At 46.3% G+C, this 50,595-nt stretch carries 44 protein-coding genes, 1 tRNA gene, 1 riboswitch and 2 other annotated features (1 of these 48 cut by a window edge); of the genes, 3 read left to right on the forward strand and 42 right to left on the reverse strand.

Going from position 1 to position 50,595, the window contains the following annotated elements:
• Positions 1-614, reverse strand: the 5' portion of a protein-coding gene (locus tag QMA04_RS08865) for a sensor domain-containing diguanylate cyclase (protein WP_290185189.1). 1,090 nt of this gene lie to the left of the window's left edge; only the first 614 of its 1,704 coding nucleotides appear in the window; the start codon lies at positions 612-614; the stop codon falls past the left edge of the window.
• Between the two features lie 51 nt (positions 615-665).
• Complete coding sequence (locus tag QMA04_RS08870) at positions 666-1,850, reverse strand: bifunctional folylpolyglutamate synthase/dihydrofolate synthase (protein WP_290185191.1); 1,185 nt, start codon at positions 1,848-1,850, stop codon at positions 666-668.
• A gap of 72 nt (positions 1,851-1,922) precedes the next feature.
• On the opposite strand from QMA04_RS08870, the gene QMA04_RS08875 reads away from it, so the two are divergent.
• Together QMA04_RS08875 and QMA04_RS08880 are read left to right on the forward strand one after the other, a co-directional pair.
• Positions 1,923-2,786 carry an ATP-grasp domain-containing protein gene (locus tag QMA04_RS08875; RefSeq protein ID WP_290185192.1) on the forward strand — a complete coding sequence of 288 codons (864 nt, stop codon included), beginning with the start codon at positions 1,923-1,925 and terminating at the stop codon, positions 2,784-2,786.
• Positions 2,783-3,580, forward strand: coding sequence for an ATP-grasp domain-containing protein (locus QMA04_RS08880; RefSeq protein ID WP_290185194.1), 798 nt, complete (start codon positions 2,783-2,785; stop codon positions 3,578-3,580). Before QMA04_RS08875 ends, QMA04_RS08880 begins: the two co-directional genes overlap by 4 nt.
• 455 nt (positions 3,581-4,035) lie before the next feature.
• On the opposite strand, the gene QMA04_RS08885 is transcribed toward QMA04_RS08880, so the two are convergent.
• The 36 genes from QMA04_RS08885 to zapA all read right to left on the reverse strand — a co-directional run bounded on the left by QMA04_RS08885 (position 4,036) and on the right by zapA (position 44,346).
• Positions 4,036-6,669 carry a valine--tRNA ligase gene (locus QMA04_RS08885; RefSeq protein WP_290185196.1) on the reverse strand — a complete coding sequence of 878 codons (2,634 nt, stop codon included), beginning with the start codon at positions 6,667-6,669 and terminating at the stop codon, positions 4,036-4,038.
• A 50-nt stretch (positions 6,670-6,719) separates the two neighbouring features.
• Positions 6,720-6,941, reverse strand: a binding site (T-box leader).
• 21 nt (positions 6,942-6,962) lie between these two features.
• Complete coding sequence (locus QMA04_RS08890) at positions 6,963-8,018, reverse strand: AbrB family transcriptional regulator (protein ID WP_290185198.1); 1,056 nt, start codon at positions 8,016-8,018, stop codon at positions 6,963-6,965.
• Between the two features lie 147 nt (positions 8,019-8,165).
• A complete protein-coding gene (gene hemL / locus QMA04_RS08895) occupies positions 8,166-9,452 on the reverse strand; it encodes a glutamate-1-semialdehyde 2,1-aminomutase (protein WP_191715984.1) in 1,287 nt (428 codons plus the stop codon).
• Positions 9,449-10,432, reverse strand: coding sequence for a porphobilinogen synthase (gene hemB, locus QMA04_RS08900; RefSeq protein WP_290185200.1), 984 nt, complete (start codon positions 10,430-10,432; stop codon positions 9,449-9,451). The genes hemL and hemB overlap by 4 nt, the downstream gene beginning before the upstream one ends.
• On the reverse strand, positions 10,429-11,130 hold the full coding sequence (locus QMA04_RS08905; RefSeq protein WP_290185202.1) for a uroporphyrinogen-III synthase: 702 nt from the start codon (positions 11,128-11,130) through the stop codon (positions 10,429-10,431). The genes hemB and QMA04_RS08905 overlap by 4 nt, the downstream gene beginning before the upstream one ends.
• Positions 11,123-12,052 (reverse strand): hydroxymethylbilane synthase, encoded by a 930-nt coding sequence (hemC, locus tag QMA04_RS08910; RefSeq protein WP_290185203.1) that lies wholly within the window; start codon positions 12,050-12,052, stop codon positions 11,123-11,125. Before hemC ends, QMA04_RS08905 begins: the two co-directional genes overlap by 8 nt.
• Before the next feature lie 17 nt (positions 12,053-12,069).
• The gene (gene ccsA, locus QMA04_RS08915) at positions 12,070-12,900 is read right to left on the reverse strand and encodes a cytochrome c biogenesis protein CcsA (protein WP_191715988.1); all 831 of its coding nucleotides are present in this window, start codon (positions 12,898-12,900) and stop codon (positions 12,070-12,072) included.
• Positions 12,901-12,984: 84 nt separating this feature from the next.
• Positions 12,985-14,355, reverse strand: coding sequence for a glutamyl-tRNA reductase (gene hemA / locus QMA04_RS08920; protein WP_191715989.1), 1,371 nt, complete (start codon positions 14,353-14,355; stop codon positions 12,985-12,987).
• 314 nt (positions 14,356-14,669) lie between these two features.
• Positions 14,670-15,254 carry a ribosome biogenesis GTP-binding protein YihA/YsxC gene (gene yihA / locus QMA04_RS08925; protein WP_191715990.1) on the reverse strand — a complete coding sequence of 195 codons (585 nt, stop codon included), beginning with the start codon at positions 15,252-15,254 and terminating at the stop codon, positions 14,670-14,672.
• Positions 15,251-17,578, reverse strand: coding sequence for an endopeptidase La (gene lon / locus QMA04_RS08930; RefSeq protein ID WP_290185204.1), 2,328 nt, complete (start codon positions 17,576-17,578; stop codon positions 15,251-15,253). The genes yihA and lon overlap by 4 nt, the downstream gene beginning before the upstream one ends.
• A gap of 225 nt (positions 17,579-17,803) precedes the next feature.
• Positions 17,804-19,075: an ATP-dependent protease ATP-binding subunit ClpX gene (gene clpX, locus QMA04_RS08935; protein ID WP_191715992.1), complete on the reverse strand. Its 1,272-nt coding sequence runs from the start codon at positions 19,073-19,075 to the stop codon at positions 17,804-17,806.
• Between the two features lie 173 nt (positions 19,076-19,248).
• Positions 19,249-20,535 carry a trigger factor gene (gene tig, locus QMA04_RS08940; RefSeq protein WP_191715993.1) on the reverse strand — a complete coding sequence of 429 codons (1,287 nt, stop codon included), beginning with the start codon at positions 20,533-20,535 and terminating at the stop codon, positions 19,249-19,251.
• A gap of 102 nt (positions 20,536-20,637) precedes the next feature.
• The gene (locus QMA04_RS08945; RefSeq protein WP_191715994.1) at positions 20,638-21,618 is read right to left on the reverse strand and encodes a tetratricopeptide repeat protein; all 981 of its coding nucleotides are present in this window, start codon (positions 21,616-21,618) and stop codon (positions 20,638-20,640) included.
• Positions 21,619-21,705: 87 nt separating this feature from the next.
• Positions 21,706-22,005 carry a TIGR04104 family putative zinc finger protein gene (locus tag QMA04_RS08950; RefSeq protein WP_290185207.1) on the reverse strand — a complete coding sequence of 100 codons (300 nt, stop codon included), beginning with the start codon at positions 22,003-22,005 and terminating at the stop codon, positions 21,706-21,708.
• A 205-nt stretch (positions 22,006-22,210) separates the two neighbouring features.
• A tRNA-Arg gene (locus QMA04_RS08955) sits at positions 22,211-22,284 on the reverse strand.
• A 144-nt stretch (positions 22,285-22,428) separates the two neighbouring features.
• Entirely contained in the window at positions 22,429-23,034 is a 606-nt protein-coding gene (locus tag QMA04_RS08960; protein ID WP_290185209.1) for an XTP/dITP diphosphatase, read from the reverse strand.
• Positions 23,031-23,780 carry a ribonuclease PH gene (gene rph, locus QMA04_RS08965; protein WP_290185211.1) on the reverse strand — a complete coding sequence of 250 codons (750 nt, stop codon included), beginning with the start codon at positions 23,778-23,780 and terminating at the stop codon, positions 23,031-23,033. Before rph ends, QMA04_RS08960 begins: the two co-directional genes overlap by 4 nt.
• 77 nt (positions 23,781-23,857) lie before the next feature.
• Complete coding sequence (gene racE, locus QMA04_RS08970; RefSeq protein WP_191716075.1) at positions 23,858-24,661, reverse strand: glutamate racemase; 804 nt, start codon at positions 24,659-24,661, stop codon at positions 23,858-23,860.
• Positions 24,662-24,677: 16 nt separating this feature from the next.
• The gene (locus QMA04_RS08975) at positions 24,678-25,130 is read right to left on the reverse strand and encodes a MarR family winged helix-turn-helix transcriptional regulator (RefSeq protein ID WP_191715998.1); all 453 of its coding nucleotides are present in this window, start codon (positions 25,128-25,130) and stop codon (positions 24,678-24,680) included.
• A gap of 74 nt (positions 25,131-25,204) precedes the next feature.
• On the reverse strand, positions 25,205-25,672 hold the full coding sequence (locus QMA04_RS08980) for an acyl-CoA thioesterase (protein ID WP_191715999.1): 468 nt from the start codon (positions 25,670-25,672) through the stop codon (positions 25,205-25,207).
• Positions 25,673-25,795: 123 nt separating this feature from the next.
• Positions 25,796-26,566 (reverse strand): succinate dehydrogenase iron-sulfur subunit, encoded by a 771-nt coding sequence (sdhB, locus tag QMA04_RS08985; protein ID WP_290185214.1) that lies wholly within the window; start codon positions 26,564-26,566, stop codon positions 25,796-25,798.
• 22 nt (positions 26,567-26,588) lie between these two features.
• Positions 26,589-28,337 carry a succinate dehydrogenase flavoprotein subunit gene (gene sdhA / locus QMA04_RS08990; protein ID WP_191716001.1) on the reverse strand — a complete coding sequence of 583 codons (1,749 nt, stop codon included), beginning with the start codon at positions 28,335-28,337 and terminating at the stop codon, positions 26,589-26,591.
• A gap of 45 nt (positions 28,338-28,382) precedes the next feature.
• Positions 28,383-28,997 (reverse strand): succinate dehydrogenase cytochrome b558 subunit, encoded by a 615-nt coding sequence (locus QMA04_RS08995; protein ID WP_191716002.1) that lies wholly within the window; start codon positions 28,995-28,997, stop codon positions 28,383-28,385.
• A gap of 378 nt (positions 28,998-29,375) precedes the next feature.
• Complete coding sequence (locus QMA04_RS09000; RefSeq protein ID WP_290185216.1) at positions 29,376-30,614, reverse strand: aspartate kinase; 1,239 nt, start codon at positions 30,612-30,614, stop codon at positions 29,376-29,378.
• 140 nt (positions 30,615-30,754) lie between these two features.
• Positions 30,755-30,930, reverse strand: a riboswitch (Lysine riboswitch).
• A gap of 37 nt (positions 30,931-30,967) precedes the next feature.
• The gene (gene uvrC / locus QMA04_RS09005) at positions 30,968-32,764 is read right to left on the reverse strand and encodes an excinuclease ABC subunit UvrC (RefSeq protein ID WP_191716004.1); all 1,797 of its coding nucleotides are present in this window, start codon (positions 32,762-32,764) and stop codon (positions 30,968-30,970) included.
• A gap of 54 nt (positions 32,765-32,818) precedes the next feature.
• A complete protein-coding gene (trxA, locus tag QMA04_RS09010) occupies positions 32,819-33,133 on the reverse strand; it encodes a thioredoxin (protein WP_008431421.1) in 315 nt (104 codons plus the stop codon).
• Positions 33,134-33,290: 157 nt separating this feature from the next.
• Positions 33,291-34,256 carry an electron transfer flavoprotein subunit alpha/FixB family protein gene (locus QMA04_RS09015; protein WP_290185220.1) on the reverse strand — a complete coding sequence of 322 codons (966 nt, stop codon included), beginning with the start codon at positions 34,254-34,256 and terminating at the stop codon, positions 33,291-33,293.
• Positions 34,257-34,680: 424 nt separating this feature from the next.
• Positions 34,681-35,454: an electron transfer flavoprotein subunit beta/FixA family protein gene (locus QMA04_RS09020; protein ID WP_191716006.1), complete on the reverse strand. Its 774-nt coding sequence runs from the start codon at positions 35,452-35,454 to the stop codon at positions 34,681-34,683.
• A gap of 20 nt (positions 35,455-35,474) precedes the next feature.
• Positions 35,475-36,248 carry an enoyl-CoA hydratase gene (locus QMA04_RS09025; RefSeq protein WP_191716007.1) on the reverse strand — a complete coding sequence of 258 codons (774 nt, stop codon included), beginning with the start codon at positions 36,246-36,248 and terminating at the stop codon, positions 35,475-35,477.
• A 17-nt stretch (positions 36,249-36,265) separates the two neighbouring features.
• Complete coding sequence (locus QMA04_RS09030; RefSeq protein ID WP_191716008.1) at positions 36,266-36,850, reverse strand: fatty acid metabolism transcriptional regulator FadR; 585 nt, start codon at positions 36,848-36,850, stop codon at positions 36,266-36,268.
• Between the two features lie 94 nt (positions 36,851-36,944).
• Positions 36,945-38,636: an AMP-binding protein gene (locus QMA04_RS09035; RefSeq protein WP_191716009.1), complete on the reverse strand. Its 1,692-nt coding sequence runs from the start codon at positions 38,634-38,636 to the stop codon at positions 36,945-36,947.
• Between the two features lie 266 nt (positions 38,637-38,902).
• On the reverse strand, positions 38,903-39,316 hold the full coding sequence (locus tag QMA04_RS09040; protein WP_191716010.1) for a DUF350 domain-containing protein: 414 nt from the start codon (positions 39,314-39,316) through the stop codon (positions 38,903-38,905).
• Positions 39,317-39,339: 23 nt separating this feature from the next.
• On the reverse strand, positions 39,340-41,700 hold the full coding sequence (locus tag QMA04_RS09045) for an endonuclease MutS2 (protein WP_191716011.1): 2,361 nt from the start codon (positions 41,698-41,700) through the stop codon (positions 39,340-39,342).
• A gap of 77 nt (positions 41,701-41,777) precedes the next feature.
• A complete protein-coding gene (gene polX, locus QMA04_RS09050) occupies positions 41,778-43,487 on the reverse strand; it encodes a DNA polymerase/3'-5' exonuclease PolX (RefSeq protein WP_191716012.1) in 1,710 nt (569 codons plus the stop codon).
• Positions 43,488-43,543: 56 nt separating this feature from the next.
• Entirely contained in the window at positions 43,544-44,080 is a 537-nt protein-coding gene (locus QMA04_RS09055; RefSeq protein ID WP_290185223.1) for a CvpA family protein, read from the reverse strand.
• Between the two features lie 5 nt (positions 44,081-44,085).
• Complete coding sequence (gene zapA / locus QMA04_RS09060; protein ID WP_065537053.1) at positions 44,086-44,346, reverse strand: cell division protein ZapA; 261 nt, start codon at positions 44,344-44,346, stop codon at positions 44,086-44,088.
• Between the two features lie 82 nt (positions 44,347-44,428).
• On the opposite strand from zapA, the gene rnhC reads away from it, so the two are divergent.
• Entirely contained in the window at positions 44,429-45,361 is a 933-nt protein-coding gene (rnhC, locus tag QMA04_RS09065; protein ID WP_290185227.1) for a ribonuclease HIII, read from the forward strand.
• Between the two features lie 55 nt (positions 45,362-45,416).
• Here the strand turns inward: rnhC and pheT are convergent, their stop codons facing one another.
• From pheT to QMA04_RS09085, 4 genes are all read right to left on the reverse strand, one after another.
• Positions 45,417-47,816 carry a phenylalanine--tRNA ligase subunit beta gene (pheT, locus tag QMA04_RS09070; RefSeq protein ID WP_290185229.1) on the reverse strand — a complete coding sequence of 800 codons (2,400 nt, stop codon included), beginning with the start codon at positions 47,814-47,816 and terminating at the stop codon, positions 45,417-45,419.
• 14 nt (positions 47,817-47,830) lie between these two features.
• Complete coding sequence (pheS, locus tag QMA04_RS09075) at positions 47,831-48,868, reverse strand: phenylalanine--tRNA ligase subunit alpha (protein WP_191716016.1); 1,038 nt, start codon at positions 48,866-48,868, stop codon at positions 47,831-47,833.
• A gap of 39 nt (positions 48,869-48,907) precedes the next feature.
• Positions 48,908-49,135: a binding site (T-box leader), on the reverse strand.
• Between the two features lie 47 nt (positions 49,136-49,182).
• The gene (locus QMA04_RS09080; RefSeq protein WP_290185232.1) at positions 49,183-49,950 is read right to left on the reverse strand and encodes a TrmH family RNA methyltransferase; all 768 of its coding nucleotides are present in this window, start codon (positions 49,948-49,950) and stop codon (positions 49,183-49,185) included.
• A 46-nt stretch (positions 49,951-49,996) separates the two neighbouring features.
• Positions 49,997-50,446 (reverse strand): small multi-drug export protein, encoded by a 450-nt coding sequence (locus QMA04_RS09085; protein WP_290185234.1) that lies wholly within the window; start codon positions 50,444-50,446, stop codon positions 49,997-49,999.
• Positions 50,447-50,595: the final 149 nt, after the last annotated feature.

The following is a 50,595-nucleotide window of genomic DNA, read 5'->3' on the forward strand; positions in this document are numbered from 1 at the left end:
AGCGCCGGAATTCCGATATGCGACTCAAACAAATACAAAGCGACCGCAAAAGGGAAAATCACAAACATCAAGGCAAAATCCCAAATGGCGTCGACCGAAAAGAATTTGCTCCGACCACCTGTCGTGTAGTCATATAAGTGATAAATGATTTGATTAATCAATACGGAAAGCACCTGGAATATCAAGCCATACAAAATGACATGCGACATTTCCAATGTTCCGATTTGGCCGCCTGCCCCTATGAAAGCCAATCCTGCTATTAATGAGACAAAGAAAAACATCAGCGAGTTGAAAGGAATCCGCACCGATTGTTCTTCATTGGTTCGAATACGGTACAGCACAATCAACATGCTCAATTGGGATACCAGCATTTCGATAAAAAGTCCATATTTCAGAAACAGCGCCACTGTTACCCATTGCACCAAAAATGTCGAGGCTCCATTGATGTTCATCGGCATCAAACTCATCAAAATAAAAAACAGAATGTACGCCATTAAGTTCCACGGATCTGCTACAGATGGCGGGAAGAAACGGTAAACAATCACTAAGCCTGCCGGAACTATCAATGCCCATAGGCACCATAAAACGATTTTCCGGTTAAATTTCTCCCCCATGACATCTTTCCTTTCTGAAACGAATTAGTGAGGTATAGATCAGGGTATGATTTATTGATAATTCTTGAAAAAGACGTTCGCTGAGTTTCGAAGAAGTGTAAGAAGATGTAACGAACCTGTGACTATAGTCTTTTCTTTGTTGTGCGATACAGGTAATATATCACACATATTTGTAATTGTCTTTCTTTTACTGCAACTTTCCTTAAATAGTTCTGCAGCTGGCAATGCCCGTTCATTGTCAAAGTCCACAAAGGTGAAATGATTACTGATTGTCTCCAAATGGCGGAGTACGCTTCGATAATCTTTATCTTTGAAGATTCCCATGACGATATGGATAGGGTCATCCGGAAATGTGTCTCTTATGGTAGCAACCAAGGCTTCGGCACTCGCCTGATTATGGGCACCGTCAAAAATAACATCAGGAAATACTTCTTCAAAACGGTACGGCAAAGTAGCTGAAAAAAGCCCAAGCTCCGCTTTTTCCTCGCTAAATTCCAAGCCCAGCAGTTCCTTAGCGGCTTCCAACGCCAGTTGGGCATTTTTTTGTTGATGCGGCCCTTTCAGTTTCAGCGGTACATCAATTTGTCCAGCCGGTCGGATGACTTCTGCATGTAAACGGTCAGCTGTCTCCTGGATGATTTCCAGAGACTCAAGCGGCAGTTCCCCTATGACCACCGGCTTCCATTTCTTGATGATTCCTGCTTTATGGCGTGTAATTTCTTCTATAGTTTCTCCCAGAAAATTCGTGTGTTCAATGGAAATGGAAGGAATGATGGAAAGTTCGGGATTGATGACGTTCGTGCTGTCAAGCGCTCCTCCCATGCCTGCTTCAATGATGGCAAAATCAGGTGCCTGCTGCTGGAAAGCGATAAAGGCGGCCGCCGTCAAGAGTTCAAAATCCGTTAACGGCGTCTTTATTTTGCTTAACCGCTCCATCACTTGCTCAAGTTCCACTGGGTTGATCGGCTCTCCATTCATTTGGATCTGGTCATGGATATCTTCAAGGCAAGGAGAAAAGAAATTCCCGACACTGTGGCCATGCGCCTGAAGGATTGCCGACAGGAATGTAGCTGTCGACCCTTTGCCGTTGGTGCCTGCCAGATGAATGAATCTGCCGTTTTTATGCGGGTTCCCCAATTCGTCCAATGCCCCTGTAATAGCTTCCAGACCGGGTTGAATCGAAGCATCTGTATGAATATTCCATTTATTTTTGTATTGTTCGAGTCCAATTATCATTTTGAAGCCTCTTTTCTGCGGTAAACATGATACACTTTTTGAGTATGATTATAGCACGAAGGTGGAATGGATATGACGAGTTGTTGGGTTATTTACAACGGAAGCTTAGTTTCCGATAAGTTTGCAGATCAGGCCAGACTTGTTGCTGAAGCAGCAGAACGTGCTGGCATCACTGTCAAGATTATGAAAAACTACGAAACTATTATGGATTTATCTGTTACTTTAAGTATACCTGATTTTGCAATTTTATTGGATAAAGATATATTGCTTGGATATTTTTTGAAGAGCCGCGGAGTCCCTGTTTATAACGACCCGGCTGTCATCGATTTATGTGATAATAAAGCTACACAATACGTCCAATTAGCTGCAAAAGGTTTGCCGATGCCACGGACCATCGTTGCGCCGAAAGTCTATCCGAATTTCTCCATACTGGAATCAGGCTATTTCGAAGGAGTCATTGACCGTCTCGGGCTGCCGATGATCATCAAGGAAGGGCACGGTTCGTTTGGCATGAAGGTCTACCTGATTGAAACCGAAGAACAATTCTATGAAAAAGTCGACAGCCTGCGGGGCATCGATTTTGTGTTTCAGGAATTTATCGCTTCCAGCCGGGGGCGAGATATCCGCGTCAACATTGTCGGCGGACGGATTGTAGCAGCCATGTACCGCCATTCGGAAACCGATTTCCGCGCCAACATCACCAATGGAGGTGTCGCTTCACCCGTAGAATTAACTGAGGCACAACAAGAGCTGGCCCTGTTAGCGGCTGAAGCAGTTGGTGCAACGTTTGCGGGTGTCGACCTGTTGTTCGGTGAAAATGACCAGCCCCTGGTTTGTGAAGTGAATGCCGCTGCCCATATCCGCAATATCCTTAATGTCACAGGAGTTAATGTTGCAGACGCCATGATCGCTTATATACTGGAGGACTTAGCATGAAACTTCTTTATGAAACTAAAGAGGCCAAACGCAATCACGGGTTTATTGAAGAGTTGCAGCGTTTTGATGATTTTGAGCTGATCCAATGGGACGACTGGAGCGAAGAAGGCTTGGCTATGCTTGTGGATAAGTTGCGCGGCGGCATCACTCTTTTCCGCGCACGGCGTCCGGAAGCGGCCCGTTTTCTTGAAGATCAAGGCATCCATTTAGCGAACCGCGCCGAAGTCAACCGCATCGCCAACGACAAATGGCAAAGCTATCAACTGCTTTTATTGCTCGGTGTTCCGGCGGTACCGACTTTCCGCGAAGCCATAGAGTTTCCATACGTCGTTAAAACCGTGGATGGCCACGGCGGCTCGGAGGTCTGGCTCGTTCCATCGGCTGAGGAAATTCCACCAGTCTCTTCCCCGCTGATTTTCCAGCCGGTTGTTGAACATGTGGCAGATGTTCGCGCCTATGTCATCGGCACAGAAGTAGTGGGTGCGGTTAAACGCAGTTCCACTGGTGACTTTAAAGCCAATTATTCACTTGGCGGCCATGCTGAGAAATACATCTTGAGTGCCACTCAAGAAAAAGACGTCTTGCGGATTGCCCGTGCCTTGAACAGCGATTATATCGGTATCGACTTTCTTTTGTTGGATGACGGCCGTCATCTGTTCAATGAAATTGAAGATCCCGTCGGCGCCCGCTCGTTCTACGAAACGCACGACGAAAATATCGCAGAACTATTAGTGGAGCATCTGCGGAAATTGGAAAAGCATGCACCGTTTCGGCAGGAAGATCGGCCGAAGTAGTTAGTGAGCTATTTTAAATCGCTTCGGTCGCTTTGGGCATGACTCACACGCTGAACCAGGAAAAGCACCTGTTTCATGGCTCCGTCTAGCCCGGGGACGCGCCGGCGCTAAGAGATTCAACAAATTCGAAGTGAGTATTTAGTTTCCACGTTTATATAACTAGTTTAGAGCTATGTAAGCTGAACTGAAGAATAACTTTTTTATTCCTTATGTTCTTTCTTCTAAGAATTCTTTAGCTGTTAACAAGTAAAAGATTATTTTACCTTCTTTAAATATTAGGATATGGAGCAAACTAGCGTAGACTCCAGCGGGATAGCGAAGTGCCGAAATCCACTTGGGCGCTAAGCACAAGTTAGTTCGGCGCAAGCCCGCAGGAAAGCGGAGCTAGTTTGCGGAATATCTCTAAGAAAACATAAAAACCGCTCTCCCATTTGGGAAAGCGGTTTTTTCATATCTTACAGGTTCTGCAATTCTTCAATGCGTTTTTCAACCGTTGCGTGTTTTTCCACGTAATCGGCTTGTTTTGCACGTTCTTCTGCAACAACGGCTTCAGGAGCTTTCGAAACAAAGCGTTCGTTCGACAATTTGCCGCTGACGAGCTTCACTTCTTTCGCCCATTTTTCCAGTTCTTTTTGCAGGCGCGCAAGTTCGGCATCAATATCGATCAGGCCTTCAAGCGGCATGAACAATTCAGCACCGGATACAACCGCTGACATCGATTTGTCTGGAGCTTCGATGCTTTGGCCGATCGTCAACGTTTCCGGGTTACAGAAACGTTCGATGTAGGCAGCGTTCGCTTCAAGCACTGCATGCGTGTCGGCGTCTTTCGCTGAAATCGTCAATGGCACTTTCTTGCTCATCGGCGACTGCACTTCTGCACGGATAGTCCGTACCGAACGAATCACGTCCATCAACAGCTTCATGCTTGAAGACTGGCTTTGGTCGGTCAAGGAATCGTCCACTGTCGGCCATGCTGCAATGGTGATCGATTCGCCTTCATGCGGCAAGTTCTGCCAGATTTCTTCTGTGATGAACGGCATGAACGGATGCAATAGGCGCATCGTGTTATCCAATACATAAGCAAGGACTGAACGCGTCATTTTCTTCGCTTCTTCGTCTTCACCGTATAATGGCAATTTCGACATCTCGATGTACCAATCACAGAAATCGTCCCAGATGAAGTTATAAAGCGAACGGCCTACTTCGCCGAATTCATAGCGTTCTGCAAGGTCCGTCACTTGTTCGATGGTTTCATTCAAACGAGTCAGGATCCATGAATCGGCTACGGATTTCTTGCCGGACAAATCGATTTGATCGTACGTCATGCCTTCCATGTTCATCAATGCAAAACGGGAAGCGTTCCAGATTTTATTGGCAAAGTTCCAAACCGACTCTACTTTGTCGTTCGAGTAGCGGAGATCCTGTCCTGGAGATGAAGCAGTAGCCAGGAAGTAACGCAGGGAATCCGCACCGTATTGAGAAATGACATCCATCGGATCAACGCCGTTGCCCAGTGATTTGGACATTTTACGTCCTTCCGCATCGCGTACAAGGCCGTGGATCAACACGTCTTTAAACGGTTTTTCACCTGTGAATTCAAGTGCCTGGAAAATCATCCGGGATACCCAGAAATTGATGATGTCATAGCCTGTAACCAGCGCGTCGGTCGGGTAATAGCGGCTAAGGTCATCGTTTTCTTTCGGCCAGCCGAGCGTTGAGAACGGCCATAATGCAGATGAGAACCAAGTATCCAAAACGTCTTCGTCCTGTGTCCAGTTTTCAGCATCCGCCGGCGCTTCGTGCCCTACATAAATTTCACCTGTTTCGTTATGGTACCAGGCTGGAATTTGATGTCCCCACCAAAGCTGGCGTGAAATACACCAGTCGCGGATGTTCTCCATCCAGTGCAGGTAGGTTTTCTCGAAACGGTCCGGTACAAAATTAACGCCCGTCTCGTTTTTCTGCGCTTCCACTGAAGCGGCAGCCAAAGGCTTCATGTCAACAAACCATTGTGTAGACAGATAAGGCTCAACAACTGCTCCACTGCGCTCTGAGTGTCCTACAGAATGCATATGTTCTTCGATTTTGAACAACACATCCAAATCCTGCAGGTCCTTGACGATCTGCTTGCGGCATTCGAAGCGGTCGAGCCCTTCGTATTTGCCTGCGTTTTCATTCATCGTACCGTCTTCGTGCATGATCAGCACACGTTCCAGGTTGTGGCGATTGCCGATTTCAAAGTCATTCGGGTCATGCGCTGGCGTAATTTTTACAGCGCCGCTTCCGAATTCCATGTCCACGTAATCGTCCGCAACGATTTCCATTTCACGGCCGATAATTGGCAGGATCACTTTTTTGCCGATCAAGTGCTGGTAGCGCTCATCTTTCGGGTGAACCGCAACCGCTGTATCGCCCAGCATCGTTTCCGGACGCGTCGTCGCGATTTCGATATGGCCGCTGCCATCTGCCAGCGGATAGCGCATATGGTAAAACGCACCTTGTACGTCTTTGTAGATAACTTCAATATCCGAAATAGCAGTTTTCGTCGCCGGATCCCAGTTGATAATGTATTTCCCACGGTAGATAAGTTTTTTCTCATAGAGTTTCACGAAAACTTCGCGCACCGCATCTGATAAACCGGCATCCAATGTAAACCGCTCACGGGAATAGTCAAGGCCAAGGCCTAGTTTTGCCCATTGCTCACGGATATGTCCCGCGTATTGGTCTTTCCATTTCCACGACTCTTCAAGAAATGCTTCACGGCCCAAATCATAGCGTGAACGCCCTTCTTCTTTCAATTTGCCTTCCACTTTCGCTTGTGTCGCAATGCCGGCGTGGTCCATTCCAGGCAGCCATAATGCGTCAAAGCCCTGCATGCGTTTCATGCGTGTCATGATGTCCTGCAATGTCGTGTCCCAGGCATGCCCTAAATGCAGCTTGCCGGTAACGTTCGGCGGGGGAATCACAATGGTATACGGTGTTTTGCCGCTTTCCGGTTTCGCTTCGAAGAATTTTTTGTCGACCCACCAATCGTAACGGCCTTTCTCAATGGATTGCGGATCGTACTTAGTAGACATTTGTTCAGTCATTGGAATTCCTCCTCTTATTTCTGATAGAACGCAAAAAACTCCTGTCGTCTGTAAAGGACGAAGGAGTTTTTCGCGGTACCACCTTTATACACAGGTCCACTTGCACACCTGGCTCTCAAGTTTCATAACGGATGTTAAGTCCGGTTCCCGCTACTCATTTCACGGCAACTGCTCCGAGGTGACATTCAAATATGGGTCCATGAAAGCCTCTCACCAATCGGCCTTCTCTCTGAAATGCACACACATTCTACTATCCTCATCAACGCATGAATATCTAATTACTCTTATTGTACTCAATATCCGGTTTTAGCGTCAAGTTTTTTTACAATGAATGCCACAAGCGGTGAGGCCACCAATAGAATAAAGAACAGCCGGAACAGCTGGAATCCGGTGATGAGTGCTACATCCCCTCCAACAGCGAGCGCGGTGATGGCCATTTCCGCTATGCCACCGGGTGCTGCACTTAGAAAGAAGTCGAGGAATATGTATTCAGGCAGCCAAGTAGCGAGAACCCTGGCAATTAATACGGTGAAGCTGATGAGCAGCACATTGTTCAGGACAATTGCAGCACCCAGCCGGAACGTCAGTTTGTCGCCGATTCCCTCCATCTGCAGGCCGAGATTCGCACCGATGCAGACCTGTGCAATAGCAATGAGCCAGTACGGCATATCAATCAGGACATCCCCCGACACGGCCTGGACAATCGCCATGGCCATAATGGGCGCCAACAGTTCAGCAGCTGGAAATCCAATTTTCTTCATAGCCCCATACAATAATAAACTGACAGTGAGCGCCAACAGGAACAAGCCTGCCGAGAATGTAAACAGCTGCTCTTTCACTTCGCCTGCTCCTCTGCCGTTCAGGAAAATCGTCAGGAACGGCACAATCGTCACCACCATGAAAATGCGGATGGTCTGCATCATCGTCACAACAGTAATATTCGCTGAAGGGATTTCTTCAGCCAAAACCACCATCTGCGCCAATCCACCTGGTATGGACCCAAGCAGGCTCGTTCCCAGGCTTTCATGGACCATCCGCTTGAACAGCAGACCGAGAGCAACCGACAAGGCCACGACCGAAACCGTCATGAACGCCATATAAGGCAAGTCCATCACCATCAATAACACCGCATCGCGTGTAAACGACGAACCGATCTGCACACCGAGCATCACCAGACCCGCTGTCCGCAAGAATCGAGGCCAGTAGAGGGGGATTTTGGTGAATTGATTGACGAGCAAAAGTGCGAACATCGGTCCCAGCAGCCAAGGCAGAAACATGCCGACCGCCTCGAATACCGCCCCTGCAGCAATCGCAATAACTGCCGTTACAATAAATGGCTTCACAGCCATCCCTCCTTTCCCAAGTGCCTTAGTTGTTTTCTATGGTACAGGAAACAAGGGCATCTGTGGAGTATGCAGGCTGGCGTTCGGTGTTCTTTCCAATAAAAAAACCGGGGCCTCTGAAAATTCCAGAAGCCTCGGCCTGTTTTTCTTTTATTAACGTGCCAGTTTAGCAAATACGGTATGGAATGCTTCAACGGTTTTCGCAATATGCTCTTCCGTATGGGCAGTCGATAGGAACATGCCTTCAAACTGGGACGGCGGCAGGAAGATGCCTTCTTCCGCCATCAAGCGGTAATAATCTGCGAACAACTCGGTGTCCGAAGTTTTTGCTGATTCAAAATCGACTACGTCTTCATTTGTGAAGAAGAAACCGATCATTGATCCTGCACGGTTCACGGTATGCGGGATGTTGTATTTCGTCGCCGCTTCACGGAATCCTTTTTCAAGCTGGTCGCCGCGTTCGATAAAGACGTCATAGCTTTCTTCCGTCAAACGGGACAGCGTTTCGTATCCTGCCCGCATTGCAAGCGGATTGCCCGACAACGTACCTGCCTGATAGATCGACCCGCTCGGTGCCACTTGTTGCATGATTTCACGCTTGCCGCCGAATGCCCCAACAGGCAACCCGCCGCCGATGACTTTGCCGAGGCACGTCATGTCCGGTGTAACGCCGAAATAGCCTTGTGCACAATTAAAGCCGACACGGAAACCGGTCATGACTTCATCAAAAATCAAAATCGTGCCATTTTCATGAGTCAAATTGCGAAGCTCTGTCAAAAAGCCTTCATTTGGCGGCACAACGCCCATATTGCCGGCAACCGGCTCGACAATGACTGCAGCCAAATCGTCGCCGAATTCCTGGAATGCCAAACGCACGCTTTCCAGATCGTTATATGGAACTGTAATGGTGTTTTTAGCGATCGATTCTGGAACTCCTGGAGAATCAGGCAATCCTAAAGTCGCAACGCCTGACCCGGCTTTGATCAACAGGCTATCGCCATGGCCGTGGTAGCAGCCTTCAAATTTCAGGATCTTGTCGCGGCCCGTGTAACCACGTGCCACACGCAATGCGCTCATCGTCGCTTCTGTTCCGGATGAAACCATGCGGACCATTTCGATGGAAGGAACACGTTCCATAACCAACTTCGCCATGGTATTTTCAAGTTCAGTCGGTGCACCGAATGAAGTTCCAAGCGCTGCCGTTTCCTGAATCGCCTTGACCACTTCCGGATGGGCATGGCCCAAAATCAGCGGTCCCCAAGACAGGACATAGTCAATATACGTATTGCCATCAATATCTGTGATGGTTGCTCCGCTGCCGGATTGCATGAATATCGGGTCCATGTTGACCGATTTAAACGCACGGACCGGGCTGTTGACGCCGCCCGGCATTAGTTTTTTTGCTTCAGTGAATGCTGCTAATGATTTTTCGTATGTCATTTAGTTCCCTCCAACCAGCGTGCCGCATCTTTTGCGTGATACGTCATCACGATATCCGCTCCTGCGCGTTTCATGCTGAGCAGTGTTTCCAAAACGATTTTTTCTTCATCGATCCAACCGTTTGCCGCTGCTGCTTTGACCATGGCGTATTCGCCTGAAACATTGTAAGCAACAATCGGGATATCAAAATTATCGCGTACTTCACGGATGATGTCCAAATAAGACAATGCCGGTTTGACAATCATGAAATCTGCGCCTTCCTGAATGTCGGAAGTAGCTTCACGCAATGCTTCCATACGGTTTGCGGGATCCATTTGGTATGTTTTGCGGTCTCCGAATTGAGGAGTACTGTGTGCTGCTTCACGGAAAGGTCCATAATACGCAGATGAATACTTGACGCCGTAAGACATGATCGGTGTGTTTTCAAAACCGGCTTGGTCCAGTCCATAACGGATCGCTGCAACAAAGCCGTCCATCATATTCGATGGCGCAATGATGTCAGCTCCCGCTTTTGCTTGAGACACGGCAGTGCGTGCCAACAAATCAAGTGATTCATCGTTCAGGATGACGCCATTTTCGATTACGCCGCAATGGCCATGATCGGTATATTGGCAAAGGCAAGTATCAGCGATAACCACCAATTCCGGATGGCGTTCTTTCGCAAAGCGGATCGCTTCCTGTGTAATGCCATGGTCGTGATAAGCTTGCGAACCGACAGCATCTTTTTCATTTGGCACACCGAACAAAATAACAGAAGGAATTCCAAGATCTACAACTTCGTCCAGTTCCTCGCCTAATTTATCCAATGAGTAATGGAAAACACCCGGCATTGAAGAAATTTCCTCTTTAATGTTCTCGCCTTCAACGACAAAAATCGGATAAATGAAATCCTCTTTATATAAGCTCGTTTCGCGGACCATTGAACGGATATTGGCAGATCCACGCAAACGGCGATGGCGATTAAAATTCAATTCTTTCATTTTGAAAAACTTCCTTTCGCTATTTCATTGATGACTTCCATATAAGTGTATTTCTTCGGAGTAAAATCGACTTTTCCGCCATTTGCCTCGATGGCCCCTTGTGTAACATGGCCAATGGCAGCGGTACGGATATTCGACCAGTCTCCTCCTGCCTGCCGGTAAGCCGACACAGCAGAAGGACTGGCGAATAGAATGATGACATCTTTCAGTTGCACTAACTTTTCCGCATTCTTCAAGTCCAGCACGGTATCATAAACCGTCCACTCGTCCACTTGCATATGCATCGAAGCAATCGTGTTTTTCGCTAAATTGCCTTTAATGAACAGGCATTTGACTTTGCCGGAAACCACCGGAAACTCCTGGATGAAATGGTCGGCACTAAAAACCCGCGGGATGAAATCAACGGTGTAGCCATGCTGCTGCAGCACAGCAGCCGTCTGGTCGCCGACAGCTGCAATTTTCGCGGTCACGTTTTCATCGAGCTGGCAAAATGCCTGTGCACTGGTGCGGCTCGTGAAAATCAGCCAGTCGTAGCCACCGAGGTCCGGCTTGTCCAACCGGCGGATCAAGGTGGTGACGAGCGGCACATAAAGCGTTTCCGCTCCTAGTGATTGTGCACGGCGAACCGCTTCCACCGGATTTCTCGAACCAGTGAAAACGATGGTTTCGCCTTGAAGCAAAAGATCTTTATCAGACATTGCTCTCAGCTTTAACGCGTTGAATCAAATCGTATCCGCCTTGTGCACTGATTTTCTCAGCCACTTCACGGCCTGCTTGGATCGGGTCACGGCTGATTGATGTTTCCTTGAATACCTGATCCGCTTCCGGTGAAGAAATCAATCCTGTAAATGTAATTTCTCCATCTTTCACTGTTCCATATCCTGCAATCGGCACTTGGCAGCTGCCATCCATGTCACGCAGGAATTTACGCTCTGCATTAACAGCCAAAGCTGTTTCTTCATGATTCAGTTTAGCCAGTTCCGCCAAAAGTTCTTTGTCGTCTTCGCGGCATTCAATTCCTAACGCGCCTTGTCCGATAGCTGGAAGGCATTCGTCGACTTCCAGGAATTCTGTAACCAAGTCATCTTTCCAGCCCATGCGTTTCAAGCCGGCTGCAGCCAAAATGATGGCATCAAAATCGCCAGCCTGCAATTTCGCAAGACGTGTATCGATGTTGCCTCGGATCCATTGGATATCAAGGTCTGGACGCAACAGCAAAAGCTGTGAACTGCGGCGCAAGCTGCTTGTCCCAACAACTGCTCCAACCGGAAGTTCCAATAATTTCACATGGCCGTTGGCGATGTATGCGTCGCGCGGATCTTCACGTTCCGGAATACAGCCGATAGTCAGGCTTTCCGGCAAGACAGAAGGCATATCCTTCATGCTGTGGACAGCAAAATCGATTTCTTTATTGAACAGCGCCTGTTCGATTTCTTTAACGAAAAGACCTTTGCCGCCGACTTTTGAGAGCATGACGTCGACAATGCGATCGCCTTTCGTAACGATTTCCTTGATTTCAAATTCAAAAGGCGCTCCCGCCGCTTTCATTTTTTCAATGAACTGGTTGGTTTGCGTCAATGCCAGCTTGCTTCTTCTTGAACCTACAATAATTTTTCTCAAATGAATCCTACCCTTCTTTAATACCAAAAATGAAATTCAGATAATCGGCTGCCTAAAAAGAAATTGATCAGCAGCAATAAAAATGCATACGTATGTGCCAGCGCGTAATTCATCCCATTCAATGAGCCTTTGCGGTGCCACCACAGCACAAAGCTGTAGACCACCAGCAAGATGAACGATCCGACAATCTTCATGTCGAAGATAGAAAATGCAGCAAGTGAAATAAATGCCCATTGCAGCCCGAGCACCAATGACACGAACAGCAGCGAAATCCCGACGAGAATCGAAATCGTCATAAATTGCTGTGTTTGGCTGAGTGACGGCAAGCTGCTCCATTGCTTTGTCCATTTTTTCTGCTTCAATAATCGGTAAAGGATCATGTGAAGCGCCGAAAAAACGAATGACAAGGAAAATGCCACATAGGATAAAATCGCGAAACTGATATGGATGAACAATAATTCCGAGACCAGCGATTCCCCGACAGGCGAACGCTCGATCTGGACCGGCGCGAAGGTGTGGATCGTCATGAAGATGAATCCAATGATGTTGATGAAGAATACAGCAAAATCAAAACGGTAGAAAATCCTCAATACGAGCGACAACGTCACCAGCAACCAGGCATAAAAATAAATGCCTTCGAATAAAGTCAGTATCGGAAATCGCTGAGTCTCAACGATATACAGCACCAGGAAGACCGTCTGCAGCACCCATACAATGCCGAGCAGCGTCATGGCTATCCGGCTGGCCCTTTTCTCTTTATATAAGTAATCTATAAAATAAAAAACAAGGCTGACAGCATATAGTATAACCATAGCTTCGTGCAGCCTTGCCATTGTTATATCAGCCATCCCATTCCCCTTCGTTTCCATAGTTAAAGGCGTTCCGTCTCTACATTTTAACATATAGATCCGAAAACGCCTCTTTAAGAAAGCTTAAAATGAATATTTGGGAGTTTCAGTTGCTTGTTGGGTTTCGAGAACGGCTTTTTCCGTTTTCTTTTGTGCAGCTTGCGACTGCTTTTCAATTTCTTTTTCAACGTCTTCTTCGATCCCGAAAATTTGCATGAATAATTCCAATTGTTCACGTGACTTAGGCGCTCCGCCCATTTCTTTCGCTTGCAGAATCGGATCTTTCAACAATTGATTGATAATCGATTTGGTGTGTTTGTTGAGAATTTTCTTTTCACGGTCAGTCAGATCCGGCATTTTGTTTTCAATGCTTGCCATGGTCTCAGCCTGTATGCCAAGCGCTTTTTGGCGCAGCGCAGAAATTACCGGAACAACGCCAAGCGTTGTCAGCCAGTCGTTGAACTGAAGTGCTTCCTGATCGATCATGGTCATGATTTGGCCAGCCGCGCGTTCACGTTCTGCCAAATTCGCTTCTACGATGCCTTGCATGTCATCAATGTCGTACAAGAAGACATTCGGCAAGTCGCCGATGCGTGGATCCATATCACGTGGAACTGCGATATCCACCATGAATAACGGTTTGCCTTTGCGTAGTTTTTCCACAAACTGCATCAATTCAAGATCGATGACAAAGTCAGTCGAGCCGGTTGATGAAATCAGAATGTCCGCTTCCAGCAATGCGCATTGCAATTGGTTCAACGGTTTTGCATTGCCGCCGAATTTGTCTGCCAACAGTTCCGCTTTCTCGAATGTACGGTTAATGACAGTGATACGGTCAGCTCCGCTCCCCTGCAAGTTCTTGATGGCCAATTCACCCATTTTTCCGGCACCTAAAATAACAACATGTTTGTTTTTAAGCGTACCAAAAATCTTCTTGCCGAGTTCAACTGCTGCATACGATACCGACACGGCATTTTCGCCGATGGCCGTTTCAGAATGCGCTCTTTTCGCCAATGTAACAGCTTGCTTGAACAATTGATTAAACACCGTACCTGTAGTGCCGTGCTCTTGGCCTGCAAGGAAACTGTTTTTTACTTGCCCAAGAATCTGTGTTTCACCCAATACCATTGAGTCGATGCCGGCTGTTACACGGAATAAGTGTTCAATTGCCTGATCTTGCTCATGGACAAATAAATACTGGGAAATGGCTTCTTGCGGCAAGCCAAAATAGTCAGCAAGAAATTGCTTCACATAATACTTCCCAGTGTGAAGCTGATCCACGACCGCATAGATTTCCGTCCGGTTACAAGTGGACACGATCACGTTCTCCAATATGCTTTTTTGTTCTTTTAACGCCTGCATCGCCTGTGGCAGCTCATTTTCAATAAATGAAAGCTTTTCGCGAATCTCCACGGGTGCAGAGCGATAATTCACCCCGACTACTAATGTATGCATGGGTACAAAACACCTTTCACGTTCATATTTCCTCTAGATTTAGTATACCACTTATCATCTTTAAAATGCCTTTGAATTTGTGAACAAGGCATGAATATAGTCCTTATTTATAATTATTATAAATTAATAGTAGCAAAGGTGTCTGACGTCTACAAGTATAACGCTCTTAGTCGGAATTACCTGTCAACTCAAACTATCGCGAGAGATGGATTCGCTTCAGGCGGGTGATTGAAGAGAAGTTAGGCAAAGGGAAATCTATGGAAGAAGGAGCTATTTCCAATAAAAAAAGCACAGCCCGGAGGCTGCGCTTGAATTTATTGCATTCTGCTTTCGATTTCTTTCCAGGCTTCGTCTTTGCCGAGACCGGTTTCAGACGAAAAAATGATCAATGGATCGGTTTTATCCATATCCAATGTGGTGCGCACAATTTTCTTGTGCTTGTCCCATTTGCCTTTTGGAATTTTATCCGCTTTGGTCGCGATAATGATGCATGGAATGCCGTAATGCTTCATGAAATCATACATCGCGATATCGTCTCTGCTTGGCGGATGGCGCAAGTCGACGATTTGGATCACAGCACGCAATGGTTCGCGGTCTGTGATGTACCTTTCAATCATCTTGCCCCATGCTTCCCGTTCGCTTTTTGATACTTTGGCATAGCCGTATCCGGGAACATCGACATAGAACAGCTTTTCTTCAATTTTATAGAAGTTCAAGGTCTGTGTCTTGCCGGGTTTAGATGAGATGCGCGCCATGCTTTTGCGCCCGATCATTTTGTTGATGAAAGACGATTTCCCGACGTTTGAACGTCCGGCTAAAGCGAATTCCGGTAAACCGTCTTCCGGATATTGATCCGGACGGACGGCACTGATGACTAGTTCTACATGATTAACTTTCATTCATTTTCTCCTTCTAAGGCAATTTCCAATGCCTCATCCGCTTGAGAAACCAGTTTAAAGGTCAACTCTTCACGGATTGTTTCTGGTATATCTTCCAGGTCACGCTCGTTATCAAGCGGCAAGATGATGGTTTTCAATCCAGCACGGTGCGCACTCAAGGTTTTTTCCTTGATTCCGCCGATTGGCAGAACGCGTCCGCGCAAGGTGATTTCACCCGTCATGCCGACTTCACGGCGGATCGGACGTTTCGTTAAAGCAGATACCAAAGCTGTCGCGATGGTAATCCCCGCTGAAGGGCCGTCTTTTGGAACAGCGCCTTCTGGAACGTGGATATGGATATCGTGCGATTCATGGAAATTCGGATCGATCCCCAGAGATTCAGCACGGGCACGGACAAACGACAATGCCGTTTGTGCAGATTCCTTCATGACGTCTCCCAGTTTACCGGTCAACTGCAATTTGCCTTTGCCGGCCGACAGCGAAACTTCGATTTGAAGTGTATCTCCGCCGACTGTGGTATAGGCAAGGCCAGTTGCCACGCCGATTTGGTTTTCCGTTTCAGCCATGCCGTAACGGAATTTGCGTTTTCCAAGGTACGATTCCACTTCTTCTGCGCCGACTTTCACTTGGTCTTTCTCTTTTGAGACAATTTGCTTGGTTACTTTGCGGCAGATTGAAGCGATTTGGCGTTCCAGTCCACGGACACCCGCTTCGCGCGTATAATAGCGGACGATATTAAGCAAGGCTTCGTCATCAAACTGCAACTGTTCTTCCGTCAAACCATGTTCTTTCAATTGCTTCGGCGCCAAATGGTTTTTAGCGATCATTTGTTTTTCGACTTCTGTGTAGCCCGCAATTGAAATGACTTCCATACGGTCACGCAGCGGTCCAGGAATTGATCCTAAATCATTGGCTGTCGCGATGAAAAGCACATTGGAAAGATCATACGTTTCTTCAATGTAATGGTCACTGAACGAATTATTCTGTTCTGGATCCAATACTTCCAGCATCGCCGAAGATGGATCGCCGCGGAAATCATTCGACATCTTATCGATTTCATCCAACAGGAAGACCGGGTTAACGGTTCCCGCTTTTTTCATTCCTTGTATGATACGGCCTGGCATCGCACCGACATACGTCCGGCGATGGCCTCGGATTTCCGATTCATCGCGGACGCCGCCAAGTGAAACGCGGACAAATTTGCGGTCCAGGGATTCGGCGATCGATTTCGCCAAGGACGTTTTCCCGACACCCGGAGGTCCGACCAGACAAAGAATTGGGCCACGCAATGAATTGGTCATCTGCTGGACAGCCAAGTATTCCAGTACGCGTTCTTTGACGCTTTCTAGTCCATCATGGTCACGGTCCAACACTTCTTCTGCGTATTTGATATCCAGACGATCATCTGTCGCTTCCGACCACGGAATCGTTACCAACCACTCGATATAATTGCGGATAATGCCGCTTTCTGCAGCTGCAGAAGGAAGTTTCTCGTAACGGTCCAGTTCTTTGAAAGCCACTTTTTGAGTAGATTCCGGCATTTTCGCTTCTTCGATCCGTTTTTTCAGATCGACCACTTCAGCTGATTTGCCGTCTTTGTCGCCAAGTTCCGTTTGGATCGCTTTCATCTGCTCGCGCAAATAAAATTCTTTTTGCGTCTGCTCCATCGCTTTTTTCACACGAAGGTTGATCCGTTTTTCCAGATCTACGACTTCCTGTTCACTATGGAGACGGGTAATCAAAAGCTCTAAGCGTTTGCTGATATCGAATGTTTCCAAAACTTCCTGCTTGGCAGCCACTTTCATCGAAAGATGGGAAGCGACCATATCCGCCAAGCGGCCAGGCTCTTCAATATCAGCAACGGTATTATACGTTTCTGTGCTGACTTTTTTCGAGCTCTTCGCGTAGTTCTCAAAATGCTCAAGCAACAAACGCATTAGGGCGTCTTGTTCTGCATCTCTTTCTGTTTCGTCCGGGAAAGAAGTCACTTCAACAATCGTGAAGTCCTCCCCTTCCTCGTAGTTCTTCATTTGTCCGCGTTCCAAACCTTCAACCAGTACACGGATTGTGCCATTCGGCAATTTCAGCATCTGCTTGACATATGCCAGCGTACCGATTTTGTGGAGATCGTCTTTCTCCGGCTGCTCTGTACTCATGTCTTTTTGAGTTGCCAAAAAGATGATGTTGTCATCCAGCAATGCCTGTTCCAATGCAGCCACCGAACGCTCACGGCCTACATCTATATGCAATACCATCGTCGGGAATACAAGAAGTCCGCGCAATGGCAGTAATGGCACACTTTTCGTCACTTTTTTCTTCGCCATCTGGGAAGTCACCTCCGGGAATATTTTCAACAAGAAACAATCGTAAGTAAGTTTTAAGGTTATAAGACATATCGCAGCCTTGACAGGTGCTTCCGCTTTTCTAATAAAAACGGGCCAACTCCGAAATGCGCGGATGCGCACGATCAGAGTCAGCCCGTATCATCCTTTTGATTGGTTCAACTGCCACTCAGTGAGACTTTTCCACTGCGTGAAGTTCCACTCATTTTACGCGGATGTTTTCTCATTATTGTCGTTGACGAATACGGAGCCATCTTCCAAAATCAGTTTAGGCTGTACGCTATCCGCAACAGTTTCTTTTGTGATGACACATTCAACGATGTCTTCACGTGAAGGCAGGTCAAACATCACTTCAAGCATGATATTCTCGATAATTGAACGAAGTCCACGGGCACCGGTTTTGCGTTCAATTGCCAATTTCGCAATTTCAACAAGTGCACCAGGCTCGAAAGTCAATTTAACGCCATCAAGTTCCATCATCTTCTGATATTGCTTGATCAATGCATTCTTCGGTTCAGTCAAGATTTCAACCAAAGCTTTTTCATCCAATTGCTCAAGGCTTGCCAATACAGGCAAACGGCCGATGAACTCTGGAATCAAACCAAATTTCAACAGATCTTCCGGAATCAATTGGCTAAGCAATGATTTCTCATCCAATTCTTCCTTGTTCGGATCTGCACCGAAACCGATGATTTTATTGCCGAGACGGCGTTTGATGATTTGGTCTACTCCATCGAAAGCACCGCCTACGATGAACAGAACGTTCGTCGTATCGATTTGGATGAATTCCTGATGTGGATGCTTGCGTCCGCCCTGAGGTGGAACACTTGCAGTGGTTCCTTCCAAAATCTTCAGAAGGGCCTGCTGTACGCCTTCACCGGAAACATCGCGTGTAATCGATGGGTTTTCGGATTTGCGTGCCACTTTGTCGATCTCATCAATATAGATGATTCCTTTTTCTGCGCGCTCCACATCATAGTCTGCAGCTTGGATCAGCTTTAGTAGAATGTTTTCTACGTCTTCTCCGACATAACCAGCTTCAGTCAATGAAGTTGCGTCTGCAATCGCAAACGGCACATTCAGAATACGGGCCAAAGTTTGTGCAAGCAAGGTTTTCCCGCTTCCTGTTGGTCCGATCAAGACAATATTAGATTTCGACAACTCGACATCATCGATTTTGCTGTTTGAGTTGACGCGTTTGTAGTGGTTATAAACTGCTACAGCCAACGATTTCTTCGCTTTTTCCTGGCCGATGACATAGCCATTTAAAATATCCAGAATTTCTTTTGGCTTAGGCACTTCTTTGAATTCTACTTCTTCGTCTGTACCAAGCTCTTCTTCTACGATTTCCGTACAAAGCTCAATACATTCGTCACAAATATAAACACCTGGTCCTGCGACCAGTTTACGAACTTGCTCCTGTGGTTTACCACAAAATGAACATTTTAAATGCTCTTTCTCGTCATTGAATTTGAACAATGTATTCACCCCTATTCAAGCCATTATCTTACAAGATTATCGTAATTGTAGCAACTAATTAGATTCACAGTCAATTTCTTGGCATCCTAAGTATAATTCCAGTGTTCTATGTAGTGGAAAACAAGGTGCGTCTCCGCACCTTGTTTCCTAATTCTTTATATGTTGCTTATGTGTTATTCAGCGATTTTAGCGTTGTCCACTAGGAACTCAACTGTGTTCTGCATGCGGATATCGTTCTCAAGCATTTCAGTTCCACCTAGAGCTGTTTTGATCTGTTCAATGTCCATGTTGAATTGACCAGCCATTTTTTCAAGCTCTTTGTCGATGTCTTCTGAAGTAACTTGCATGTTTTCAGCTTCAGCAATAGCTTCAAGTGTCAATGAAACGCGTACGCGTGTTTCAGCATCACCGTGCATTTGCTCACGAAGTGCAGCTTCGTCTTGCCCAGAGAACTGGAAGTATAATTCAAGGTTCATGCCTTGTTGAGTCAAACGTTGTTCGAAATCACTCATCATACGGTCCATTTCTGTGTGGATCATTGCATGAGGAATATCGATTGTTGCGTTTTCAGCAGCTTTTTGAACCAATTCGTCGCGAAGCGTTGCATCAGCAGCAGATTTCTTCTCAGCAATCAGGCTTTCTTTCATTTTCGTGCGAAGCGCTTCAAGGCTTTCCACTTCAGGGTCGATTTCTTTAGCGAACTCGTCGTTCAACTCTGGAAGTTCCTTGCCTTTAACTTCGTTTACTTTCACTTTGAATGTTGCAGCTTTGCCTGCAAGTTCAGCAGCGTGGTATTCTTCTGGGAAAGTGACTTCAACGTCTTTTTCTTCTCCAGCTTTAACGCCTACCAATTGCTCTTCAAATCCAGGGATGAAAGAGTTTGATCCGATTTCAAGGGAATAATCATTTCCTTGGCCGCCTTCAAAAGCTTCTCCATCAACAAATCCTTCGAAATCGATAACAGCTGTATCGCCTTCAACGATTGCTTCGTCTTCTTTAACAGTCAACTCAGCCATACGCTCCTGGTTTTCTTTCAACTGGTTTTCGATGTCTTCGTCAGTCACTTCAGTATCAGGTTTCGATGCTTCAAGACCTTTGTATTCGCCAAGCTCAACTTCTGGTTTTACAATCACTTTCGCTGTAAATACAAGAGGCTGGCCTTTTTCGATTGTTTCAATGTCGATTTCAGGACGGTCAACCGGGTTGATTCCTGCTTCTTCAACTGCATTCGCGTAAGCGTCAGGCAAGATGAAATCCAAAGCGTCCTGGTAAAGTGATTCTACGCCAAAACGTTTTTCGAACATTTGACGAGGCATTTTTCCTTTACGGAAACCTGGTACGTTAATTTCTTTAACAACTTTCTTAAACGCTTTATCAAGACCGGCGTTTACTTCTTCTGCAGGAACTTCAACTGTAAGAACCCCTGTGTTACCTTCTTGTTTTTCCCATTTTGCTGACATATTATAAGCCCTCCAAACATTTTCTACAAAGTCATTTTACGTTTTATACGAATTTTGACAACTTCAATATTATAGCACACATGCCGACAGGTTCAACTATTTCTACCCATTGCGCATTTCGAACCAAAGTTCGGCCTGCTGAATCAGCTCGAGCAGCTTTTCGTCTTCACTGAATGAAGTCATTCCGCTGAACAGCCCTTCTGTGTAATCCATATACCCCTGCGCCACGTCTTCTTCATTATAGTCATCCCAGATGAACGGATACAATAGATAAATATGCCGTTCAAACAGTTCTTTGACCATCTCTAGACGAGTCGGATCCTTCGCCAGCTCGTTGTCGATGATAGCGGTGATTTTCCGGATTCGGCTGTTGTTCACCGGATCCGGCAATTCATTGATGCTGAATGTGCCTTGGTAATGAAATTTTCGGACGGAAACTTCCGCATCGATCTTTTCCTGGAACAGCATGAATAATATGTATGTCTTCGTCAAGAGATCGGCTTCCGGATGTTCGATGATCGCAATCAGCTTCTTCTTCAAAGCCTGATAGGAAGTCGTCGGCAAATCCAGAATCAATTGCTCTTGTTCCGCAGGGTGAAGCGCCAAAAATGTATCGATGGCGTACTTCGAAGCATCCACTTTTTCAGATGCCGCATTTGCTGCAATGCGTTCGTTCAAGTCACGCAATTGCTGGAATTGTTCCAGCCGTTCTTCCGGCAACACTTTTTCTTCTATTAGAGCTTCAATCATTTTTTCCGCTTCTTCAAATTCGCGGACTTGCATCAAAATACTTATGTATAATTCCATCGTTTCCAGGTAATGAATCGGTCCGATCTTCAATAATTCACGGCACACTTCTAGCGCTTCCTGGAATTCCCCAAGCTCATAGAGGCAATAGGCATAACCGCCGAGGGCTGCTGCGTGTTCAGGTTCATATGACAAAACTTGATATAGACTGTCACGGGCATCTTCGTACTTTTCTTCTTTTAAATAGGTCATTCCTTCAGACAACAAACGTGTTACGGTCGTCGGAAAAACAATGACATTCCCCTTGCGCTTTAAATCGCGATATTTCTTCCGCATCCTACCACCTCTTTTGTATCTCATAATCATATCATATTCCCGTTAGAGCGAAAATAAAAACCTTATTGTTGGAATAATGATTGCCCATCACCACAAAGCTTTCTGTTCGCTGGTCAGTTCCAGAAATTTTGGAATCAGGGACAGGCCAATCGCAAACAGTACAATCATCATGCCGACTGTATAAATCAATGGTAAATCCAAAATTATTGCAAATGGCAAAGGCAAAAGAATCATCCAATTGATCAGCGTCATTCGTTGCCGAGATTTTGGTGTTGCATATTGACTGTCCTTGCAATTCGGACAGCGCATGGGGCCATGGATTTTCCAGGAGGCCATGATCGACTGCTTCCAAGTCCATTGAGTTCCGCACCTTTCACATACTGGCATAAAAAAACCTCCTTATAAGTATTACGTCTTAAGCAGGATTTAGTTTCACTCTCCTTAAAATTCACGCCAAAAGCGAATATAAAAAGCCATATAGAAGCCGGTAGTTCAGAGATGAAAAATCACCTGTTGCATGCACAAAGAAACCTCCCCGCCGTTCCATGAACGATGAGGAGGTTTCTTTCGTGTACTATGTACATTCCTATAATGTCCCAGGAGGGATTCGAACCCCCGACCGACGCCTTAGAAGGGCGTTGCTCTATCCAGCTGAGCTACTGAGACCAAAGCTTTCTTAGAGTCCAGACTGTGGCGCCTGCTGATGCGGGCGGCTTCGCTTTTCTAACGAAAGACAATTTTAATTATAGAAATGATTTGAATAAAAGTCAATGCTATTTTAAAAAAACATTAAAATTAATTTACAGGCATTTATTCTTGTTTATTCATCCATGTCGGCAGGCTTTCCTGCAACTTGCGCAAAGCATTTCCTCTGTGAGAGATCGCTGCTTTTTCATGAGGCTCAAGTTCAGCCATTGCTTTATCCTGTTCAGGCACGAAGAAAATCGGATCGTAGCCAAAACCATGATTGCCTCGGCGCTCATGAAGGATCATTCCTTCGCATGACCCCGAAAAGGTTTCGGTCTTCTGACCAGGAGCTGCGACAGCCAACACACACCGAAAACGCGCTGTACGCTCGCTGTCCGGCACGCCACTCAATTTCTCGAGCACTTTGTCGATATTTGCGTCATCGCTCTTAGCGAGGCCTGCATAGCGCGCTGAGTAGACCCCCGGTTCCCCGTTCAACGCGTCAATTTCCAATCCACTGTCATCTGATATAACCGGGATGCCAAGCGCATCCGCTACAGCTTCAGCTTTCAAAATAGCATTTTCTTCAAATGTCACGCCTGTTTCTTCCACGTCCATATCCTCTGCCACGTCCCGCAAAGTCAGCACTTCATAGCCGAGTGGAGACAGCATGGTTTCGAAATCTTTGGCTTTGCCTTTGTTTTGAGTTGCGATTACAATTTTTTTCATAGTTCTGCCGGCACCTTTTCACCAACACGCAAAGCGATTTCACCCAGTGCCTCACGCTGCATGGCAATCAATTGGCTGATTCCCACTTCTCCAAGATCCAATAACTCATTCAATTGGGCACGTGTGAAAGTGGATTCTTCGCCTGTTCCCTGCAATTCCACAAAATGGCCTGCACCGGTCATCACCAAGTTCATATCAACTTCCGCACTTGAATCTTCAACGTAATTCAAGTCAAGGATCGGCCCATTTTCAGCAGAAACGCCAACACTTGTCGCTGCAAGAAAATCCGTTACCGGGAATGCCGGCAATTCTAATTTGCTGATGGCCATTGTCATCGCGATAAAAGCGCCTGTAATGGATGCTGTGCGCGTTCCACCGTCTGCCTGGATCACGTCGCAGTCAATCCATAAAGTACGCTCACCCAGCTTCTCCAGGTCGACTACAGCACGCAATGCACGGCCAATTAGGCGTTGGATCTCCATTGTGCGTCCGCCAATTTTGCCGGCTGAAGCTTCGCGGCGGTTCCGGCTGTTGGTAGCGCGCGGCAACATGGAGTACTCAGCAGTAATCCAGCCTTTGCCTTGCCCGCGTAAAAAACCGGGTACTTTATCTTCAATCGTCGCTGTACAAATGACTTTTGTCTGTCCAACAGTAATCAGAACCGAACCTTCCGGATGAATCAAGTAGTCGACGTCCACTGATACGGGACGCAGTTCGTTTGTTTGTCTATTATCTATGCGTGTCATAAAAATCCTCCTCATATATGCTCAAATAGCTTACCATATTTCCCTGACAACAACAAAAACCTGACAGCCGGAAGCCATCAGGTTTTGGGAAAGCGAATCGAATGGATCAGCGGTTCCTCAATCCCCAGCCATTTCTGGATGATGGAACCGAAAATCTGTGTAGAGCCTGATGTATAAAAACGATGCACCGGCGGCTGCTTCCATTCTGCGAATTGATCTTTATAGCTCAAGTAACGTTCTACATCCTTTGCTGTCTCTTCTGCTGAAGACAACACATGGACCGTATCACCAAGAACTTCTTCAATAAAGCCCTGCAGCAACGGATAATGGGTACAGCCTAAAATGGCGGTATCGAATTCTTCATGGGCAATTGTCGCTAACGTATCCTGGACAATGCGGTGAGCGAATTCACCTTCGTATTCATCACTTTCAACCAAAGGAACGAAACGCGGGCATGCCAGCTGCACGACGTGGGAAGCAGAAACGAGAGACAAGATTGCTTTCTCGTAGGCTCCGCTTTGCACTGTCCCTAAAGTGCCCAAAACGGCAATGTTTTTTGTTGTTGATGATTTGATTGCAGCTCTGGCTCCAGGAAAGATTACACCGATTACAGGGATCGGCAAGTGTTTCTGAAGAGAATACAGCGCTGCTGCTGTTGCGGTATTGCAAGCGATGACCAGCATTTTTATATTCTTTTTCATCAATGCATTAGCCATTTGCCACGTATAGGTCCGTACTTCCGAAAGCGGACGCGGGCCATAAGGGCACCTGGCATTATCACCGATATAGTAAATTTGCTCATTCGGCAATAGTTTCATTATTTCCTTTGCGACGGTAAGTCCACCGACTCCTGAATCAATTACTCCGATTGGCGCATTCAACGTCATCGCCTCTATCCTATTTCATGTTTGTATGCAGTTTCTCAAGCAAAGCTGCAAATTGTTCCGCTTCGTCTACTGTGAAATCCGCTAATACCGTTTTCAAATATTCCTGGCGCTTTTGAATCACTTCTTCAATGACCCGCTCGCCTTCTTTTAATAATTTGATCCGCACGACACGGCGATCCTGTTCTTCACGGATACGGACAACGAGTTCGTTCTTTTCCATGCGATCGACCAGATCCGTCGTTGTGCTGAACGCTAAATACATCTTGTTCGACAAATCGCCGATGGTCATGTCGCCATGTTCAAACAGCCATTGCAATGCAACGAATTGAGGTGGTGTAATCGTATAGGAATTCAGAATCTCCCGGCCTTTTTGCTTAATGATCCCTGAAATGTAACGCAGTTCCTTTTCCATGAATGCGATACGTTCTGAATCATGGCTGATGCCTTGCTTGTCATCATTCATTAATAATTACAACTCCTTGAAAAACCATCTTCTTCTTATAGTGAAGGTTTTTTATTGATATAGCAAGAACTCACTTATTTTTTAACGGTCGCCAACTGTTCGGCACGCAGCAATTCGATGTCTTGCTCGGACCAAGGATGGCCTTTTCCAGTCTTTTTCGAAATCTGGACGATCGTCCCTCTCCCAGTGAAACATGTTTCCTCTTTTTCGTTGACCGTCCAATAATGGACATCTGCCGAAGAAGTTCCGACACGCGCGATTTTGACGTAGACACTCAATTTTTCATCAAAAAAGACTTGCTGCACAAAATCCACTTGCATATCCGCGACGACAGGAAATAATTCATTGCCAGCTTCCAACCAGCGCTGCATCAAACCCATCTCTTTCATGAATTCAATCCGTGCAAATTCAAAATAAGCGATCGGTACCGTATTGTTCACATGACCGAACATATCGGTTTCAGAAAACCGCACTTGCACCGGAGCGGAAAAGGAAAATTCCCGGCTCCACTCATTGAAATTCTCAATATAATTTGCTTTCATCGAAAAAACCTCCACTGGCTCAACTTCTTCATTTTCCTAGTATATCAAAAACTTGAGAAAAGAGCAGGCATTTTCTAAACAGGACAAAATAAAAACCCCGCCGCAGCGGGGTTTTAGTGGATACTAGTCAACCATTCTGTCGCTTCCGAAGAAGTTCCGGAACATTTGAACAGTCGTGTCGCGGTTCAACGCTGCGATTGAAGTTGTCAAAGGAATTCCTTTTGGACAAGACTCCACACAGTTTTGAGAGTTACCGCAGCTTGCAAGTCCGCCTTCACCCATGATCGCATTCAAACGTGCATCGCGGTTCATAGAACCAGTTGGATGCGCGTTCATCAAGCGAACTTGTGAAAGTGGGGCAGCTCCGATGAAATCAGATTTATCGTTGACGTTCGGGCATGCTTCAAGACATACGCCGCAAGTCATACATTTAGACAATTCGTAAGCCCATTGGCGCTTGCGCTCAGGCATACGTGGTCCGTCTCCAAGGTCATGCGTACCATCAATCGGCACCCATGCTTTAACTTTCTTCAACGAATCGAACATCCGGCTGCGGTCAATGACAAGGTCACGGACAACAGGGAATGTCTTCATCGGCTGAAGGCGGATTGGCTGTTCCAATTGGTCAACTAAAGCAGTACACGATTGACGCGCTTTGCCATTGATGACCATCGAACATGCTCCACAAACCTCTTCCAGACAGTTCATGTCCCAGTTTACAGGAGTGGTTTTCTTCCCTTCCATGTTGACAGGGTTACGGCGAATTTCCATCAATGCCGAGATGACATTCATATTCGCTTTATATGGCAATTCGAACTTTTCCCAATACGAATTCTCATCCGTAGAGTTTCGGCGTTCGATTTCAAATATAACCGTCTTTGCTGCTTCACCCATGGTAAATTAGCTCCCTTCTAGATTATGCTTTTGCTGAGTAATCACGTTTGCGCGGTGGAATCAACGATGTATCGACTTCTTCATAGTGGAAGATAGGTGCATCATTGCCATTAAATTTAGCCATAGTCGTTTTAAGGAATTCTTCGTCATTACGATCCGGGAATTCCGGTTTGTAGTGAGCTCCGCGGCTTTCGTTACGGTTAAGCGCTCCGATTGTGATCACTCGTGCTAAATGTAGCATATTTCGCAACTGGCGTGTAAACATTGCGCCTTGGTTGCTCCAAAGCTGTGTATCAGTAATATTGATATGGTTGAAACGTTCAAGCAGTTCCTGGAGTTTTTCATCCGTCTTCTGCAAACGATCATTGTAGCGTACTACTGTTACATTGTCCGTCATCCATTCGCCAAGCTCTTTGTGGAGGACATAAGCGTTTTCTGTGCCGTTCAATGCAAGGATTTCTTCCCATTTGCGCTGCTCTTCTGCTTCGTATTTTTCATAAATAGCCGAAGGAAGATCTTCTGCCAACACATCAAGGCCATTTACATATTCAATAGCGTTTGGTCCTGCGACCATACCGCCGTAAATCGCTGAAAGCAATGAGTTCGCACCTAGACGGTTACCGCCGTGTTGAGAATAATCACATTCACCCGCTGCCAAAACGCCAGGGATGCTTGTCATTTGGTGGTCATCGACCCATAATCCACCCATTGAATAATGGACAGCCGGGAAGATTTTCATTGGTACTTTGCGAGGGTCATCACCAGTGAATTTCTCGTAGATCTCAATGATGCCGCCTAGTTTGATATCAAGCTCTTTAGGATCTTTGTGTGAAAGATCCAGGTAGACCATGTTCTCGCCATTAATGCCGAGTTTTTGGTTGACGCAGACATCGAAGATTTCACGTGTTGCAATATCACGTGGAACCAGGTTTCCGTAAGCTGGATATTTTTCTTCAAGGAAATACCAAGGCTTGCCGTCCTTGTATGTCCAAATACGTCCGCCTTCCCCACGAGCTGATTCTGACATTAAGCGCAGTTTATCGTCTCCTGGAATCGCTGTCGGGTGAATTTGGATAAATTCGCCGTTTGCGTAGTATGCACCTTGCTGATAGACGATAGAAGCCGCTGAACCTGTATTGATGACAGAGTTCGTCGATTTCCCGAAAATGATCCCCGGTCCGCCAGTTGCCATGATGATAGCATCTGCACGGAACGATTTGATTTCCATAGTCGTCATATTTTGAGCTGTGATCCCTTTGCCGACGCCTTGCTCGTCAAGAACAAGACCCAGGAATTCCCAGCCTTCGTATTTCGTGATCAGTCCGCTCACTTCGTAGCGGCGAACTTGCTCGTCCAATGCGTATAGCAATTGCTGGCCAGTTGTTGCACCGGCAAATGCTGTTCTGTGGTACATCGTTCCACCAAAGCGGCGGAAGTCCAAAAGGCCTTCCGGCGTACGGTTGAACATAACGCCCATGCGGTCAAACATCCGGATAATTCCAGGTGCTGCATCCGCCATTGCTTTTACGGGACGCTGATTCGCAAGGAAGTCGCCTCCGTATACAGTATCATCAAAGTGAATATCCGGGGAATCCCCTTCACCTTTTGTATTAACCGCTCCGTTGATCCCGCCTTGCGCACATACTGAGTGGGACCGTTTAACGGGAACGATTGAAAATAAATCGACGGAAGAACCTGCTTCTGCAACTTTAATTGCTGCCATTAGGCCAGCTAGGCCGCCACCGACGATCGTAATTTTGCCCTTCGCCATGTTAGTATTCACTCCTCTTTTAGTTCACCAATGATTGAAACATTCTTAAACGAATGCAAACAATGCTCTGATACCAATGATCGATAATACAATAAATACTAGAAGTGTGAAATATGTTGCATTTCGTTGAGATGCTTCGGATTGTGTGATTCCCCATGTAACAAGGAAAGACCAAAGTCCGTTTGATAAATGGAAGACTGCAGCCAAGACACCGACGATGTAGAATGCCAGCATGAACGGGTTGCTTAAAATGTTTTCCATCATGTTGAAATCAGCTGCAGCAGCTGCTCCGATTGCAACTTGGAATCTTGTTTCAAATACGTGCCAAGCGATGAAGACTACAAGGAAGACACCTGTATAGCGCTGTGCAACGAACAGAATGTTGCGCAAATAGCTATAATGGCCAGGATTGTTCTTCGAAGTAAACGCTATGTATAGGCCATAAAACGCATGATACAAGATTGGTAAATAGATGACAAAAATCTCCAGGAAAATGACGAATGGAAGATTAGCCATAAATTCGGATGCTTTATTGAATGACTCCACACCCTGAGTTGCAAAATGGTTGACGATTAAGTGCTGCGTTAAGAATAAACCGATAGGAATGATCCCCAACAATGAGTGCAGCCTGCGCATTAAAAATTCACGATTGTTATCCAAAATTTTACCCCCCTCAAAACATTGATTGGCAGCGTCCAGAGCAAACGAAAAATTGACGAAAGCACCTGAAGCCGCAACACCATCATGATACAAGAATATGACATATTTATTGTACTCCCCCCCTCTGAGAGCGTCAAGGCAACGAATCCCTTTTAAACAGATAGTTATTACATTAAAAAGGGGGACTTCACGCCGCATAAGGGGGAAAACCTATGTGAATGTAACCGTTTTATTAGATTTATGCGAAAAAGCGATTCTCTAATTGAGAATCGCTTTTTCAGCTGTTTCTGCTGTATTCCACTGTTGTCGGGATTATCGCAGCATTGCTATTGAGAATTTGAACATTTTGTGAATATTTTCACGTACACCGTTTTTAATTCAAGATATGTCTTGATACACCTGAAGTTCTGAAAGTCCATAGGCCTCGTGCAAAGCATTTGCTGATTTCTTCATATCCGTTTCCGGCACTACCACTGAAATTTTGATCTCAGATGTGCTGACCATCTTCACTGGGATGTCTTGACTTCTCAAAATATCAAACATCCGTGCAGCCACCCCTGGATTTGATACCATGCCTGACCCGACAATGGAGACTTTCGATAGGCCGATTTCCACATTCATGGAAAGAAAGCCAATTTCACTTTGAGCTTCAGTCAACACGCGGCGTGTTTCTTCCAAGCTTTCCTGGCTGATGGAAAACGATACCGAAGGAGGAAATTCATCACTGATGCTTTGAACAATAATATCAACGTCGATCTGATTTTCTGCCAACTTGGTAAAAATATTTGCCAGCGATCCGTTAAACGGTTTTTTGTAAATGACAGTTACACGCGCTACCCCAGGTTCGAACGCTACACCTCTGACGATTAAGTTTTTTTCCACAGTGATCACCTCTTGTATGATTGTGCCAGGCTCGTCTGAATAACTTGCTCTGACCGATAATGGTACGCGATTGTTTTTTGCGAATTCAACTGCACGCGGGTGTAGCACACCTGCTCCCAGATTAGCGAGTTCGAGCATTTCGTCATATGAAATCTGTTCCAGCTTCCGTGCACCTGTTACAAAACGTGGATCGGAAGTGTAGACACCGTCGACATCGGTATAGATTTCGCATTTTTCAGCTCCGAGCGCTGCCGCAAGTGCGACTGCGGTCGTATCGGAACCTCCCCGGCCAAGGGTGGTGATGTTACCGATTTTATCTACCCCTTGGAATCCAGCCACTACACATAAATAACCATTGTCAAGCACGCGTTCAAGCCGTTCCGTGTGAATTTGTTCAATCCGGGCATTTCGCGGAACAGACTCTGTTTCAATTCCGGCTTGCCACCCCGTAAACGATAGCGCTTCATGGCCAAGCTTCTTAAAGGCCATAGCCAGTAACGAGATGGTAATCTGCTCGCCTGTAGCCAATAGCATATCCATTTCCCGTTTCGGCGGCTCAGCTGAGATTTCCCCTGCTAACCCAAGCAGCGTATCTGTTGTCTTGCCCATTGCCGAAACCACAATGACTACGCGTTTTCCTTTTTCTTTTTCTCGAATGGCTCTTTCTGCCACTCCAATGATTTTCTCAGGTGTAGCAACAGACGTGCCTCCAAATTTCATGACGATCGTTTCCATTCCATCCACTCCCACATTTAGTATGTGGCCCTCAACATGCCTAGCCAGGAAACAGCATAACTCCCGGGCAAAGACACAAAAAGAGGCAGCTCACCGCAACCGCGGCAAACTACCTCTTTTATCATGTACGAAAAACGTCCATGTGAGATAGCCCTCCAGAGATTGACTCTGACAGCTCTGCACTTCTTAAATGCAGAACCAGCATGCGAAACAGCAGTAAATACGCACACTTCGGCGACCGCCCCTTTCAACATTCTTCACGGATTCTGCAAATCTCCAAATGCTTACTATTGACGTTCGCGCCTCTATCATCACTTTTCCAAGTGATTCAATTATGGTCTTACGATAACATGTTATGAATCGCTTGGCAATGTCTCCTCAGCAAAATGCTGATTGATGGATGTCGCCAAAGCTAACGGGATTCCCGCTTGTTGAATATCTTCTATAGAAGCTTCTTTTATTTTTTTGACGGAACCGAAATGCTTCAGCAATTGCTGTTTGCGTTTCGGGCCAACTCCTTCAAGGCCATCCAAAGCGGACTGGATCGAATTCTTGCCGCGCAGCTGCCGGTGGAACGTGATAACGAAACGGTGGACTTCATCTTGAATGCGCTGCATCAAGTAAAATGCTTCGCTGGTCCGTTTCAACGGAACCACTTCAGGAGGTGAACCATAGAGCAATTGGGACGTTTGGTGCTTGGCGTCTTTTGCCAAACCGGCAATCGGAATCGACAAGCCGAGTTCATCTTCCAGAATTTCACGGGCTGATTCCATTTGTCCCTTGCCGCCATCAATGACAATCAAATCCGGCAAAGGCAATCCATCTTTCAAGACCCGTGAATAGCGCCGGCGGATCACTTCACGCATCGCTGCATAATCATCGGGCTTGGAAGCGTTTCGCGTTTTGTATTTCCGGTAATCTTTTTTAGAAGGCTTGCCGTCAATGAACGTAATCATTGCAGACACCGCATCGGCACCTTGAATATGCGAGTTGTCGAACGCTTCGATGCGCAAAGGCGTTTCAATGTTCATTGCTTCACCTAAATCTACGCATGCACCGACTGTCCGTTCTTCCTGGCGCTCCAATAGCTGAAATTTCTCTTTAATGGCAATCTCGGCATTTTTCTTCGCCAACGCCACCAAATCTTTTTTCTTGCCGCGCTGCGGAACGAGCACCCGGACTCCGAGCCATTCTTTCAGCATATCCGGATCGTCCGCTTCCGGAAGCAGAATTTCATTGGGCTTAACATGGTTCGGTTTTTCGTAAAACTGGCCAAGATAAGTCAAAAATTCTTCTTCCGGGTCCCGGTAAAGCGGGAAAAGCGAAACATCCCGTTCAATCAATTTGCCTTGGCGCACAAAAAAGACCTGCACACACATCCAGCCTTTATCGACCGCATAAGCAAATACATCGCGATTGGTGAAATCATTCATCGCCATTTTCTGTTTTTCCATAACGGTTTCAATCATCGAAATTTGGTCACGGTATTCCTTGGCCCGCTCAAATTCCAGATTTTCTGCCGCTTCAGACATTTTCTCGACCAATTCCTGTTTGACTTCACGAAAACCGCCATTTAGAAATTTGCTGATGCCGTCGATCATTTCCTGATAGGTTTCTTTTTCTACTGGCTTGACGCATGGCGCAAGACATTGCCCCAAATGATAATACAAACAAACCCGGTCCGGCATGGTATGGCATTTCCGCAATGGGTACAGGCGGTCCAGCAACTTTTTCGTCTCTGCCGCGGCATAAGCATTCGGATACGGACCGAAATACTTGCCTTTGTCTTTTTTGACATGTCTGGTCGTGATCAGCTTCGGATGGCGCTCACCGGTAATCTTTAAATACGGATAGCTTTTGTCATCTTTCAGCATGATGTTGTATTTCGGATCGTATTTCTTGATCAAATTCAATTCAAGAATCAGCGCTTCCTTATCGGAAGATGTCACGATGTATTCGAAATCCTCGATTTCATTGACCAAACGCTGGGTTTTTGCATCGTGGCTTCCCGTAAAGTAGGAGCGCACGCGATTTTTAAGAACTTTCGCCTTGCCGACATAAATGACGGTATTCTGGCGGTCCTTCATCAAATAACAGCCTGGTTGATCAGGCAATATTGCTAATTTATGCTGAATCAATTCGTTAGCCATCTTTTATCTCACCCTATTAAAAAACCGGGCACCATCACTGGACCCGGTTAAGAATTATGCGTGTTTTTCAACCAATTCAGCCAATGCTTCTTTTGGTCTGAAACCAACTACTTTATCTACTGTCTCTCCGTCTTTCATCAATAGCAAAGTCGGAATTGACATGATGCCGTAGTTTCCAGCTGTTTCCTGGTTTTGATCCACATCAACTTTTACGATTTTAACTTTATCGCTCATTTCAGCGTCTAACTCTTCCAGCACTGGAGCAATCATTTTACATGGTCCGCACCAAGTTGCCCAAAAATCTACTAAAACGAGTCCTTCTGATACTTCTTGTGAAAAGTTCTGATCTGTACCGTGTACGATTGCCATGAATAATTCCTCCTTATGATTAAAACCAAACTATATACAGAGTATAGCATGCGTTAAAAACAACAGCTATTTATTTGCCTACTCTTCCATTACCCGTCAATTGGGTGCGTTAAACAGAAAATGGCGGCGAGTCTTGTAGACCCGCCGCCATCCAAAATTACATTACTTTCTTGAATTCTTCTGTCAGCATCGGGATGACTTCAAACAAGTCTCCGACAATGCCGTAATCTGCTACTTTGAAAATATTCGCTTCTGGATCTTTGTTGATCGCCACGATCACTTTCGAGTTGGACATACCCGCCATGTGCTGAATCGCTCCGGAAATGCCGGCTGCAATATACAGGTCCGGTGTAACCACTTTCCCTGTCTGTCCGATTTGAAGCGAGTAATCGCAATAATCTGCGTCACATGCGCCACGGGACGCGCCAACAGCGCCGCCTAGAAGACTCGCCAATTCCTGCAATGGCTCAAATCCTTCAGCACTCTTCACGCCACGGCCACCGGCGATGATGACTTTCGCTTCCGAAAGATCGACACCTTCAGAAGATTTGCGGACAACGTTTTTAATGATGGTGCGAAGGTTCGTGATATCTACAGACAATGAACTAACTTCGCCTGTACGCTCCTGGCGTTCAAGTGGTGCAATGTTGTTCGAACGCACTGTGATAAAGTCGATGCCTTCTTTCAGCTTCACTTTTTCAAATGCTTTACCAGAGAAGATCGGGCGGATAAAGACAGCTTCATCGCCTTCGCCTTCAATATCCGTTACATCCGAAATCAATCCAGCCTGCAACTTGGAAGCGATTTTCGGTGCCAGGTCTTTTCCGACTGCTGTGTGGCCAAAGACAAGGCCTTCCGGGTTTTCCTGTTCAACGACTGCCATAAATGCTTGGCCATAGCCGTCAGACGTGTATGACTTTAAGTGCGGGTGTTCTACCGTTACGACACGGTCTGCTCCGTATGCAATCAATTCAGCACCAAAATCAGCAACCGAATCCCCAATCACAACGCCTACTACTTCTCCGCCGCCAGAAATTTTCTTGGCAGCCGCAATTGCTTCAAATGAGACATTACGCAAAGCGCCTTCACGCGTTTCGCCCAAAACTAATACTTTTTTCGCCATAGTCCGTTTACCCCCTAAGTAGATGTGAAAATTATATGGAACCATTACTTGCTGTCAGTCGAATGGAAAGTAGCCTATTCTTCGGGATGCAATCCACTCTGGCTGTGCGGCTGAAAACATGCCGCTTCGCCAGATCGTCTTACCCCTGTCAGAGCTGAATGGGCACCTTCGCTTTTCTTTGTCCAGACTCCGGTACCCAACTCTTTGGGTCATAAGCCAACCCAACTGTGCGGCAAAGAGCGCCACTTCGCTGGTTTGTCTTATGCCCGTCAGAGCTGAACGGGCACCTTCGCTTTTCTTTGTCCAGACCCCGGCACCCAACTCTTTGGGTCATAAGCCAACCCAGCTGTGCGGCAAAGAGCGCCACTTCGCTGGTTTGTCTTATGCCCGTCAGAGCTGAACGGGCACCTTCGCTTTTCTTCAATTAAATAACTTTTGCTTCGTTGCGCAATAGTCCGACCAATTCTGTAACCTGGTTGGAGATGTCGCCTTCCAGAATACGCCCGGCCGCTTTTTTCGGCGGCAAGTAGATTTCGATTGTTTCGGTTTTAGCTTCTACATCGTCTTCTTCGATGTCCAGATCATCCAATTCCAATTCTTCAAGCGGCTTTTTCTTCGCTTTCATGATTCCTGGAAGCGATGGATAGCGAGGCTCGTTCAGCCCTTGCTGAGCTGTAACCAGAAGCGGCAAGGATGTTTCCAATTCTTCCGCATCCCCTTCGATATCGCGGACGATGGTAACTGTTTCGCCTTCAATGCTCAAGCTGGTGATTGTCGTTACGTAGTTGATGCCAAGCAAATCAGCCACACGCGGTCCGACTTGCCCAGATCCGCCGTCGATTGCTACGTTCCCTGCTAAAATCAAATCAGCTTCTTTGTCTTTCAAGTATTCAGCCAGTATGTACGCAGAAGTAAACTGGTCCATTTCTTCAACATCGTCTTCTGTATTGATCAAGACGGCTTTGTCAGCGCCCATCGCAAGTGCGGTACGCAGCTGTTTCTCTGCTTCTTCATTGCCGATTGTGACTACAGTCACTTCGCCGCCGTGCGCGTCACGGACTGTGATGGCTTCTTCAATTGCGTACTCATCGTAAGGATTGATGATGAATTCCGCTCCGTCTTCCTGGATTTGTCCACCAGAAACGACGATTTTCTCTTCTGTGTCAAACGTACGTTTTACCAATACATAAATGTTCATGAACGTAAACCTCCCAAGTATTATTTCCCTTTAAATTGTGCTTCACGTTTTTCCAGAAATGCCTGGATTCCTTCTTTTGCATCTTCTGAAACAAAGACAGTTCCAAAAGATTGTGCTTCTGCATTTACGCCTTCATGATAAGACGCAGGCTTTGTGTACTGCAGCATCCCAATCGCCGCTTTGACGGAAACCGGGCTTTTCTTCGCAATTTTACGGGCGATTGAGAGCGTTTCCGTTAACAGGTCTTCTTCAGCGTAAGCACGGTTAGCCAAACCGTATTGTGCAGCTTCGGTACCGGAGATCGGATCGCTCGTCAACAGCATTTCAGCCGCTTTCGCTGAGCCTACATATCTTGGCAGGCGCTGTGTTCCAGCAAACCCGGGTATTAAGCCCAGTTGAAGCTCCGGTAATCCCAGTTTAGCATTTTCAGTGACAAATCGCATATGGCAACTCATTGCCAATTCCAATCCGCCTCCTAAGGCTGCTCCGTGGATCGCCGCGATTACAGGCTTGTGGAAGGTTTCAACCCGTTCAAAAACTTCCTGGCCGCTCGCTGATAATTTTGAAAATTCTTCTCCTGAAGATACTTGCGTAAACTCCTTGATGTCAGCTCCTGCAGAAAAGAATCTTCCTTCCCCGTGCAGGACAATGACGCGAACCTCTTCATCATTCTCAACTTGGTTCAACAATTCATCGACTTCCAAAATGAGCGAACGCGACAGTGCATTTGCCGGTGGACGATTAATCGTCGCGACAGCTACTCCATCTTCTTTTTTCCAACTGATAAATTCCATCCAATGAGCCCCTTCCTTTAAGCCTGCATACCTTTCAGCAGCAAACGCTGAACTTGTGGTGCGAGTTCGACTAAATCATATTTATGATCATTCATCACCCAAGTGGTGATGGTCTCATCCATTGTACCAAAAACCATTTGCCTTGCTAAACGAATATCCATCGCTTGATCAAATTCTCCATCTTCCATGCCTTTAACCAGGATCTGATCCATGAGCTTCAAATACTCCCTCAGCACATTATTGATTTTCATGCGGATTTCGTAATTGGATTGGCGCAGTTCGAGCTGTGTGACAATCGCTAAATGGATGTCACCGGCCAAAAGTTCAAAATGGCTTTCGATCATCAATCCCAGTTTGGATGCAGCATCCAAATCACGCGAGATGATCTGTTCAAGTTTGCTGACGAACACACCCATCTTTTCCTGGAATACAGAAATCAAAATGTCTTCTTTGTTTTTGAAATACAGATAAATCGTTCCGTCGGCTACCCCTGCCTGTTTGGCTATTTTCGAGACTTGTGCTTGATGATAGCCATTTTCAGCGATGACAATAACAGCCGCATCAATGATTTGTTTGTATTTCGGCTTATCCTTTTTTACCATGTTGTCACCACCCAAAAAAATATGAAAATATGAATGGCGATTCATTCATATTTTCATATTATAGTTTATTCAATAATGTGTCAAGCTTATTTCGTTAAGACGGCACTGCTTCATTCTGCTTGGCAATCTCTTCATCGACCAGTGAACGGCGCAGAATTTTCCCGACTGCTGTTTTCGGCAGTTCTTTGCGGAATTCGTAAACGCGCGGCACTTTAAATGAAGCGAGGTGTTCACGGCAATACTGATTGAATTCTTCCTCTGTTACAGTATAGCCTTCTTTTAGCACAATGTATGCTTTTACCGTTTCACCTCGATACGGATCCGGTATACCTGCCACGACGCATTCTTGAACAGCTTCATGTTCATAAAGCACTTCCTCGATTTCACGCGGATAAATATTGAATCCACCGGCAATGATCATGTCTTTTTTGCGATCGACGATAAAGAAATGGCCTTCATCGTCCATATAGCCAAGGTCTCCTGTCAATAACCAGCCATCGACGATTGTAGCGGCTGTTTCTTCAGGTTTGTTCCAATAGCCTTTCATTACCTGAGGCCCTTTGATAGCGATTTCACCGATTTCCCCATTTGGTATCGGATTGGTAGTGCCCGTTTGAAAAATTTTGCAGTCCGTATCCGGATATGGAAGGCCGATTGATCCTTTTGTCCGTTCGCCCCAAACCAGGTTCGAGTGGGTTACCGGTGATGTTTCCGTCAAACCATAGCCTTCGACCAATTTCCCGCCGGTCAATGCTTCAAATTTCTCTTGTACTTCAGCGGGCAGTGGTGCTGAACCGCTCAAGCAGGCTTCAATGGAAGACAAATCATATTTGGCGATGTCAGGATGGTTCATCAAGCCGATATACAAAGTTGGCGCTCCAGGGAAAAGCGTCGGTTTTTGCTTATTGATGGTCTTTAATGCCGTTTCCGGATCGAATTTCGGAAGCAACACCATTTTATTTCCCTGCATGACCGATAAAATCAAGACCGTCGTTAAACCATAAACGTGGAATAACGGGATGATTCCGATGATCGTTTCTTCCCCGTCCGTTGTTTTGTATAGCCAGCTGTCGCACATTGTTGCATTGGAGATGAGGTTCTTATGCGTCAGCATGACGCCTTTCGGAGAACCTGTTGTGCCTCCTGTATACTGCAGCAAAGCCAAATCTTCATCGAAATCAAATGGCGTTTCCGCTACAGTCGGCTGCGCCGTTTTCATGATTTCAGTAAACAAGTGATTGATGCCACGATGTTCCACTTTCACATTCATGCCATATTGCTTTTTCTGGATAAACGGATAAACCAAATTTTTCGGGAATGCCAGGTAATCCTTGATGCCTGTGACGATGACATTTTCCAGATCCGTTTCCTTCAATACTTTCGAAATCCTCGGGAACAGGATATCCAACCCAATAATGGCACGGGCTCCTGAATCTTTCATTTGGTAAGCGATTTCCCGTTCTGTGTACAGCGGATTGGTCATAACGACAACACCGCCGGCATAGAGGATCCCATAAAAACTGATGACCGCCTGCGGACAGTTCGGCAACATGATTGAAACCCGATCGCCTTTCTGGATGCCCAGTTTCTGCAGGTAGTTGGCAAACTTCATAGAGGATTGATAAAGTTCTTCATAAGAAAGTTCTCTCCCCATGAAATGGATGGCTATTTTTTTCGGGAACTTTCTGTATGCCTTTGTTAAGTAATCCTGTACCGGCATGCTGGGATACGTTAACGTGTGCGGAACTTCCGGTGGATAATGGGCTAACCACGGCTTTTCAGTCATTCTTTTGACCCCCTAGTTTTTTTAGAATCGTGCGAATATTCCTATATTTAATTATAAAGAAAAATGATACCGCTTACAAACTATATTTTTTATATATTGTACTATCTTGCTTAAATCTGTCTATTCTTGGATTAAGGCAAGAAAAAAGCCAGCTCCAAGGCTGGCGCTGCTCTTTAGAAAAGAAACAGAAAAATGACTCCCACAATCAGAAAGATTGCACAAAATACAAATAATATCTTGATTAAGTTTTCCACGACATCCAACTCCTATTGAATACTGGCTCCGATCACAAAAGACAGACCGACAGAAATGACCATTGAAATCAATCCGACAGACCGGTTGTCCTGCTCAATTTCATCATCCACTTTGAACTTAGGTGTCAGAAACTCAAACAGGATATAAGCAAAAATCAGCAAGGTGAAACCGAACAATCCCCAGCCGATCATTTCGAACAAGGAATTATGCTGTTCAATTGAAAAGCGAAAAATATTGGTGACACCAAAAATCTTTCCGCCTGTAGCCATTGCTACCGCCAAATTCCCTTTTTTGATTTGTTCCCAGTTATTATATTTTGTCACCATTTCAAAAATTACCATGGCAACGATCAGGCACAATACCACCACACTGAAGTAGCCAGCTGATTCGACTACTGGGTGCGTCCAAAATCCATTCTCTGTCATGTCCTATACTCCTCTGCGGAAACTCACTTTAACTCGGCTACGGTAACGCCCGAGCCGCCTTCCCCTGCTTCACCAAAACGATAGCTTTTCACCCGTGGATGCTTTTTCAAATATTGCTGGACACCTTGGCGCAATGCACCGGTCCCTTTTCCATGGATGATCGATACTTGATGGTAATTTGATAATAACGCATCGTCTAGGTATTTTTCAACACGCGCCAGGGCATCTTCATATCGTTCTCCGCGCAAATCGAGTTCCATCTTCACATGGCTGTCCCGGTCTTTCAAGGTTGCCATGGTCCGGGTCTCTTTCTGTTTTTCGGGTTTGGTATAGGATAAATCAGACTCCGGCAACTTCATTTTCAAAATGCCGATTTGAACAATCCATTCATTTTTCGACACTTTCTCAACCAATGTCCCTTTTTGGCCAAAGGAAATCACTTTGACTTCGTCATTGGCTTTCAGCGGTTTGGCTGCGTTATCTTTTGCCGCTTTTTTCAGGATTCGATTTTGAGGCATCGCGTCTTCCAGGCGTTTTTTCGCATCGATCAATTCATGCTCTTTTACAGACGAGCTTTGATTCAGCTGCATCTTGCGAAGATCCGAAATGACAGCTTCCGCTTCTGCCCGTGCCTGCTCAACGATTTTCCGGGCTTTTTCTTTCGCTTTTTCTTCAAGCCGTTCTTTTTGCTGTTCGTACTCTTCCAGCTGCTTCGCCAACTCTTTTTTCAAGCGTTCTGATTCCGCCAGCACCTGTTTGCTTTCTTCGGCGTCCTGTTCCGCTTCACGGCGGCTCTTTTCAAGAGAAGCGATCATCGAATCGACTGCTTTGCTGTCAGTTCCTGTAAAGCTCTTGGCATGGCTGATGATATGTTCAGGTAAGCCGAGTCGCTTGGAGATTTCAAAAGCATTGCTTCGGCCTGGTACTCCGATCAACAGACGATAAGTCGGGCTTAGTGTTTCTACGTCAAATTCCACACTGGCATTGGCTACACCGGGACGGTTAAAGCCATAAGCCTTCAATTCCGGGTAATGGGTCGTTGCAATGACACGTGCTCCTCTGCCATGCACTTCATCCAGCAGTGAAATGGCCAGTGCTGCCCCTTCCTGCGGATCTGTACCTGCACCCAGCTCATCAAAAATCACCAATGAATTCTCATCGAACTTGGTCAGGATATCAACGATATTGACCATATGGGATGAAAAGGTACTGAGGCTTTGTTCGATGGACTGTTCATCGCCGATATCCGCAAAAATCTGATCGAATACCGCCAGTTCCGATCCATCGAGCGCAGGAACCGGCAAACCGGATTGTGCCATCAAAGTTGATAAGCCAACTGTTTTCAACGTCACTGTTTTACCGCCTGTATTCGGGCCCGTAATGACAATTGCAGTGATTTCTCCGCCGAATTCGATATCATTCGGCACCACTTCATCTTTCGGAATCAAGGGGTGGCGGGCTTTCTTCAAATTGATGTAGCCTTCTGTGTTCATAGTCGGCTTGGTCCCTCTATGGGCAGCTCCGTATTTCGCTTTTGCCAAAATCAAATCGATTTCCCCAAGCACTTCCACTAAATCAAATAGTTCATGAGCCACTTCCTGCACTTGTGCTGACAGCATTTGCAGAATGCGGTCGATTTCCTCTTTTTCTTTCATTTTCAGGCGGCGCACTTCATTATTGGCCTGTACCACGGCATCCGGTTCAATGAACAATGTTTGCCCGGATGATGATTGATCGTGCACAATGCCGCCATAATGGCTGCGGTATTCCTGTTTAACGGGAATAACAAAACGGTCATTGCGGATGGTGACGATGGAATCCGACAGCATTTTCGATGCATTTTTACCGCGCACCAGACTTTCCAGCCGTTCACGGACACGGCTTTCCTGCGTCCGCAGTTGCTGGCGAATTGAGCGCAATTCAGAACTCGCACTGTCCAAAACGCCGCCGTTATCGTCAATACAGATGTTGATGGCATGTTCGAGAGCTGTCAGAATCGGCATCGATTCTTTTTTCTCCAGGAAATGTGGAATTTGAATCACTGCTTCTTCCTGGATCGTTTCGAAAAACTGGCGCAGGATGCGGCTGGCACGGATGGTCGATGAAACTTCCATCAACTCCATCGGGCTCAGGCTGCCGCCAATTTGCGCTCTCCGTGCATGCAGACGGATATCAAAAATACCGCCCATCGGCACATTATTTTTGACACGCAATACTTGTGCGCCTTCATCCATTTCTTCGAGCAAACGATTAACTTCGTTGATATCTGTAGATGGCAGCAAGTTATCCACATGGGCTTTTCCTAGTGACGATGTGCAATACCGTGCCACGTCATCCCGGATTTTATAAAATTCAAGTGTTCTTAACGCGCGTTCTGCGATCATTTAAGAACCTCCTAACGTTTCAGATAAATTAATAAAGATATTCCGAAAAACAACTTCATTTTATTTTAAAAACTAATTTACTTCGATTTATTCAAATAGGCTTTCAATTTTTCCAGCGACCATGTGTTTACTACATTGTCTTTTTTCAGCCATGCCTTTTGAGCATGCTTGACGCCTGTTTCCATGACTTCCAGACCTTCAATGGCATGGGCATCCGTATTGATTGCGACAGGCACACCTTTTTCCTGCGCCATCACCAAATATGGGACAGCAAGATCCAAACGGTACGGGCTGGCGTTCAACTCGACAATTTTGCCGTATTCCTTGGCCCAATCCAGAATCTGTTCAACATCCGGATCGTACCCTTCGCGTTGGCCTACGATTCGGCCAGTCGGATGTGCAATCATGTGGACATGCGGATTCTTCATCGCAGTCAAAATGCGTGCCATGATCTGTTCCTGTGGCTGTTGGAAGCTAGAATGGATACTGGCAATGACAAAATCCAATTGCTTCAGCATATCATCGTCAAAATCCAATGTGGCGTCCGGCAAAATGTCCATTTCTGTTCCGGACAACACTTCAATCGCCGGGTACTGCTCATTGATTTCGCGGATCAGTCCATGCTGCTCCGTCAAACGCTCCGGTGTCAGGCCGTTAGCGACTTTCAAATATTGAGAATGGTCGGTGATGACCATGAATTCATAGGATTTCGCCACACAGGCATCGACCATTTCCTTCAAGGAATTGGCTCCGTCCGACCAGGTGGTGTGCATATGAAGATCGCCTTTGATGTCTTCAATCGCCACCAGCTCAGGTAATTCTTCCAGGCGGTCAAGCTCACGCCCATCTTCACGAACGGATGGCGGAATGAAAGGCAGTCCGAAATGCGCGAAAAATTCTTTCTCGGATGCAAAAGTCACAACTGCCCCGTCTTCTTGCTCTACTCCGTATTCACTGATTTTCTTGTTCTGGGATTTCGCCAATTGGCGCATTTTGACATTATGGTCTTTAGATCCGGTGAAGTGATGCAAAGCGGTGACGAACTCTTCAGGCGCCACCAGGCGGAAATCGACATCGATCGGTTCCAATACATCTACAGTGACAGAGACTTTCGTTTCTCCTGATGCAATCGTTTCCTGTACAGGCAACGCCGCCAGCAATTGCTCCTTCACGAGCGCCGGTTCAGCCGTCGCAATGATGAAGTCCAAATCCTTGCTGGTTTCTTTGGTTCTCCGGAAACTGCCGGCCACTGAAAACTCAGTGACTTCCGCAATCGTGATCAATACGTCTTCAATGAATGCCACGGTTTCTTCCGTTTTCCAGATCGGCTGGCGATCAGGTTTCGTCTCAAAATCATTCAGTTCTTTCAAGATTTTTTCTTCCGACTTCGGCCCGAACCCTGGAAGCTTTTGAATTTCCTGGTTCAAGCAAGCTGCTTTCAAGGCTTCCATCGAATCGATGCCAAGTTCCTTGTAGAGTTTGGCGATCTTTTTGCCGCCCATTCCCTGCAATTTCATCATTGGGATGAGGCCTTTTGGGACTTCTTCCTGAAGTTCTTCAAGGACGGTCGATTTGCCGTCGTTGATCAATTCGAGGATGACGTCTCCCGTGCCTTTGCCGATGCCTTTCAGCTTCGTAACATCTTCAATTTCGTCCAGGCTGCGCTGATCCAGTTCAAGCGCCTGCGCGGCTTTTCGGAAAGCTGATACTTTAAACGGGTTTTCCCCTTTAAGCTCCATATATAATGCTATCTTTTCAAGCGTACGGATGATGATTTTTTTATTCAACGAGAGCCCTCCCCATTTCGATTAAAAAAACTTCCCTCGTAAGAGAGAAGTTCCTACTACATATAAATATACCACCATTCTTTCACTTTCTCAGAGAAATAAGGCGTATGTTCAAGCATAGACTGGGCAATTCCTGAATTCTCCAATTGGTTCTGCACTGCATCAACCGGCAGCAGCGCAAACACATAGATGAAAATGAACAACAGGATGTAAATTTCGATAAAGCCCAGTACCGCTCCAAGAATCTTGCTGAAAAATCCGAGCACCGGCAAAAACTTCAAGAAATCAAACATAGAAGCAATCAGCTGCAAACCGAACTTCACCACAAAGAAAATAAGCGCAAACGCCAATAATTGATAGAAGGTCTGATCCAGATCCAATTGGTCTACGACGATTGTGAACTGCGAGTTTTCATTTACTGCCGGATACGGAATCCATAACGTGAAGTATTCGGACAAGGGTTTATAATACTTATAAGCCACAATCAAAGCGACAACAAAGCCGACCATGTGGATTAACTGGACAATAAAGCCTCGTTTGGCGCCCACGATGATGCCGCCAAGCAGTATGATGAGTAAAAGTATATCAAGCATTAGCGTCAACCCTTCAGTTTTTTCAATTCATTTTCTAATTGTTCAACTTGCTCTTTCAGTTTAAGATAGTCATGTACCGCATTTGAAGCCGTCAAGACCGCAAGCTTCGCTTGGTCCAGCGATGGATTCAAGGCATTGATCTCGCGCATTTTGCTGTCGACGATCGATGCGACCAGACGCATGTGGCCGGAAGTCTCGGTACCGACCATTTTATAGGTGTTGCCATAGATGTCAACGACCGTGTGAATTTTATGTTGCTCTGACAATGCAATATCCCCCTTTGGAATTCTATAGACCATCATACCATGAAAACAAGCCGATTGTGAATCAAAGAAAGGTGACGTGTCCATGTCAAATACAGTTCTGAAACTCCCGGAGGAAAGTCTGCTCCAAGTGATTTCGCATTACCAGAAAAACAAAATCCAGACCAAAAATCCATATGCCCGCTTTAGCGCCAAATTGCCGGATACTGTGGTCACTGTCTACACTTCCGGAAAAGTCATGTTCCAAGGAAACGGCGCCGCTCGTGAAGCCGCCAAATGGGGAGCTGCAGAATCAGCAGTCGAAAAGACCGTTTCGACGAAAGGCGACAAACTGCCTGACGGATTCGCCAAGCTATCCGTCCTTGGGTCTGATGAAACCGGCACCGGCGACTTCTTCGGCCCGATTACGGTAGCTGCCTGTTATGTACCTGCAGACAAAGTCGAACTCGCCCATGAACTCGGCGTCAAAGATTCCAAGCAGCTTACCGATGCATGGATGCGCCAAGTGGCACCCGACTTGAGGGAAGCATTTGCCCACTCAGTGCTGACTTTGAAAAACGATAAATACAACCAAGTCCAAGGCAAAGGCTGGTCGCAAGGAAAAATAAAAGCATTGCTGCACAACCAGGCACTTAAACATGTATTGAGTAAAATCGCGCCGGAAAAACCGGACGCTATTCTGATCGACCAATTCGCCGAGCGCGGCGTTTACTACAAACACATCAAAGAAGAACCTGAAATTGTCCGTGAGAACGTTCTGTTCTCTACTAAAGCCGAAGGGCTCCATGTATCAGTTGCCTGTGCTTCCATCATCGCCCGTGTCGCTTTTCTCGAAGAAATGGACCGCATGAGCGCTGAAGCCGGCGTCACGTTGCCGAAAGGGGCAGGGAAAATTGTTGATGAAGCGGCAGCGAAGATTTTGCTGAAGCATGGTGAGGAATATTTGAAGAGTTTGACGAAGGTGCATTTTGCGAATACGGGGAAGGCGAAGGTTTTGGCTGGGAAACGGCGTGGATAGACAAATAACCCCCTCGAGAAAATTTCTCGAGGGGGTTATTTTAGTCAAAAATAAATTAGCTTCTTAACTCAGCGCCTACTTCCGTCAATGCTGCCAATACTTTATCATGTGCGTTGATGACTTCTTCGTCCGTCAAGGTCTTCTCAGGATCGAAGTAGGTCAAGGAGAAGGCCACTGATTTTTTGCCTTCTTCCATTTTATCGCCTTCGTATAGGTCAAATACGCGAACGTCTTTCAATAGCTTGCCGCCTGCGTTGCGGATGACTGTTTCAATCGTTGCCGCTTCGACAATTTTCGAAAGGACTAATGCCACATCTCGTGACATGGATGGGTAGCGCGGCACTGGCGTGTAGACCAAAGCTTCTGTTTCCAGGTTCAACAGCGCTGCCAGGTTTAATTCCAAGACAATCGTTGTTTTTAAGTCGCGTGCTTTTTGCTCGGACGGGTGCAATTGGCCCATAACACCAATGCGTTGGCCGTCGTGCATGATGAATGCGGTTCTGCCTGGATGCAAGTCGTCCATTTGGCCGCGTTCAAACGTCAATTGAACGCCAAGTTTATCGGCAAGGCTTTCCACAATGCCTTTCAAGACGAAAAAGTCGACTGGCTTTTTCTCGCCCTGCCAGCTGTTATCAAGCCAAAGACCCGTCATGGCGACTGCCAAATGCTCCTGCTCGTTCAAAAGCTCGTCATCACCTTTTAGGAAGACTGAACCAGTTTCATACAATGCCACTGAATCCATTCTTCTCGCTGTGTTATACGTAACAGATTCCAAAAGATGCGGAAGCAAGCTTTGGCGAAGGATGCTGCGCTCTTCGCTCATCGGCATCAACAGACGCGTCGTATCCGTTTCTTCCAAAGCGAATTGCTTCGCCGATTTTTCGGAAGTCAGTGAATACGTCGTCGCCTGAAGCAAACCGGCGCCTTCCATCAGGTTGCGGACAATGCGGCGTTTTGCCTGGTAAGGCGTCAAACCGCCTGGCGTTGTTTCTGCTTCCGGCAAGGTTGCTGGAATTTCGTCGTAGCCATAAAGGCGTGCGATTTCTTCCACCACGTCTTCAGGAATTTGAATATCCTGGCGGCGTGTCGGTACCGAAATCACCAATTGGCCATTTACAGCTTGCGTATCGAATTTCAGGCGCTTCAGAATGTCCAGCATGTCTTCGAAAGGAATTTTCATGCCGAGACGGCTGTTAATGAAATCCGGAGAAACTTTAACGATTTTCTCTTCTTTATTTAATTCGTCAAATACCACTGATCCCGCCAATACTTCTCCACAGGCAAGTTCAGACAGCAATTGCGCTGCACGTTCTGCAGCCGGGATGACACGATTGGGATCAACGCCTTTTTCGTAGCGTGAACTTGCATCGCTGCGAAGTCCGTGATCTTTCGATGTCTGGCGAACAGATCCTGATGCAAAATAAGCCGATTCGATGACAACTGTCGTTGTCGAATCACTTACTTCTGAGTTGGCTCCACCCATTACACCAGCAATCGCCACTGGTTTTTCACCATTGGTGATGACCAGGTGATGGCCGGATAATTTACGTTCTGCGTCGTCAAGCGTAGTGATCATTTCGCCTTCTTTGGCGTAGCGAACTGTGATATTCCCAGTTCCCAGTGCATCGTAATCAAATGCGTGAAGCGGCTGGCCGTATTCCATCAAAATGTAGTTGGTGACATCGACCACATTGTTATGCGGGCGGACGCCGGCTGCCATTAAACGCTGTTGCAGCCACATTGGCGATTCCTGTACTTTAATGTTGCGAACCACTTTTGCGACATATAATGGATTGGCTTCAGGTGCATCCACATTCAACGTCAACATTGACGCCGCAGTATCGGATGCTTCGTTGTAGCTGATTTCAGGAAGCTGCACTTCTTCGGAAAGAATTGCACCGACTTCATAAGCGACTCCAAGCATGCTCATCGCGTCTGCACGGTTTGGCGTCAAGCCCAGTTCCAATACTGTGTCATCCAAATCAAAATTGGTGATGACATCAGATCCTGTTTCCGCATCTTCCGGCAATACATAGATGCCTTCTGCGTAAGCTTTCGGTACGAGTTTGCCTTCAATGCCCAGTTCCTGCAGCGAGCAGATCATGCCATGCGATTCTTCTCCACGAAGCTTCGCTTTCTTGATTTTGATGTCGCCCGGAAGTTTTGCGCCAGGACGAGCCACGATGACTTTTTGGCCGGCTGCGATATTCGGTGCGCCACAGATGATTTGAGTGGTTTCTTCGCCAACGTTGACTTGGCAAATGGATAGTTTATCTGCTTCCGGATGCTTGACGCACGACTCGACATAGCCGACGACGATATTTGTCATGCCGTGCGAACGGTCGATGACTGCGTCCACTTCGATACCGGAACGCGTTATTTTTTCACCCAATTCAGCGGGCGGCAATTGTTGTGTATTTACATAGTCTTTCAACCAATTAATGGATACGAGCATGTTTTATTTCCTCCTTAAAGTTCTGTACGTTGGAATTGGGATAAAAAGCGGACATCGTTTGTATAGAAATGACGGATATCTTCGACGCCATATTTCAACATGGCAATACGCTCAGGTCCCATACCGAAAGCGAAGCCAGTCAGGCGTTTTGAATCATAGCCGGCCATTTCAAGAACATTCGGATGCACCATTCCAGCGCCCAGAATTTCGATCCAGCCTGTTTTTTTACAGACGTTGCAGCCACTGCCGCCGCATTTGAAGCAGGAAATATCCATTTCCACAGATGGCTCCGTGAATGGGAAGAAGCTTGGGCGAAGACGGATTTCGCGGTCGTCGCCGAACATTTTCTTGGCGAAGACGGAAAGTGTCCCTTTCAAGTCGCTCATGCGGATATCTTCTCCGATGACCAATCCTTCTATTTGCGTGAACTGGTGCGAATGCGTCGCGTCATCGCTGTCGCGACGATACACTTTGCCCGGGCAGATGATTTTAATCGGTTCTCCGCCTTTGGCTTCCATCGTACGCGCCTGTACCGGTGACGTATGTGTACGCAATAGAATATCTTCTGTTATATAGAAGGAATCCTGCATATCGCGAGCCGGATGACCTTTCGGCAAATTCAACGCTTCAAAGTTGTAATAATCCTTTTCCACTTCCGGCCCTTCTGCCACTTCGTAGCCCATGGAAATAAACAAGTCTTCGATTTCTTCCACAACGCGCGTCAACGGATGCGAATTGCCTGTTTTCACAGGGCGTCCTGGCAAGGTAATGTCGATTGTTTCACTTTGCAGCTTCATGTTGATCGCTTCTTCTTCCAGGATAGCCATACGGCCTTCCAATTGAGTTGTCACTTCTTCACGTACAACATTGACCAAAGCACCCATTTTCGGACGTTCTTCAGCCGGGAGTTTCCCCATGCCTTTCAATAAATCCGTAATCGGCCCTTTTTTCCCTAAATACGCCACACGGACGTCGTTCAGTTCTTTGACCGTTGAAGCTGCGGCAATCTGATCGAGTGCCTGTGTTTTCAATTCCTGCAATTGTGCTTCCATTCTTTTCTCCTCCTTAGACAGTAAAAAGCCCCGTCCCAGAAAAGGGACGAGGCATTATTCGCGGTACCACCCTAGTTATCGCCATACAGCAATCACTCATTTACATAACGGCTCTTCACCGGCCCATCTTTACAGCATTTCTACTGGTCCCGTCGGGCAGCTCGCGGGGTGAACTTCTGAGGCGTTTACATATCCACACTTCCAGTCAAGGTGCGGAATCTCTGTGATGTAAGGGCGCAACGTACTTTTCCCGTTCTTCGCTTTTACTTATATTTACTCTTTCATTATACGAAAGTTCACGGCTTTTATCAAACTTAGTTTTTCGGGACGAGACTATACAAAAGAATGCCGGTTGCTACTGCGACATTCAACGACTCTGCACTGCCGTAAAGCGGCACCATCAGGTTTTGGTCTGTCTGCTGAAGCAGCACTTGGTCAACGCCGCTGCCTTCATTGCCAACAATTAAAGCAAATTTCTCATGCGTCTCCGCTTCATGGACCGGCACCGAGTTTTGCAATGCCGTCCCGAAAATTTGGATGCCGCTCGCTTTGGACTGTTCAATCCATTCAACCAATTCCCCTTTAACGACAGGGATTTGGAAATGCGATCCTTGCGCCGAACGCACGGTTTTCGGATTATACGGATCTGCGCATCCTTTGCCCAGAATCACGGCGTCGATGCCGCTCGCCGATGCCGTACGGATCATTGTGCCGATATTGCCAGGATCCTGGACAGCATCGATCATCAGAAGCTTCGTCCATGTCTTCTGCTCGTCTTCCGCAAACTCAGGCTGCGCACAATGTGCAAAAATGCCCTGTGTATGTTCGGTTTCCGATATTTCTTTTGCTACACCCGCTGTTACGGAATATTGAGGAACTCCTTCGACATCCCAGTCTGCTGGAATATCCACACCTTCACGGACGATCAATGACTTGATCAGCTCTTTTTTCTTTAAAGCCTCTTCCGTCAAATGAAAGCCTTCGACCAGGAATTCCGCGAATTTATCGCGTTCTTTCCGGGTCGTTCCAAGCTTTTTCCAATGCTTGACGAGTGAGTTTTGGTTCGATTCAATTCTTTTCATTACAGGATCACGCCTTTATTTCAGAGTAGTTCAAGTATAGCACAGCTTACATTTCTCTCGTGAAGAAATCAAAGCCGAGTGCGGTCAATACGCCGAACGCCAATGTCCAGACGCCGATGCTGATAGTCAGCCACAACGTCGTATTCTTTTTCGTAGCACCGAGTGTCATACCGATGAAAGCTGCGATATGCGTCCCAATCAAAATAGGTCCAAGCATGGCGAGACCGGGCAAGCCGTATTTATTCCAAATTCGTTTGGCGCGTTCGTTCTTTTTCGAAACAGCTTTGCCTTTCGCTTCCTGGCGCTTGTTGTACCAGATCTGAAACCGGTCAAAGCCGATAATCAACGCCAGCACAGTCACCATATTGCCGACAAAAGCCAGCACCATCACCCAAAATGGCGACAAGCCCCAGATGATGCCGAGCGGAATGACCAACGCGATTTCAAACCAAGGAATCGCAGCTCCCAGAAAGACCAAAAAGTATTCATAAATCATTCAAGTTCCTCCTTGTAATGTTTGCGGAAGTTCATAAAAAAATTAAAAGTGAAAGCAAAAATTAATTAATATTATATTTCCTTTCAAGCTGTCAAATTTAGAATATAAGATAATAAGCAGTATCGAGAAAGCTAATTATTCACTAATTA

This window comes from Planococcus sp. APC 3900, from assembly GCF_030407735.1.
Classification (GTDB): domain Bacteria; phylum Bacillota; class Bacilli; order Bacillales_A; family Planococcaceae; genus Planococcus; species Planococcus notacanthi.

Coding starts and splice junctions, on each gene's coding strand:
- QMA04_RS09035 (WP_191716009.1), bottom strand. CDS start 38,636: ATGACTGAAAAGCCGTGGTTAGCCCATTATCCACCGGAAGTTCCGCAC.
- QMA04_RS08905 (WP_290185202.1), bottom strand. CDS start 11,130: ATGTCTGATAAAGATCTTTTGCTTCAAGGCGAAACCATCGTTTTCACT.
- uvrC (WP_191716004.1), bottom strand. CDS start 32,764: ATGGCTAACGAATTGATTCAGCATAAATTAGCAATATTGCCTGATCAA.
- QMA04_RS09040 (WP_191716010.1), bottom strand. CDS start 39,316: ATGACAGAGAATGGATTTTGGACGCACCCAGTAGTCGAATCAGCTGGC.
- QMA04_RS09085 (WP_290185234.1), bottom strand. CDS start 50,446: ATGATTTATGAATACTTTTTGGTCTTTCTGGGAGCTGCGATTCCTTGG.
- hemA (WP_191715989.1), bottom strand. CDS start 14,355: ATGCATACATTAGTAGTCGGGGTGAATTATCGCTCTGCACCCGTGGAG.
- QMA04_RS08960 (WP_290185209.1), bottom strand. CDS start 23,034: ATGAAAAAAATTGTAATCGCAACTCAAAACAAAGGCAAAGCCAAAGAT.
- sdhA (WP_191716001.1), bottom strand. CDS start 28,337: ATGGCGAAGGGCAAAATTACGATCGTCGGTGGCGGCCTAGCTGGCCTA.
- QMA04_RS09020 (WP_191716006.1), bottom strand. CDS start 35,454: ATGAACATTTATGTATTGGTAAAACGTACGTTTGACACAGAAGAGAAA.
- QMA04_RS08890 (WP_290185198.1), bottom strand. CDS start 8,018: ATGGCTGTGAAGCCATTTATTGTAACGGCAGTTATTGCGATTGCTGCA.
- lon (WP_290185204.1), bottom strand. CDS start 17,578: ATGGCGAAGAAAAAAGTGACGAAAAGTGTGCCATTACTGCCATTGCGC.
- QMA04_RS09025 (WP_191716007.1), bottom strand. CDS start 36,248: ATGGAATTTATCAGTTGGAAAAAAGAAGATGGAGTAGCTGTCGCGACG.
- rph (WP_290185211.1), bottom strand. CDS start 23,780: ATGACACGCATAGATAATAGACAAACAAACGAACTGCGTCCCGTATCA.
- QMA04_RS08975 (WP_191715998.1), bottom strand. CDS start 25,130: ATGAATGATGACAAGCAAGGCATCAGCCATGATTCAGAACGTATCGCA.
- QMA04_RS08885 (WP_290185196.1), bottom strand. CDS start 6,669: ATGACTGAACAAATGTCTACTAAGTACGATCCGCAATCCATTGAGAAA.
- sdhB (WP_290185214.1), bottom strand. CDS start 26,566: ATGGGTGAAGCAGCAAAGACGGTTATATTTGAAATCGAACGCCGAAAC.
- pheT (WP_290185229.1), bottom strand. CDS start 47,816: ATGCTCGTATCCATTAATTGGTTGAAAGACTATGTAAATACACAACAA.
- trxA (WP_008431421.1), bottom strand. CDS start 33,133: ATGGCAATCGTACACGGTACAGATCAGAACTTTTCACAAGAAGTATCA.
- QMA04_RS09000 (WP_290185216.1), bottom strand. CDS start 30,614: ATGGAAACGATCGTCATGAAATTTGGAGGCACGTCTGTTGCTACACCT.
- QMA04_RS09045 (WP_191716011.1), bottom strand. CDS start 41,700: ATGATCGCAGAACGCGCGTTAAGAACACTTGAATTTTATAAAATCCGG.
- tig (WP_191715993.1), bottom strand. CDS start 20,535: ATGTCAGCAAAATGGGAAAAACAAGAAGGTAACACAGGGGTTCTTACA.
- QMA04_RS09030 (WP_191716008.1), bottom strand. CDS start 36,850: ATGGTAAAAAAGGATAAGCCGAAATACAAACAAATCATTGATGCGGCT.
- ccsA (WP_191715988.1), bottom strand. CDS start 12,900: ATGGCTGATATAACAATGGCAAGGCTGCACGAAGCTATGGTTATACTA.
- QMA04_RS08950 (WP_290185207.1), bottom strand. CDS start 22,005: ATGCCAGTATGTGAAAGGTGCGGAACTCAATGGACTTGGAAGCAGTCG.
- yihA (WP_191715990.1), bottom strand. CDS start 15,254: ATGAAAGTTAATCATGTAGAACTAGTCATCAGTGCCGTCCGTCCGGAT.
- QMA04_RS09080 (WP_290185232.1), bottom strand. CDS start 49,950: ATGAAAAGAATTGAATCGAACCAAAACTCACTCGTCAAGCATTGGAAA.
- rnhC (WP_290185227.1), top strand. CDS start 44,429: ATGTCAAATACAGTTCTGAAACTCCCGGAGGAAAGTCTGCTCCAAGTG.
- hemL (WP_191715984.1), bottom strand. CDS start 9,452: ATGACATACGAAAAATCATTAGCAGCATTCACTGAAGCAAAAAAACTA.
- hemB (WP_290185200.1), bottom strand. CDS start 10,432: ATGAAAGAATTGAATTTTAATCGCCATCGCCGTTTGCGTGGATCTGCC.
- QMA04_RS08870 (WP_290185191.1), bottom strand. CDS start 1,850: ATGATAATTGGACTCGAACAATACAAAAATAAATGGAATATTCATACA.
- QMA04_RS08980 (WP_191715999.1), bottom strand. CDS start 25,672: ATGAAAGCAAATTATATTGAGAATTTCAATGAGTGGAGCCGGGAATTT.
- QMA04_RS09015 (WP_290185220.1), bottom strand. CDS start 34,256: ATGGCGAAAAAAGTATTAGTTTTGGGCGAAACGCGTGAAGGCGCTTTG.
- pheS (WP_191716016.1), bottom strand. CDS start 48,868: ATGGAAGCACAATTGCAGGAATTGAAAACACAGGCACTCGATCAGATT.
- QMA04_RS08875 (WP_290185192.1), top strand. CDS start 1,923: ATGACGAGTTGTTGGGTTATTTACAACGGAAGCTTAGTTTCCGATAAG.
- QMA04_RS08880 (WP_290185194.1), top strand. CDS start 2,783: ATGAAACTTCTTTATGAAACTAAAGAGGCCAAACGCAATCACGGGTTT.
- QMA04_RS09055 (WP_290185223.1), bottom strand. CDS start 44,080: ATGCTTGATATACTTTTACTCATCATACTGCTTGGCGGCATCATCGTG.
- QMA04_RS08945 (WP_191715994.1), bottom strand. CDS start 21,618: ATGCGGAAGAAATATCGCGATTTAAAGCGCAAGGGGAATGTCATTGTT.